The sequence below is a fragment of the Ruegeria sp. G10 genome (genome assembly GCF_056533645.1).
The window spans coordinates 1-56,370 of the sequence record NZ_JBQFOQ010000004.1; the positions used below are offsets into that span (position 1 = coordinate 1).

The 56,370-nt window shown below is 61.1% G+C and carries 52 protein-coding genes (1 of these 52 only partly in view); 33 read left to right on the forward strand and 19 right to left on the reverse strand.

The annotated features are described in order from the left end of the window. Nucleotides 1-143: 143 nt before the first annotated feature. The gene (locus tag ACR0KM_RS08550; protein ID WP_480858573.1) at nt 144-1,079 is read right to left on the reverse strand and encodes a DMT family transporter; all 936 of its coding nucleotides are present in this window, start codon (nt 1,077-1,079) and stop codon (nt 144-146) included. A gap of 184 nt (nt 1,080-1,263) precedes the next feature. On the opposite strand from ACR0KM_RS08550, the gene ACR0KM_RS08555 reads away from it, so the two are divergent. Continuing rightward, the gene (locus ACR0KM_RS08555; RefSeq protein WP_480858575.1) at nt 1,264-1,731 is read left to right on the forward strand and encodes a DUF1203 domain-containing protein; all 468 of its coding nucleotides are present in this window, start codon (nt 1,264-1,266) and stop codon (nt 1,729-1,731) included. On the opposite strand, the gene ACR0KM_RS08560 is transcribed toward ACR0KM_RS08555, so the two are convergent. Next, nucleotides 1,728-2,720 carry an ABC transporter ATP-binding protein gene (locus ACR0KM_RS08560; RefSeq protein WP_480858938.1) on the reverse strand — a complete coding sequence of 331 codons (993 nt, stop codon included), beginning with the start codon at nt 2,718-2,720 and terminating at the stop codon, nt 1,728-1,730. The genes ACR0KM_RS08555 and ACR0KM_RS08560 overlap by 4 nt on opposite strands. An 87-nt stretch (nt 2,721-2,807) precedes the next feature. On the opposite strand from ACR0KM_RS08560, the gene ACR0KM_RS08565 reads away from it, so the two are divergent. The 3 genes from ACR0KM_RS08565 to polA all read left to right on the forward strand — a co-directional run bounded on the left by ACR0KM_RS08565 (nt 2,808) and on the right by polA (nt 6,557). Continuing rightward, nucleotides 2,808-2,981: a zinc-finger domain-containing protein gene (locus tag ACR0KM_RS08565; RefSeq protein WP_480824143.1), complete on the forward strand. Its 174-nt coding sequence runs from the start codon at nt 2,808-2,810 to the stop codon at nt 2,979-2,981. A 30-nt stretch (nt 2,982-3,011) separates the two neighbouring features. Next, on the forward strand, nt 3,012-3,677 hold the full coding sequence (locus tag ACR0KM_RS08570) for a YrbL family protein (protein ID WP_480858577.1): 666 nt from the start codon (nt 3,012-3,014) through the stop codon (nt 3,675-3,677). A gap of 75 nt (nt 3,678-3,752) precedes the next feature. Beyond that, entirely contained in the window at nt 3,753-6,557 is a 2,805-nt protein-coding gene (gene polA / locus ACR0KM_RS08575; RefSeq protein ID WP_480858579.1) for a DNA polymerase I, read from the forward strand. A 45-nt stretch (nt 6,558-6,602) separates the two neighbouring features. Here polA and ACR0KM_RS08580 read toward each other — a convergent pair whose 3' ends face one another. Both ACR0KM_RS08580 and ACR0KM_RS08585 read right to left on the reverse strand, forming a co-directional pair. Beyond that, on the reverse strand, nt 6,603-6,833 hold the full coding sequence (locus tag ACR0KM_RS08580; protein WP_480858580.1) for a DUF2798 domain-containing protein: 231 nt from the start codon (nt 6,831-6,833) through the stop codon (nt 6,603-6,605). 73 nt (nt 6,834-6,906) lie between these two features. Then, entirely contained in the window at nt 6,907-7,662 is a 756-nt protein-coding gene (locus tag ACR0KM_RS08585; protein WP_480858582.1) for a hydroxypyruvate isomerase family protein, read from the reverse strand. A 181-nt stretch (nt 7,663-7,843) separates the two neighbouring features. On the opposite strand from ACR0KM_RS08585, the gene ACR0KM_RS08590 reads away from it, so the two are divergent. Continuing rightward, nucleotides 7,844-8,818 (forward strand): DMT family transporter, encoded by a 975-nt coding sequence (locus ACR0KM_RS08590; RefSeq protein ID WP_480858583.1) that lies wholly within the window; start codon nt 7,844-7,846, stop codon nt 8,816-8,818. Here the strand turns inward: ACR0KM_RS08590 and ACR0KM_RS08595 are convergent. After that, complete coding sequence (locus ACR0KM_RS08595; protein ID WP_480858585.1) at nt 8,776-9,354, reverse strand: DUF1285 domain-containing protein; 579 nt, start codon at nt 9,352-9,354, stop codon at nt 8,776-8,778. The two genes, ACR0KM_RS08590 and ACR0KM_RS08595, sit on opposite strands and share 43 nt — an antisense overlap. 64 nt (nt 9,355-9,418) lie before the next feature. On the opposite strand from ACR0KM_RS08595, the gene ACR0KM_RS08600 reads away from it, so the two are divergent. From ACR0KM_RS08600 to ACR0KM_RS08620, 5 genes are all read left to right on the forward strand, one after another. Then, nucleotides 9,419-10,426, forward strand: a complete 1,008-nt coding sequence (locus ACR0KM_RS08600) for an AAA family ATPase (RefSeq protein ID WP_480858587.1) — start codon at nt 9,419-9,421, stop codon at nt 10,424-10,426. Next, nucleotides 10,423-11,298: a DUF58 domain-containing protein gene (locus tag ACR0KM_RS08605; RefSeq protein ID WP_480530146.1), complete on the forward strand. Its 876-nt coding sequence runs from the start codon at nt 10,423-10,425 to the stop codon at nt 11,296-11,298. Before ACR0KM_RS08600 ends, ACR0KM_RS08605 begins: the two co-directional genes overlap by 4 nt. After that, nucleotides 11,295-14,057 carry a DUF4159 domain-containing protein gene (locus ACR0KM_RS08610; protein ID WP_480858589.1) on the forward strand — a complete coding sequence of 921 codons (2,763 nt, stop codon included), beginning with the start codon at nt 11,295-11,297 and terminating at the stop codon, nt 14,055-14,057. The genes ACR0KM_RS08605 and ACR0KM_RS08610 overlap by 4 nt, the downstream gene beginning before the upstream one ends. Beyond that, entirely contained in the window at nt 14,054-16,096 is a 2,043-nt protein-coding gene (locus ACR0KM_RS08615) for a hypothetical protein (RefSeq protein WP_480858591.1), read from the forward strand. Before ACR0KM_RS08610 ends, ACR0KM_RS08615 begins: the two co-directional genes overlap by 4 nt. Nucleotides 16,097-16,160: 64 nt before the next feature. Continuing rightward, nucleotides 16,161-18,377, forward strand: coding sequence for a response regulator (locus tag ACR0KM_RS08620; protein WP_480858592.1), 2,217 nt, complete (start codon nt 16,161-16,163; stop codon nt 18,375-18,377). A 117-nt stretch (nt 18,378-18,494) separates the two neighbouring features. On the opposite strand, the gene yaaA is transcribed toward ACR0KM_RS08620, so the two are convergent. From yaaA to ACR0KM_RS08635, 3 genes are all read right to left on the reverse strand, one after another. Further along, a complete protein-coding gene (gene yaaA, locus ACR0KM_RS08625; protein WP_480858594.1) occupies nt 18,495-19,265 on the reverse strand; it encodes a peroxide stress protein YaaA in 771 nt (256 codons plus the stop codon). 33 nt (nt 19,266-19,298) lie between these two features. Further along, entirely contained in the window at nt 19,299-21,338 is a 2,040-nt protein-coding gene (gene recQ / locus ACR0KM_RS08630) for a DNA helicase RecQ (protein ID WP_480858596.1), read from the reverse strand. A gap of 78 nt (nt 21,339-21,416) precedes the next feature. Beyond that, the gene (locus tag ACR0KM_RS08635; protein WP_480824171.1) at nt 21,417-21,704 is read right to left on the reverse strand and encodes a YggT family protein; all 288 of its coding nucleotides are present in this window, start codon (nt 21,702-21,704) and stop codon (nt 21,417-21,419) included. A 128-nt stretch (nt 21,705-21,832) separates the two neighbouring features. Between ACR0KM_RS08635 and ACR0KM_RS08640 the strand changes: the two genes are divergently transcribed. From ACR0KM_RS08640 to smpB, 10 genes are all read left to right on the forward strand, one after another. Next, the gene (locus tag ACR0KM_RS08640) at nt 21,833-23,200 is read left to right on the forward strand and encodes an MFS transporter (protein ID WP_480858598.1); all 1,368 of its coding nucleotides are present in this window, start codon (nt 21,833-21,835) and stop codon (nt 23,198-23,200) included. After that, nucleotides 23,197-24,060 (forward strand): penicillin-insensitive murein endopeptidase, encoded by an 864-nt coding sequence (mepA, locus tag ACR0KM_RS08645; protein WP_480858600.1) that lies wholly within the window; start codon nt 23,197-23,199, stop codon nt 24,058-24,060. The genes ACR0KM_RS08640 and mepA overlap by 4 nt, the downstream gene beginning before the upstream one ends. Further along, a complete protein-coding gene (locus ACR0KM_RS08650; RefSeq protein ID WP_480858602.1) occupies nt 24,033-24,917 on the forward strand; it encodes an esterase-like activity of phytase family protein in 885 nt (294 codons plus the stop codon). Before mepA ends, ACR0KM_RS08650 begins: the two co-directional genes overlap by 28 nt. A gap of 90 nt (nt 24,918-25,007) precedes the next feature. After that, complete coding sequence (locus ACR0KM_RS08655) at nt 25,008-25,655, forward strand: queuosine precursor transporter (protein ID WP_480858604.1); 648 nt, start codon at nt 25,008-25,010, stop codon at nt 25,653-25,655. 263 nt (nt 25,656-25,918) lie between these two features. Further along, a complete protein-coding gene (gene arfB, locus ACR0KM_RS08660) occupies nt 25,919-26,338 on the forward strand; it encodes an alternative ribosome rescue aminoacyl-tRNA hydrolase ArfB (RefSeq protein WP_480858605.1) in 420 nt (139 codons plus the stop codon). 55 nt (nt 26,339-26,393) lie between these two features. Then, a complete protein-coding gene (locus ACR0KM_RS08665; protein WP_480858606.1) occupies nt 26,394-27,140 on the forward strand; it encodes an SDR family oxidoreductase in 747 nt (248 codons plus the stop codon). An 82-nt stretch (nt 27,141-27,222) separates the two neighbouring features. Further along, nucleotides 27,223-28,236, forward strand: coding sequence for a P1 family peptidase (locus ACR0KM_RS08670; RefSeq protein WP_480858608.1), 1,014 nt, complete (start codon nt 27,223-27,225; stop codon nt 28,234-28,236). Nucleotides 28,237-28,349: 113 nt separating this feature from the next. Continuing rightward, nucleotides 28,350-28,763: a c-type cytochrome gene (locus tag ACR0KM_RS08675; RefSeq protein ID WP_480858610.1), complete on the forward strand. Its 414-nt coding sequence runs from the start codon at nt 28,350-28,352 to the stop codon at nt 28,761-28,763. Between the two features lie 147 nt (nt 28,764-28,910). Then, entirely contained in the window at nt 28,911-29,453 is a 543-nt protein-coding gene (gene idi / locus ACR0KM_RS08680; RefSeq protein ID WP_480824189.1) for an isopentenyl-diphosphate Delta-isomerase, read from the forward strand. 44 nt (nt 29,454-29,497) lie between these two features. Next, nucleotides 29,498-29,974 (forward strand): SsrA-binding protein SmpB, encoded by a 477-nt coding sequence (smpB, locus tag ACR0KM_RS08685; RefSeq protein WP_480824191.1) that lies wholly within the window; start codon nt 29,498-29,500, stop codon nt 29,972-29,974. Here the strand turns inward: smpB and glpK are convergent. The 3 genes from glpK to panB all read right to left on the reverse strand — a co-directional run bounded on the left by glpK (nt 29,971) and on the right by panB (nt 33,206). After that, nucleotides 29,971-31,449, reverse strand: coding sequence for a glycerol kinase GlpK (glpK, locus tag ACR0KM_RS08690; RefSeq protein ID WP_480824194.1), 1,479 nt, complete (start codon nt 31,447-31,449; stop codon nt 29,971-29,973). The two genes, smpB and glpK, sit on opposite strands and share 4 nt — an antisense overlap. 78 nt (nt 31,450-31,527) lie before the next feature. After that, on the reverse strand, nt 31,528-32,370 hold the full coding sequence (panC, locus tag ACR0KM_RS08695; RefSeq protein WP_480858612.1) for a pantoate--beta-alanine ligase: 843 nt from the start codon (nt 32,368-32,370) through the stop codon (nt 31,528-31,530). Next, entirely contained in the window at nt 32,367-33,206 is an 840-nt protein-coding gene (gene panB / locus ACR0KM_RS08700; RefSeq protein ID WP_480858614.1) for a 3-methyl-2-oxobutanoate hydroxymethyltransferase, read from the reverse strand. Before panB ends, panC begins: the two co-directional genes overlap by 4 nt. A 174-nt stretch (nt 33,207-33,380) precedes the next feature. On the opposite strand from panB, the gene ACR0KM_RS08705 reads away from it, so the two are divergent. Genes ACR0KM_RS08705 through ACR0KM_RS08730 form a run of 6 tightly spaced genes read left to right on the forward strand, consistent with a single transcriptional unit; the run spans nt 33,381 to nt 40,790 of the window. Continuing rightward, the gene (locus ACR0KM_RS08705; protein ID WP_480858940.1) at nt 33,381-34,862 is read left to right on the forward strand and encodes an ABC transporter substrate-binding protein; all 1,482 of its coding nucleotides are present in this window, start codon (nt 33,381-33,383) and stop codon (nt 34,860-34,862) included. Between the two features lie 29 nt (nt 34,863-34,891). Continuing rightward, nucleotides 34,892-35,911 (forward strand): hypothetical protein, encoded by a 1,020-nt coding sequence (locus tag ACR0KM_RS08710; RefSeq protein WP_480858616.1) that lies wholly within the window; start codon nt 34,892-34,894, stop codon nt 35,909-35,911. A 40-nt stretch (nt 35,912-35,951) separates the two neighbouring features. After that, entirely contained in the window at nt 35,952-36,899 is a 948-nt protein-coding gene (locus ACR0KM_RS08715) for an ABC transporter permease (RefSeq protein WP_480858618.1), read from the forward strand. Then, nucleotides 36,896-37,711 (forward strand): ABC transporter permease, encoded by an 816-nt coding sequence (locus ACR0KM_RS08720; protein ID WP_480858620.1) that lies wholly within the window; start codon nt 36,896-36,898, stop codon nt 37,709-37,711. The genes ACR0KM_RS08715 and ACR0KM_RS08720 overlap by 4 nt, the downstream gene beginning before the upstream one ends. Further along, on the forward strand, nt 37,708-39,306 hold the full coding sequence (locus ACR0KM_RS08725) for an ABC transporter ATP-binding protein (RefSeq protein ID WP_480858622.1): 1,599 nt from the start codon (nt 37,708-37,710) through the stop codon (nt 39,304-39,306). Before ACR0KM_RS08720 ends, ACR0KM_RS08725 begins: the two co-directional genes overlap by 4 nt. A 32-nt stretch (nt 39,307-39,338) precedes the next feature. Further along, a complete protein-coding gene (locus ACR0KM_RS08730; protein ID WP_480858624.1) occupies nt 39,339-40,790 on the forward strand; it encodes an aldehyde dehydrogenase family protein in 1,452 nt (483 codons plus the stop codon). On the opposite strand, the gene pncB is transcribed toward ACR0KM_RS08730, so the two are convergent. Beyond that, nucleotides 40,787-42,079: a nicotinate phosphoribosyltransferase gene (pncB, locus tag ACR0KM_RS08735; RefSeq protein WP_480858626.1), complete on the reverse strand. Its 1,293-nt coding sequence runs from the start codon at nt 42,077-42,079 to the stop codon at nt 40,787-40,789. The genes ACR0KM_RS08730 and pncB overlap by 4 nt on opposite strands. Before the next feature lie 164 nt (nt 42,080-42,243). On the opposite strand from pncB, the gene ACR0KM_RS08740 reads away from it, so the two are divergent. Next, entirely contained in the window at nt 42,244-42,774 is a 531-nt protein-coding gene (locus tag ACR0KM_RS08740) for a hypothetical protein (protein ID WP_480858627.1), read from the forward strand. Here ACR0KM_RS08740 and pncA read toward each other — a convergent pair. After that, a complete protein-coding gene (gene pncA / locus ACR0KM_RS08745) occupies nt 42,771-43,364 on the reverse strand; it encodes a bifunctional nicotinamidase/pyrazinamidase (protein ID WP_480858629.1) in 594 nt (197 codons plus the stop codon). The genes ACR0KM_RS08740 and pncA overlap by 4 nt on opposite strands. Nucleotides 43,365-43,462: 98 nt before the next feature. Between pncA and trhO the strand changes: the two genes are divergently transcribed. Then, nucleotides 43,463-44,368, forward strand: a complete 906-nt coding sequence (gene trhO, locus ACR0KM_RS08750) for an oxygen-dependent tRNA uridine(34) hydroxylase TrhO (protein WP_480824214.1) — start codon at nt 43,463-43,465, stop codon at nt 44,366-44,368. Between the two features lie 63 nt (nt 44,369-44,431). Further along, nucleotides 44,432-44,932, forward strand: coding sequence for a potassium channel family protein (locus ACR0KM_RS08755; RefSeq protein ID WP_480824216.1), 501 nt, complete (start codon nt 44,432-44,434; stop codon nt 44,930-44,932). Nucleotides 44,933-44,939: 7 nt separating this feature from the next. Here the strand turns inward: ACR0KM_RS08755 and ACR0KM_RS08760 are convergent, their stop codons facing one another. Further along, nucleotides 44,940-45,269: a hypothetical protein gene (locus tag ACR0KM_RS08760; RefSeq protein ID WP_480858631.1), complete on the reverse strand. Its 330-nt coding sequence runs from the start codon at nt 45,267-45,269 to the stop codon at nt 44,940-44,942. 378 nt (nt 45,270-45,647) lie between these two features. Here ACR0KM_RS08760 and ACR0KM_RS08765 point away from each other — a divergent pair, with 378 nt between their 5' ends. Then, entirely contained in the window at nt 45,648-48,092 is a 2,445-nt protein-coding gene (locus ACR0KM_RS08765; protein WP_480858633.1) for a GcvT family protein, read from the forward strand. Continuing rightward, nucleotides 48,089-49,447: an MmgE/PrpD family protein gene (locus ACR0KM_RS08770; protein WP_480858635.1), complete on the forward strand. Its 1,359-nt coding sequence runs from the start codon at nt 48,089-48,091 to the stop codon at nt 49,445-49,447. The genes ACR0KM_RS08765 and ACR0KM_RS08770 overlap by 4 nt, the downstream gene beginning before the upstream one ends. A gap of 73 nt (nt 49,448-49,520) precedes the next feature. On the opposite strand, the gene ACR0KM_RS08775 is transcribed toward ACR0KM_RS08770, so the two are convergent. The 5 genes from ACR0KM_RS08775 to ACR0KM_RS08795 are packed head-to-tail and all read right to left on the reverse strand — an operon-like array spanning nt 49,521 to nt 54,202. Beyond that, entirely contained in the window at nt 49,521-51,656 is a 2,136-nt protein-coding gene (locus ACR0KM_RS08775) for a hypothetical protein (RefSeq protein ID WP_480858637.1), read from the reverse strand. Then, nucleotides 51,653-52,522 carry a flagellar motor stator protein MotA gene (gene motA, locus ACR0KM_RS08780; protein ID WP_480858639.1) on the reverse strand — a complete coding sequence of 290 codons (870 nt, stop codon included), beginning with the start codon at nt 52,520-52,522 and terminating at the stop codon, nt 51,653-51,655. Before motA ends, ACR0KM_RS08775 begins: the two co-directional genes overlap by 4 nt. Before the next feature lie 40 nt (nt 52,523-52,562). After that, complete coding sequence (locus ACR0KM_RS08785; RefSeq protein ID WP_480858641.1) at nt 52,563-53,156, reverse strand: MotE family protein; 594 nt, start codon at nt 53,154-53,156, stop codon at nt 52,563-52,565. Beyond that, nucleotides 53,153-53,695, reverse strand: coding sequence for a hypothetical protein (locus ACR0KM_RS08790; protein ID WP_480858643.1), 543 nt, complete (start codon nt 53,693-53,695; stop codon nt 53,153-53,155). Before ACR0KM_RS08790 ends, ACR0KM_RS08785 begins: the two co-directional genes overlap by 4 nt. A 9-nt stretch (nt 53,696-53,704) precedes the next feature. Further along, nucleotides 53,705-54,202 carry a flagellar basal body-associated FliL family protein gene (locus ACR0KM_RS08795; protein WP_480858645.1) on the reverse strand — a complete coding sequence of 166 codons (498 nt, stop codon included), beginning with the start codon at nt 54,200-54,202 and terminating at the stop codon, nt 53,705-53,707. Nucleotides 54,203-54,321: 119 nt separating this feature from the next. Here ACR0KM_RS08795 and fliF point away from each other — a divergent pair, with 119 nt between their 5' ends. Beyond that, entirely contained in the window at nt 54,322-55,911 is a 1,590-nt protein-coding gene (gene fliF / locus ACR0KM_RS08800) for a flagellar basal-body MS-ring/collar protein FliF (protein WP_480858647.1), read from the forward strand. Then, a protein-coding gene (locus ACR0KM_RS08805) for a FliH/SctL family protein (protein WP_480858649.1) crosses the window boundary here: on the forward strand, nt 55,911-56,370 show its 5' portion. Its footprint extends 137 nt past the window's final position; only the first 460 of its 597 coding nucleotides appear in the window; its start codon is at nt 55,911-55,913; the stop codon falls past the right edge of the window. The genes fliF and ACR0KM_RS08805 overlap by 1 nt, the downstream gene beginning before the upstream one ends.

Here is a 56,370-nt window from a genome sequence, read left to right on the forward strand (position 1 = left end):
TCACCCACACCATGGGGCTGGACGACATCAACCACGGCTTCGACCTGATGCATAAGGGCGAAAGCATCCGCTCGGTGGTTGTGTACTAAGGCTCTAGACTGGCTGAAATTGCCATTGCGGCGCGCTGTTTGGCGCGCCGTTTGTCATTCTCCGGGCCGCGTTGCGCCGGTATCCGAGCGCGGAGACCGCACACGCAGAACCGGGGTATTGGCCGATGTGTTGGCCCGGCTCTCGCGCCAGACCACGAAGACGCCCGAGGCGATGATGATGCTGGCCCCGACCGCGACCCAGATATCGGGGTGTTCATCAAAGAAGAGGACGCCAAAGATCGTGGCCCAGATGATCTGGCTGTACTGGCTGGGGGCAACAACCCCGGCGGGCGCGGCACGATAGGCGAGGATGATCAGGTGCTGCGCGATGACCGAGAACACGCCGACAAGCGCCATCATCGCCAGATGCAGCAGCGAGGGTGGTTGGTAGATGGCAGGTTGCGCGACGCTCATGACCACGATGGCCAGCAGCATGGGATAGAGGATCAGCACGGCAGACCGTTCTTCATTCCCGATCTTGCGTACTAAAACCGAGGCGAAGGCGCTGCAGAACGCCGCCGTTAGCGCTGCGAGATGGCCTAGTGTGATGTCTGTCGCCCCCGGGCGCAGAACGATCAGAACGCCGATCAGGCCGACGCCGACCGCGGCCCAGCGCTGGGCGCGGACGACCTCACCCAGTATCGGGATCGACAGGACCGTCACGATCAGCGGGAAGGAAAACAGCAGCGAATAGACCTCGGCCAGTGGTAGGACCGAGAAGGCGTAAAAAGCGCAGGACATGGCGGTGATCATCAGGGTCGAGCGCAGCAGGATCAGCCACGGATGGCGCGGCACAAAGTTGCCGGTTGTCCGGTCGGCCAGAATCGTGACCGCCATCGGGACAAAGGAAAACAGAGTTGCAAAAAAGATGATCTGCAGCACCGAATAGGTGCCGCCCAGCACTTTGATCAGCACGTCATGGGTGGCGAAAACCGCAAATCCAAGAAATGCAAAGCCCAGCCCGCGCAGGGTCGTGTCTTGAGCGCTCATGTCAGAGGCCTCGGTGAGTTTGGGGTGTTACGGCCTGCTTAGACCCAAAACACGGGCACGGATAGAGGAAATTTTACCGCTAACATTTCTGGCGGGCAGGGTTGCAGAAATTGCAATGCGCAGAAAACGGGTCGAGGCTGTGGCCCCTCGCGCTCATGATCGTCTGAGAAAAAGGAGACGCATCATGCACAGAATATCCGCCCTTCCTACCGATCAGGTTCAGGCCTATCGCAACGGCGCGCCAGATGGCTATGGCAACCGGCCAGAGCGGGCGATTTCTAACGGCGCGGGAAACCCCTGCCGCCACTGTTTGACCTATATTCCCGAAGGCAAAGAGATGCTGGTGCTGGCCCACAGGCCCTTTCCCAAAACGCAGCCTTTTGCCGAAACAGGACCGATTTACCTGTGTGCAGAACCATGCCAGCGGTATGATGCGTCCATGGATTTGCCTCAGGCGTTGACCGACTCTGCCAACTACCTGATCAAGGGATACGGGGCGGATGATCGGATCGTTTACGGAACCGGCATCATCACGCCTCAGGCGCAGTTGCAGGATGCCGCTGAGGCAATCTTTGCTCGCGCCGAGGTGGCCTACATCCACATCCGATCCGCGCTTAACAACTGCTATCACGCGCGGATCGATCGGGCTTAGAGTTTCACGCGGTGCATACCCCGGCGCGGTTGATCGGGATCGTCCGGGGGCAGGTCATCGGATTGGCTTGAGGTCAATGCAAGGAACACATCCTCAAGATCGGCCTCTTCGGTGCGCACGTCGCGGATGCGGATGCCAGCGTGGCGCACCGCCTCGAGCACCTGTTCGGCGCTGGTCTGGTTGCTGTGATACTGCAGCACAAGATCGCCATCGTCGCGCAGCGCGGCGGTCACATCTTCGGCATCGGGCAAAGTCTTAATTGGCGCGTCGGGGACGATCACCATGGTGCGGCTGTCCATCCGGCCCAGCAGGTTGGCGGTGCTGTCCTGCGCGACCTTCTCGCCCTGATTGATGATGGCGATCTCGTCGCACATTTCCTGCGCTTCTTCCAGGTAATGGGTGGTCAGGATGATGGTCATGCCCTGTGCGTTCAGCTTGCGCACGTTGGCCCACAGCATCTGCCGCAACTCGATATCGACGCCCGCCGTGGGTTCATCCAGCACCAGAATCTGCGGGTGATGCACCAACGCCTTGGCCAGCAGCAACCGCCGCCGCATCCCGCCCGAAAGCGTGCGTGCATAAGCCTCGGCCTTGTCGCTGAGGCCCACCAGCTCGAGAATCTCGTCGCTGCGGCGTTCCGCTTTGGGTACGCCATAGAGGCCGGCCTGAACCTCCAACGCGCCGCGCGGGGTGAAGAAGGGATCAAGGTTCAGTTCCTGCGGCATCACGCCGATGGCGGCACGCGACTGGCGCGGGTTGCGGTCCTGATCATAGCCGCAGATCGACACATGCCCCGAGGTCTTGACCACAAGCCCCGCCAGAATGTTGATCAGCGTCGATTTCCCGGCCCCGTTCGGCCCCAGAAGCCCGAAGACCGAACCGCGCGGCACCGTCAGGTCAATCCCCTTCAGCGCCTGCTTTTCGGGCTGGCCCTTGCCGCCGCGATAGGTCTTGCGCAGCCCCTCGATCCTGATTGCCGCATCGGCCATGTGGCTCTTGCCCCCGGTTTGCTCATCGCTCATAAACGCACCTAATACATGCCCGCGAGGCCGACAACCGAAGAAGGACCGCCAGCCGTGACCATCGAAGCGCCGGAAACCAAGATCGTGGAAACCTCTCGCGTCGCCTGTGACGGTGGCGAAGGTGCGTTGGGTCACCCGCGCGTCTGGCTGCAAATCCCCGAGGATACCGGCTGGGTCGAATGCCCGTATTGCGATTGCAAATACGTTCTGAAAGGGCGTGAAAGCTGATCGGGCCCGTGTGACCGGGAAGGACAGAGGATGCTGTTTGCAGCCAGGACCATCGACCTTTCCGACCAGCAGCCTATCGCAAACGGCACCGTCCGCAGTGTCTATGAGTTTCCCGGTCATCCCGATCTGCTGATCAAGGTGTTCACCCGTGCCGAGGATCGCGTTTCGCATCGCTGGGGCAAGAGGCTGGCGTGGACACTGGTGCCAAGCGCGCGCTATCGCAGCACTTTGAAGGAAATCGAATGCGAGCTGCGCGTGGCGCTCAAGTTGGGCGCTAATATCCAGGACTCACCCTTGTCGCGCATGCTGGGCGTGGTGCAGACCACCCAAGGTCCCGGTGTCGCCGTCGAGCGGATAAGCGGGCCGGACGGGGCGCTTGCGCAAAAACTCAGCCGGTTTGCGGTCCGGGAACGGATGACCCCTGCGATCCTCGCGGATCTGAACACTTTTGTCGCAAAACTGTTCGATCTGCAGATCGTTGCCCGCGACGTCAAACGATCAAATATCGTCTATGGCATGCGTAGCGAGGCCCCGGCCTTTTTCCTGATCGACGGCTACGGAGAGCGCAACTTGGTCCCCTTGCGCAGCATTTCCAAACGTCTGAATGATCGCTCGCTCAGCAAACAATTCGCGGTCATCGCCCAGAAATCCGGGCTGGTCTGGGACCCGTCGCAGCGCAAATTCTTGAACCGCTGATGGGGGCATGAGCGGCCTCGTCTTTTGCCATCGCATTCGGTACAACTTGGCTCAACCCAGCGCAGGAGCCCTCGTATGACCCAGACCCAATTCGGAAAAGGCTGCCATCTGCATCTGATTGACGGATCGGCCTTTATCTTCCGTGCCTACCACGCGTTGCCACCGTTGACGCGTAAGTCGGACGGGTTGCCGATTGGGGCGGTTTCGGGGTTCTGCAACATGCTGCAGAAATATGTCGAGGGGAATTCCGGGCCGGATGCGCCGACCCATGTGGCGGTGATCTTCGACAAAGGGTCTCATACCTTCCGCAACGATCTGTATGACCTCTACAAAGCCAACCGCGAGGCGATGCCCGAGGACCTGCGCCCACAGGTGCCTCTGACCCGCGAGGCGACGCGCGCGTTCAACATCGCCTGCAAAGAGCTTGAGGGCTATGAGGCCGACGACATCATCGCGACGCTCGCCGTTCAGGCCCGAGAGGCCGGGGGGCGTGTGACCATCGTCAGTTCCGACAAGGACCTGATGCAGCTGGTGGGCGACGGTGTCGAGATGCTGGATGCTATGAAGAACAAGCGCATCGACCGGGATGGGGTATTCGAGAAGTTCGGCGTCGGGCCCGAACGCGTGGTTGATGTGCAGGCTCTGGCTGGGGATTCGGTGGATAACGTTCCGGGCGCTCCTGGGATCGGGGTTAAGACGGCGGCGTTGCTGATCAACGAATACGGCGATCTGGAAACCCTGCTGGACCGCGCCGAAGAGATCAAACAGCCCAAACGCCGCCAGACCCTGATCGAAAAACGCGACCAGATCGAGCTGTCGAAGAAGCTGGTGCAACTGGATGAACAAACGCCGCTCGATTTCACGCTGGACGATCTTGAGGTGCGCGACCCGGAACCCGACGTCCTACTGGGCTTTCTGGCCGAGATGGAGTTCCGCACCCTCACCAAACGTATCGCCGACAAACTGGGGGCTGAGGCCCCGGTCATTGCTGACGCGCCAGCGCCGGTCGCCGAGGCGGAGGAAGCAGAGGTCCTGCCCTTTGATGCGTCGAGGTATGAATGCGTCCGTGATGCCGCTGCTTTGCAGAAATGGATCGATCAGGCCTATGAGCGCGGCTGGGTTGCCGTGGATACCGAAACCACCGGCCTGAACGAGATGATTGCCGATCTGGTCGGAATTTCACTTTGTATCGAAGCTGGAGAGGCCTGTTATATCCCCCTGACCCACCGCGACGGATCGGCGGATGATCTGTTCGGCTCGGATGCGCTAGCCGAGGGGCAGATGCCGTTGGATGAGGCTCTAACACTGCTGAAACCCATGTTCGAAGACCCCTCGATCCTCAAGATCGGGCAGAACATGAAATACGATGCCAAGATTTTCGCGCGCTATGGCATCGAGGTGGCCCCGATCGATGACACGATGCTGATGTCTTACGCCATGCATGGCGGTGAGCATGGGCATGGCATGGATACCCTGTCTGAGCGTTACCTCAGCCACACACCGATCCCGATCAAGCCGCTGCTGGGCTCGGGCAAGTCGGCGATCACCTTCGACAAGGTGCCGATTGACGAAGCCACGGCTTATGCCGCCGAGGATGCGGATATCACGCTGCGCCTGTGGAAGCTGTTCAAGCCGCAGCTTCATCAGGTGCAGGTGACAACGGTGTATGAGACGCTGGAACGGCCCCTGGTGCCCGTGCTGAAAGAGATGGAGATGCACGGCATCAAGGTTGATCGCGATGTCCTGTCTCGCATGTCCAACGCGTTTGCCCAGAAAATGGCCGGGTTAGAGGCTGAAATCCATGAATTGGCGGGTGAGAGTTTCAATGTGGGCTCGCCTGCGCAGTTGGGTGAAATTCTGTTCGACAAAATGGGTCTGGAAGGCGGCAAGAAGGGCAAGACCGGCAAGTATTCGACCGGGGCTGACATTCTTGAGGACCTTGCCACCGAGCATGAACTGCCGCGCCGGGTGCTGGATTGGCGGCAGCTGTCCAAGCTGAAATCGACCTACACGGATGCGCTGCAGACGCATATCAACCCGGATACGGGCCGGGTGCACACGTCTTATTCGATTACCGGGGCCAACACGGGGCGTCTGGCCTCGACCGATCCGAACCTGCAGAACATCCCGGTGCGGACCGAGGAAGGGCGGCGTATTCGTGAGGCGTTCATCGCCGAGCCGGGCAATGTCATGGTCAGCCTTGATTATAGCCAGATCGAGCTGCGTATTCTGGCCCATATCGCCGATATTTCGACCCTGAAACAGGCGTTTGCGGATGGGTTGGACATTCACGCCATGACCGCGTCCGAGATGTTCGACGTGCCGCTGGATGAGATGACGCCGGAAATCAGGCGACAGGCCAAGGCGATCAACTTTGGTGTGATCTACGGCATCTCGGGCTTTGGTCTGGCGCGCAACCTGCGCATTCCACGGGCCGAGGCGCAGGGCTTCATCGATCGCTATTTCGAGCGCTTTCCCGGCATTCGCCGATATATGGATGATACGATCGCTTTTGCGAAAGAGCATGGCTATGTGCAGACGCTGTTTGGCCGCAAAATCCATACACCCGAGATCAATGCCAAGGGCCCGCACGCGGGGTTTTCGCGTCGGGCGGCGATCAATGCGCCGATACAGGGGACTGCAGCGGACGTGATCAGGCGCGCGATGGTTCGAATGCCGGACGCTATCCACAGCTTGCCCGCGAAAATGTTGCTGCAGGTCCATGACGAATTGCTGTTCGAAGTGGCCGAGGATGCGGTGGATCAGACGATCTCGGTTGCGCGTGCGGTGATGGAGGGCGCGGCGGACCCGGCGGTCAAGCTGGATATCAAGCTGGTGGCCGATGCCGGACAGGGCGCAAACTGGGCCGAGGCGCACTAGGCGCCGCGCCGCTCATCAGGCCCTGCGGGCCCTCTTCGCAGCGGGTCAGGCCTCGGGCCTGACCAGGCGCGCGATCAGGCGTTTTACGGAAGGACCCAGTGTCAGGATCACGGTAAACGCGATGGGCCAGCAGAAGGCCCATGAGGCCATCCAGTCTCCGAAGGTCGAAGGACCAAGGCCTACGGCTTTGACCGTTGCGATGCCGGTGACAATGCATGACATGAGGCCGGACATGATCAAAGCGAACAGGGCATTGGCAAAGCGGGCAGGGATCATGGCGGGTGTCCTTGGCTTGTATATGCCCTCAATTGCGCGATTTTGGCCTGAAAATCCAGCGTTGATGCCGGCGTTATTGACGCATCCAGCCCAGCGACTCTTCGGTCCGACCCGTTGAAGGGGTGTATTCGGCACTGACCCAGCCGGTATAGCCAGACTGATCTATGGCGTTGAATAACATGATAAAATCCAGCTCTCCCCGACCGGGTTCCGAGCGGTCCGGCGCGGCCCCGATCTGTGCATGGACCACACGTGGATGAAACCTGTGCCAGATCGCCAGCGCATCGCCATGGATCATCTGCGCGTGAAAACTGTCATATTGCAGGCCGACATTGGGTCGGTCGACACGGTCCAGAACCTCGGCCGCAAGATCGTAGTCGTTCAGGAAATAGTCAGGCTGTGACACGGGGTTGAGCGGCTCTATGGCGAACTGCTGGCTGGGCGCGGTATCTGCAGCCCATTGCAGGTTCTCGACAAAGCAATTCAGGGCTTCGGGCCCCGAGGCATATCCGGCCATAACGTGGATGATATGAGGCCGCAGAAGGTCGGCATAGCGCAGAACACGCCGGATGTCGGATTGAAACCGGGCGCTGCCGCCCGGCACGGCAGCGTAGCCAGGTGCGCCGCCCGTATAGTTCGGGGGCGGCGTGTTGATCAGCACCAGATCAAGGCCATTGGCAAGCAGTGCCCGGCGGGTCTCTTTCGCGGCCAGATCATAGGGGAACAGGATCTCGACCGCGTTGAATCCGGCCTGCGCGGCGGCGGCGAACCGGTCGAGATAGGGATGCTCGGTAAACAGAAGAGACAGGTTGGCGGCAAATCGGGGCATGTGAGATCGGTTCTTTAGCTCAGCGGAGCGTAGCGATCACAACTGATGTGGGAAAGAGGCCGAAAACGACAGATTGTCGAAAATCGACCAGATCGCGGGCTACGAATCAGCAACCATCTGCCCAACGCGGTGCCCCTTTTCGAGGGGGCCGTGCCCACGAAAAGGTCTGATCACGATGGCCATGAGCCCGGAACCCGCGCGCGGGACCACTCTTGCTGTATCCGACGCTCGGCAGGCGGCGTTCACCGGCAACACGCTGGCGGTGGCGTCGATGCTGACATGGGCGGCGGGTTTCCCGGCGGCCGAGATCTTGCTGCAAAGCTGGCCTCCGATCGCTTTGTTTGCTGCGCGTATGGCTTTGGCGGTGCTGGTCATGGTGCCACTCTGGCTGCTGCTGGACGGGCCCGCGCGGGTGCTGCGCGCGCGCTGGGGGCATGCCATGGTGGTCGGTGGTCTGGGGATCGGTACCGGCATGTTCCTGATCCTCGTGGCGCAGAAACTCACAGATCCGGTGACCGTTGCCATCATTGCCTCATGCGCGCCGCTGATTGCGACGCTGCTGGAACTGGCGGCGGGCACGCGGCGGCTGCGGTGGAGGTTTGCGCTGGGTATGGTGATCTCGATCATCGGCGGGCTGGTCGCCACAAGCGCGGTGGCCCCGGCGCAGCTGGGGCTGGGCGCGGCGTGTGCCGTGGTCTCGACCGCGCTGTTCTGCTGGGCCAGCATGGCCACCGCGCGCGATTTCCCCGAGCTCAGCCAATTGGGCCGCAGCACCATCACCCTGGCCGGAGGATTGCTGACCGCCGTCGTGCTGGTCCCCATTGCGGGCCTGTCAGGGTTCAATGTGATGCCCGTACGGCCCGTCGATGTGCCACAGGTCGGGATGCTGGTGTTCTATGCGCTGTTTTCGCTGGGCCTGAGCCAGTTTTTCTTCATCGCATCCGTGGGCAAGCTGGGGGTCGCGCTGGCCTCGTTCCACATCAATATCGCTCCGTTCTATGTAATGGTGATCATGATGGCGATGGGAGAGGACTGGAACTGGACCCGCGCGCTGGGCGCGGCGCTTGTCGCGCTGGCGGTGGTGCTGGCGCAGGATCGCAAACCCCGCCCGGTTCAACCTTCGAGCGCGTCGGACGCGATCAGCGGAAAGAACTGACCGCCGGACCAGACGCCGAACCAGCCATTAAGATGGGTACCGATCTCGACCAAACGGTAAAAGCTTTTGCGATCGATGCGGGCCTCAAGGTTGGCGCGAACCAATATGTAGGGAGATGGCTCATCCGTTTCTGGATCAAGGACAATTCTGATCGGATGGTCTGGCCCGGCTATGGCCGTGTCCCCCACCTGCGTCGTGAAGGTCAGTTGCTGTGCCTCACCGCTACCTTCGGGATCGAAATCGACGGCGATGAACGGCGCATCCTCGACGGTGATTCCCACCTTTTCGACCGGCGTGACCAGAAAGTACTTGCCGTCTTCTTTCTTAAGAATTGAGGAAAATAGCTTCACCAGCTCGAACCGGGTGATGGGTGACCCTAAATAACTCCAAGAGCCATCTTTGGCGATCCGGATGTCCAGATTGCCGCAAAACGGAGGATTCCACAGATGAACGGGCGGCAAACCCCGCGTTTTGGCCGCTTTGACCGATGCCGCCAGACCGTCTGGCGAGGGTGTCACGGGTTTTTGTCCGCTCATTGCTTTTGCCATTTCCTCTCAGCGCGATACACTTCAACCATAACAGTCCACGGAAGGGAACCTCATGTCCGAACCTGCCGACCTCGTGTCCGAGATCGAAGCGCTGGAAAACAAGCTGCAAGAGGCGAAATCCTCGATCACCCGCCGCTTTATCGGGCAGGAGAGGGTCGTGGACCTGACGCTGACCGCACTTTTGTGCGGCGGTCACGCTTTGTTGATCGGTCTGCCGGGTCTGGGCAAGACGCGGCTGGTGGAAACGCTTTCGACCGTGATGGGCCTGAATGGCAACCGCATCCAGTTCACGCCTGACCTGATGCCAGCCGATATTCTGGGGTCCGAGGTTCTGGACACCGCCGAGGATGGCAGCCGTCATTTCCGCTTTATCTCTGGCCCGATCTTCTGCGAATTGCTGATGGCGGATGAGATCAACCGCGCCAGCCCCCGGACCCAGTCGGCGCTGCTGCAGGCGATGCAGGAACGCACCGTGACGGTTGCGGGTGAGGACCGGGATCTGGGCGTCCCGTTCCATGTGCTGGCAACCCAAAACCCGATCGAGCAAGAGGGCACATACCCATTGCCCGAAGCACAGCTTGACCGTTTTCTGGTGCAGATCGACGTTGAATACCCCGATCGCCAGACCGAGCGCGATATTCTGCTGGCCACCACCGGTGTTCAAGAGGAAGAAGCGCACCAGATTTTCACCAAGGAAGAACTGCTTGCTGCGCAGGTTCTGTTGCGCCGGATGCCGGTGGGCGAGTCGGTGGTGGAACTGATCCTCGATCTCGTTCGCGCCTTCCGTCCGGATGAGGCGGGCGTCTCCGAGCGGGTAAAGGAAACCGTCGCCTGGGGTCCCGGACCGCGCGCGGCGCAGGCGCTGATGATGACCGTGCGGGCCAATGCGATGTTGCAAGGGCGGCTGGCCCCCAACGCCGAGGATGTGCTGACCATGGCGCGACCGGTGCTCAGCCACCGAATGGCGCTGAACTTTGCGGCGCGGGCGCGCGGCGACAGCCTGTCTGACCTGATCGAGTCCACTGCCGCCGGTCTGGTCCGCACCGAGGCTGCGGCGTGAACGCCGCCCAGACCCTACGCGAACGATCTGAGGCCGAGGCGTCCCGGCTGCCGCCCCTGTTGGCGCGCGCCGAGCATCTGGCTGGAACCGTTTTGCTGGGTGACCACGGACGGCGACGCTCGGGTCTGGGGGATGATTTCTGGCAATACCGCCCGGCGCAGATCGGTGACAGTCGCCGCCTGATCGATCACAGGCGTTCGGCCCGTGGCGATCAGCAGTTTGTGCGCGAACGCGAATGGCAGATTGCGCAGTCGATCATGCTGTGGGTCGATCAGGGTGCATCGATGCGGTTTGCCTCGGACAAGAGCTTGCCGACCAAGGCGGATCGCGCGCGTCTGTTGGGTCTGGCTACCGCCATCCTGTTGGTGCGTGGCGGGGAACGTGTGGGGCTAACTGGCACCACTCTGCCGCCCCGACGCGGCAATGCGCAGATCATCCGTTTGGCGCAGGCGTGGTCCGAGGACTCGCAGACGGATTACGCCCCGCCCGAACACCGCGCCATGATCCCCCATGCCCGCGCGGTTTTCATATCCGATTTTCTCGGCCCGCTGGATGAGGTCGAACTGGCCCTGACCAAAGCCGCCGACCGGGGCGTGCGCGGGGTGTTGCTGCAGGTTCTGGATCCCAGCGAGGAATCCTTTCCCTATGCCGGGCGCACCATTTTCGAAAGCGTCGGTGGCACAGCACGACACGAGACGCTGAAGGCCGCCGACCTGCGGGATCGCTATCTGGATCGCCTTGCTGCGCGCAAGGATGCGCTGACGCAGTTATGCCGCGCGACCGGCTGGCAGATGGGCCTGCACCATACTGGTGACAGCGCGCAATCGGCTCTGTTGTGGCTCTATCGTGCGCTGGATGGGGGTGCGCAATGACGGTTCTGGCGGGCATCGGCTTTACCGCGCCTTGGGTGCTGCTGGGTCTGCTGACCCTGCCGATCCTGTGGCTGATCCTGCGCGCGGTGCCGCCTGCGCCGATCCGTCGCCTCTTCCCGGCGGTGACCCTGCTGCTGGGTCTGAAGGATGACGAAAGCGTCTCGGACCGCACCCCATGGTGGCTGCTCTTGCTGCGGATGCTGGCGGCGGCGGCGATCATTATCGGGCTGGCGGGGCCGGTACTGAACCCCTCGCGCGATGAGACCGGGTCGGGGCCGCTCTTGCTGGTGCTGGATGCCAGTTGGGCGGGGGCGACGCGCTGGTCCTCGACGCTGGATCAGATCGACGCGCAACTGACCGAGGCCGGTCGCGCCGGTCGCCCCGTCTCGATCCTGCGCCTGACCGAGCCCGAAGCCCCGGTATTTCAAGCAGCCGAAGCCTGGCGCGGGCGTTTGCCGGGCCTGACGCCGATGCCGTGGCAATCCACCGAGGCGCAGATCGACCAGATCCTCACAGCGCTTGCGCAGGTTGAGGGCGGCTTTGACACCCATTGGTTCAGCGACCGGCTGGACTATGAGGGACATGATCGTCTGACCGCTGCCCTGAAAGAGCGCGGGGATGTGATCGTCTACCAATCCTCCGGTCCCGTCACCGCGATCCTGCCGGCCAGCTATCAGGATGGCGCGATCCAGCTTAGCGTGTTACGCGCCAATCCCGGCCCCGCAGAAACCGTCACCGTTCTGGCGCAGGGGCGTGATCCGGCGGGTGCGATGCGGGTGCTGCAATCCACGCCGCTGGAGTTCGAAAACGGCTCTACACAGGCGCAAATTGATCTTGCGCTGCCCTCGGAACTGCGCGCGCGGATCACCCGCTTCGAGTTGCAAGGGCAGCGCTCGGCGGGGGCCGTGACCTTGACCGATGACAGCCTGCGGCGGCGCGAGGTTGCGCTGATTGCAGGCAGCCTGAACCGCGAGGGGCTGGAGCTGCTGTCGCCGCTGCATTACCTGACACAGGTGCTGATCCCGACCGCTGACTTTGTCGAAGGCGGTCTGGCCGAGGTTTTACCCGCCAACCCCGATGTCATTGCGCTGGCCGATGTGGCCAAGCTGTCTGACTCAGAGCAGGCGGGGGTGATCGAGTGGGTTGAACAGGGCGGGTTGCTGCTGCGCTTCGCCGGTCCGCGCATGGCGGCCAGCGATCTGGGTCGCGATGAGGAAGATACTCTGCTGCCGGTTCGTTTGCGCAGCGGTGGCCGCTCGGTCGGCGGGGCCATGAGTTGGGGTGAGGCCAAAGGGTTGGCACCGTTCCCCGAAAACTCGCCCTTCCATGGGTTGACGATCCCCGAGGATGTCGCCGTGACCACGCAGGTGATGGCACAGCCAGACCCTAATCTTGCCGATCGGGTGATTGCGTCGCTGTCCGATGGTACGCCGCTGGTGACCCGTAAACCGCTGGGGCTGGGGCAGGTGGTGCTGTTCCATGTCACCGCAGACGCGGAGTGGTCCAGCCTGCCACTGTCGGGTCTGTTTGTCGAAATGCTGGACCGGCTGGCCGTCGCATCCGCCGCCAAATCGCGGCAAGAGGCGCAGATGCAGGGCACAGTATGGGAGCCGGTTCAGATACTGGACGGTTTCGGTACGCTGGCCGACGCGGGCACGTTGGCCGGGGTCGATGGGGTTGATCTGGTCTCGGGCCAGATTGGGCCAGACCTGCGTCCGGGGCTGTATGAAAGCGGCAAGCAGAAACTGGCGCGGAATGTGCTGGCCGAGGATGCGGTGCTGACCCCCGTGGTCTGGCCCGCCGATGTCCCGATCCGGGGGCAGGAGGTCACCACAGAAACTCCGCTGGCGGGCCTGTTGCTGAGCCTTGCGCTGGTGCTGCTGACGATCGATGTCATCGCGTCGCTGGCGCTGTCCGGGCGGTTGGGCTTGGCGCGCGCAACAGCCGTGGCGTTGGGCGCGTTGCTGATTGCACCGGATGCGCAGGCGCAAACGCCGGAGGACACCGATTTCGCGCTGAATGCAACGCAGGAACTGGTGCTGGCGCATGTTTTGACCGGAGATTCTCAGGTCGATGATATCGCATTGGCTGGGCTGCGCGGGCTTGTGCAGACACTGCATTTCCGCACCTCGGTCGAGCCCGCCGATCCTATAGGGGTCGATCTGGAACGTGATGAGCTAGCCTTTTTCCCGCTGCTCTATTGGCCGATCACGCCAGATCAGCCGCAACCCTCGGTCGAGGCTTATGCCAAGCTCAACGCCTATCTACGCTCGGGCGGGATGATCCTGTTTGATACGCGCGACGCTGATATCGCCGGTTTTGGCGCCTCCAGCCCCAATGGGCGCAAATTGCAGCAACTGGCCGGGCCGCTGAATATCCCGTCGTTAGAGCCTGTTCCTCGCGATCATGTCCTGACCCGCGCCTTTTATCTGCTGCAGGATTTCCCCGGTCGCTATTCCGGCACTGAGGTCTGGGTCGAAGCCGCGCCGCCCGATGCCGAACAGATCGAGGGGATGCCGTTCCGCAACCTCAATGACAACGTGACCCCGGTGGTGATCGGCGGCAATGACTGGGCCGGGGCCTGGGCGGTGGATCGCAATGGTCAGTCTTTGCTGCCCGTGGGGCGTGGCTATGCCGGCGAGCGGCAGCGCGAACTGGCCAATCGTTTTGGCGTCAATCTGGTGATGCATGTGCTGACGGGGAACTACAAGTCCGATCAGGTCCACGTGCCCGCCCTTCTGGACAGGTTGGGACAATGACCGGAACCGTCATCCTTGATCCGCTGATCCCGTGGCCCGTGCTGGTCGCCGTGGCCGCAATTGCGCTTGCGGGCGCCGTGCTGGCGCTGTGGCGCGGCCTGTCGGGCTGGGCCCTGCGTGGGTTGGCGGCTCTGGTGATCCTTGGGGCGCTCAGCGGTCCTGTTTATCAGGTCGAGGACCGAGCCCCGCTGACAGACATCGTGCTGATGATCGAGGATGAAAGCGCGAGTCAGACGCTCTCGGACCGGGCCGAGCAGACGGTGCAGACAGCCGATGCGCTGGCCATCGAGATCGAGTCCCGCGACAACACCGAACTGCGCCGGATCAAGGTCGGCGATGGGGACGGCGATGAAGGCACGCAGGTCATGGCGGCGCTGAACGCCGCGCTGGCCGAGGAACCCCGTGCCCGTGTCGCGGGCATCCTTGTGGTCTCGGACGGGATCGTGCACGACGCCGAGCAGGCCCCTGATCTGCCCGCCCCGATGCATCTGCTGCAAACCGGGCGCACCACCGATTGGGACCGCCGCCTGATCGTCCGCAACGCCCCCGCCTTCGCCATTATCGGCGAACCCGTAACCCTGACTCTGCGCGTCGAGGACACCGGAGCCGCCCCCGCAGGTGCCACAACCGCGCCGCTTGAGATTTCGGTCGACGGGGCCGAGCCAGAGCAATTTACCATCCCCATCGGTCTGGATGTTGAACTGCCAATCACGCTGCCCCATGGCGGGCGCAACGTCATCCAGTTCACCGTGCCCGAGGCCGAGGGCGAGCTGACTGACCGCAACAACACCGCCCTGATCCAGATGAACGGCGTACGGGACCGGCTGCGTGTGCTGCTGGTTTCGGGCGAGCCGCATCCGGGCGGGCGCACCTGGCGCAATCTGTTGAAATCCGACAGCTCGGTCGATCTGGTTCATTTCACCATCCTGCGCCCGCCCGAGAAACAGGACGGCGTACCCGTTGACGAACTTTCACTGATCGCCTTCCCGACGCGCGAGTTGTTTCTGGAGAAGATCAACGATTTCGACCTGATCATCTTTGACCGCTACAAGCGGCGCGGTATCCTGCCTGCGATCTATCTGGACAATGTCACCAACTACATTAATGACGGTGGCGCGGTGCTGGTGAATGCCGGGCCGGATTTCGCCACTGCCGACAGCATCTTCCGCTCGCCGCTCGGGCCGGTGATTCCCGCCCAACCCACCGCCCGCGTTATCGAGGAACGCTACGTACCCATGGTCACTGATCTGGGTGAACGCCATCCTGTAACCACCGACCTCGGTGATGCGGAACACTGGGGCGCATGGCTGCGGCAAGTGGATGTGCGGCAGCGCTCTGGCGAGATGCTGATGTCCGGTGTCGAAGACCGCCCGCTGCTGGTGCTGGACCGCGTGGGCGAGGGGCGCGTGGCGCTGATTGCCTCGGATCACGCCTGGCTCTGGAGTCGTGGCTTTGAAGGTGGCGGCCCGCAGTTGGAACTGCTGCGTCGTCTGGCCCATTGGATGATGAAAGAGCCCGAGCTTGAGGAAGAGGCGCTGTGGGCCGAGGCCAATGGCCAGTCGATGCGCATCATCCGCCAGACCCTCGCGGATGAGGTTGGACCGGTCACCATAACCCGCCCCAATGGCGACACGCTTGAGATCACGTTGGACGAGGTGTCCCCCGGTCGGTTCGAGGCGCAGTATTTCGGCCCCGAGATCGGCCTCTACCGTCTGCAGGAGGGCGAACATTCTGCCGTCATCGGCCTGGGCCCCGCGGCCCCGAAAGAGTTCGAACGCACCATCGCCACCGATGAGATTCTGAGCCCGACGCTGGCCGCCCTGCGCGGCGGCATTATCCGCGTCGAAGACGGTCTGCCCGCGATCCGCAATGTGCGTGCCGGACGTCCTGCAGCCGGGCGCGGCTGGATCGGACTGACCCCGCGCGAGGCCTACGAGACCCGAGATGTCACGCAGGCCGGGTTGCTGCCGCCTTGGCTGGTGCTGCTGCTGGCCGGAGGGTTCCTGCTGGGCGGTTGGCTGCGCGAGGGGCGGCACTAAACGCGTTTAAGCACTTTTTCACGCTCTGTCGCGATGCTGTGTCCGAAGCAGTGCGGGAAATCTCATGAGTCTTGCGGAAAAACTGGCACAGGAACGGCGCGCGCGTCTGGCCGCTGAACGCCTGTTGCAGCAAAAACAGGCCGAGCTTTCTGCGGCCAATCGCAAACTGGGCCGCCACGCCATTGCCCTGACCCGTCAGATTGATGAAACGCAGGCTGAGGTCGCGACGGTGCGCGTCGAGAATGAAAAGGTCAAATCCGACCTGACCGCCGCCAACGCAAAGATCGAAGTTGCCGAGCGTCGCCTCTGGCACTCGATCCAGACCATCCCGGACGGCTTTGCCTTTTTCGATGGGAACAACACGCTGGTTGGTGCCAACGCCGCGTATCTCAGCGTGTTTGACGGGCTCGAGGAGGTCGCGCCGGGTATCACCTATGGGCGTATTCTGGAAATCCTGACCCATGAGGGAATCGTTGATATCGGCACCGAGTCCATGAGTGACTGGCGCGCCCGCATGCTGGACCGATGGACGCAAACGCATCCGGATCCCGAAGTGATCCAACTGTGGAACGGGCAGTATGTTCGGCTGATCGACCAGCGCGGCCATGGCGGCGACGTGCTGAGCCTTGCGCTGAACATCACCGCATCGGTTCGGCATGAGGCCGAGCTGACAGCCGCTCGTGAGCGCGCTGAGGCCGCAAATCGTGCTAAATCAGCTTTCCTCGCCAACATGAGCCACGAGATTCGCACGCCCATGAATGGCATTGTCGGTATGACCGAGCTGTTGACCGAAACCCCGCTGAACGAGGAACAAAGGCTCTATCTCAGCACGATCCGCAACTCGGGCGAGGCGCTGCTGGTCATCATCAACGACGTGCTGGACTATTCCAAGATCGAGGCCGACAAGCTGACCCTGCACCCCGAGCAATTCGATCTGGAACGCTGCATCCTCGAGGTGGCGATGTTGCTACAGCCCAGCGTACGCGACAAGGGGCTGACCCTGTTGGTGGATTATGACCTATTCCTGCCCACACTCTTTGTCGGCGATCCCGGACGCATCCGGCAGGTTCTGACAAATCTGGTGGGCAATGCGGTCAAGTTCACCGCCGAAGGTCACGTACTGATCCGCGTCACCGGCGTCCCCGACACGAACGCCAACAGCTGCGATATCCATGTGGCCATCGAAGACACAGGCATAGGTATCGAAGCGGACAAGGTGGCCCATATTTTTGGAGAATTCAATCAGGTCGAGGACGCCCAGAACCGCCAGTTCGAAGGGACCGGACTGGGGCTTGCCATTACCAAACGCCTGATCAGCATGATGGGCGGCAGTGTCTGGGTTGAAAGCGAGCTGGGGAAGGGGTCGTGTTTCGGGTTTCGTATCTCCCTGCCCACGGCAGAGGGCCCTCAACCCACGCCACCCGATCTCGAAGGGTGCTTGCGCCATGTGCTGGTGGTCGAAGATCTCGCGGTAAACCGTGCCATTCTGACCAAGCAACTCGGGCGGCTTGGATCGCGCGTATCGGTCTGCAGCAACGGTCATGAGGCACTGTCGCTGGTCGACGATACCTTGGATTTGATCCTATGCGACCATGACCTTCCGGATATGGAGGGGCTGGAGCTGGCGAGCACCCTGCGCGAGAAGGGCTGGAATGATGTACCGATCATCTTGATGTCAGCCAATCCCGGCGTCCTGCACGCTGATCCGGCCCGACACCTGATCGACGGCGTCTTGCAAAAACCCATCCCGCGGGCCGAGCTCTACTGCCGCCTGCTTGACCTCGGCGCACCGGGTTTCAGACCGCAGGACGAACCGCCCGAGACTGTACGAACCGATCTACCGCCGCCTCCACAAAGCCACCGGCGGATGCGCGTCCTCGCCGCCGAGGATAACAGAACCAACCAACTGATCCTGAGGAAGATGATGAAAGATCTGAAGATCGACCTGAAATTTGTCTCGAACGGTTTAGAGGCGGTTGAGGCTCATACGGAATTCAATCCGGATCTGATCTTCATGGATATCTCGATGCCCAAGATGGATGGCAAAGAGGCGACCATCGAAATCCGCCGCCGCGAGATCGGGACGGGCCGCCGCGTCCCCATCGTGGCGCTGACAGCGCACGCCATGGCGGGCGACGACCAGAGCATCCTGGCAGCAGGGCTGGACCACTATTTGACCAAGCCACTACACAAAAACCTGATCCATCAGATGATCCACCAGCATCACCCGGATGGCGCTCAGCCGGTGACTGAGCAGGCGGAACCCGTGGGCCCGGTGTAATACGGTCCTGAAACAGAAAGCGGGATCCGCTCTTCATCTGGCCAAAAATATCCCGGGGAGCGCGAGGGGCTGGCCCCTCGCTCCTGCCTCCGCCAGACTGAAAAAGGCTGACTGCTTCTAAGCGCTGTAAGGACGCACAAATACGGGCTTGTTATCCTCGGACAGGTCCGGCCGATAGGCGTATCCCCCCGTGTCGAACTCCAGCAAACCCGCAGGATCGGTTAACCGGTGCTGAATCACATACCGCGCCATCGCACCGCGCGCTTTCTTGGCGAAGAAGCTGACAATTTTAGGGGTGCCGCCTTTGTCCTCCATGAACACAGGCGTGATCACACGCAATTTCAGCGCTTTGAGGTCAACCGCGCCGAAATACTCCTGGCTGGCGCAGTTGATCAAAACATCCGAACCGACCTCTGCGGCCTGCGCATTCAACGCCTTGCTCAGTTGATCACGCCAGTATTCATACAGATTCTTGCCGCGGCGGGTTTTCAGCCTGCTGCCCATCTCAAGCCGATAGGGCTGAATCGCGTCCAGCGGACGCAACACGCCATAAAGCCCCGACAAAATGCGCAGATGATCCTGCGCCCAGGCCATTTCATCCGCATCCAACGAGGCCGCCTCGAGCCCCTGATAGGTGTCGCCCGCAAACGCCAGAGCGGCTGGGCGGGTCGCCTCTGCGTCGGGCGCTTCGACAAAAGCGCGGTAACGATCGCGGTTCAGGCGCGCCAAGTCGTCGCTCAGGTCCATGAGCTTTTTCAGATCGCCGAGCGTCAGATTGCGGGCGGTTTTAGACAACCGGATCGCATCATCCTGAAAATCGGGTTGCGTCAACTCAACATCGCGCTCGGCCCAGTCCAGCCGCTTGGCCGGGGAAATCACTACCAGCATATCCGCCCTCGTTCCTTGCCTGATGATCGGTATCTAGCCCGCTTGCCGCAGCACGTCCAGAAAGGCGGCGCCAAACCTTTCGTGACGGCGATCGCCCAAAACTTGTTCGATCCCGCGCGCGTCATCCGGGCGCATTTGCGCCACCTTGGCCAGTTGCGAGGCCGAGCAGGTCAAAGGCTTGTCGATCCCGTCCGGCCCACGCGCCAGATCGTTCTGAACGGCCAGCAACTGATCATAGATCTCGCCTTGTTCGCGACCGGCCAGCTTACGGCGGGCGGGGTGCAGGGCCTCGGCCTCTCCGGCGATCACCTCAAGGAAGGTATCGCCATAGCGTTCCAGTTTCTTGGCCCCGACACCGCCGATCCGGGCCATCTCGTCCAGCGTCATCGGGCGTTTCTCGGCCATTTCAATCAGGGTGCGATCGGGGAAGATGACATAGGCCGGGACCCGCTGCGTTTCCGCCAAGGCACGGCGTTTAGCCTTGAGCGCCGAAAGCAGCGGTGCGTCCTCTTCGGCAACCATTGCCTTGACGGCGGGGCGGCGGGTGGCCTTGCGGATCGTGTCCTTGCGCAGGTCTATCTGCGCCGCGCCCTTCAGGATCGGTTTGGCGGCCTCGGTCATCCGCAGCGCGCCGTGGCGGTCGGGATCGGGGCGCACGAGGTCATGCCCCATCATCTGCCGGAAGATCGCCTGCCATTGCGGGCGCGACCAGTCCTTGCCGATGCCATAGGTGGGCAGCACATCATGGCGGCGGGCGTGGATTTTGTCGGTTTCGTTGCCCAGCAGGATATCGATCAGATGGCCAGCGCCGAACCATTCCTCGGTGCGCAGGATTGCGGACAGAGCCATGCGGACGGGCGTGGTGCCGTCGAATATCTCGGGCGGCGTATCGCACAGATCGCATTTACCGCAGGGCTCGGCCTGTTCCCCGAAATAGCCCAGCAGAGTCTGGCGTCGACAGATCAGCGCCTCGGCCAATCCAAGCAGAGCGTTCAGCCGGGCATGGTCGGCCATGCGGCGTTCCGGCGGGGCAAGGCCTTCGTCGATTTGCGACCGGCGTAGGCGGATGTCATCGGGTCCAAATAGGGTCAGGGTTTCAGCAGGGCCTCCATCGCGACCCGCACGGCCGATTTCCTGATAGTACGCCTCGATCGATTTCGGCAGGTCCGCATGGGCGACCCAGCGGATATCGGGTTTGTCGATGCCCATGCCGAAGGCGACGGTGGCGACCACGATCAGCCCGTCCTCGCGCGCAAAGCGGGTTTCGACAATGCGCCGGTCTTCGGGGTCCATGCCGCCGTGATAGTGGCAGGCAGAATGGCCCTCGGCCCGCAGAGCCTGCGCCAGCACCTCGGTCTTGTTGCGGGTGCCGCAATAGACGATGCCGGATTGCCCTTTGCGGGCGGCGGCGAAATCGAGGATCTGTTTGCGCGGCCCGTCCTTGGCGGCAAAGGCCAGATGGATGTTGGGACGGTCGAACCCGCGCAGGAATTTCCGAGGCGCGGTGCCGTCGAACAGTTTCTCGACAATCTCGTCCTGCGTTTCGGCGTCTGCCGTGGCCGTAAACGCAGCCAGAGGCACGTTCAGCGCGCGCCGCAACTCTCCGATCCGCAGATAGTCGGGTCGAAAATCATGGCCCCATTGGCTGACGCAATGGGCCTCATCGACGGCGATCAGGCTGACATTGATCCGGCGCAGCATGCCCAAGGCGGACCCGGCGGCCAGCCGTTCCGGGGCCATGTAAAGCAGTTTGAGCCGCCCGGCTTCCAACGCCTCCCACACGGCATCGGTTTCCTCGGGCGTGTTGCCCGAGGTCAGTGCCCCGGCCTCGACCCCGGCTTCCTGCAGTCCGCGCACCTGGTCGCGCATCAGAGCGATCAGGGGGGAGATGACCACTGTCACCCCATCGCGCAGTAGTGCAGGCAGTTGAAAGCACAGGGATTTCCCGCCGCCCGTGGGCATGATCGCCAGCACGTTTTCGCCCGCCGTCACGGCATCGACAATCTCCTCCTGCCCGGGACGGAAGGCGTCGAATCCAAAGACGTCTCGCAACAAGGGTGCGGAGTCGAACATCTGCGGGGTGGCCCTGTATTAAGGTTTATCTGCTCTTAAGACAGGACCATCACATACTAAGATTCGGTGAACAAGAGGTCAGACGAAATAGACCATATTGTTGATCAGGATGATCCGCAGCGCATAGACCGCGATCAGCACCACCAGAGGTGTCAGGTCCAGCCCGCCCATATTGGGTAGAACCCTGCGGATCGGGCCATAAATAGGCTCTAACAAACGATTCAGCCCGTACCAGATTTGCGCCACAAGCTGTTGGTTCAAGTTAAGCACCTGGAAGTTGATCAGCCAGCTCATGATCACATGGGCCAGGATGATGAACCAGACAATGTCCAGGATCAGCAAAAGGATTTGGATCAGCGACAGCATGGGCACTCCGTTCTTCGATTGCCTGAGACCTAAGCGTCGCGGCGGCAAAGAGCAAGTGCGGTGCACTCAGCGCTTGCGCATCGTCTGAAAGCCTCGTCTTATGAATGCAACAATAAGCAGGGGCAGTCATGGCTGAGATTTCCAAGCGCAAGCGCATTTGGGGCTGGTGGTTTTTCGACTGGGCCAGTCAGCCTTATCATTCGCTCTTGGTGACCTTCGTCTTTGGCCCCTATTTTGCCGGGGTGGCTGCGGGCTATTTCTCGGGTGCTGGTCTGGACGCCGACGCTGCCGCTGCGCGCGCGCAGACCGTCTGGGCAAACTGTCTGACCATCACAGGGCTGATCATCGCTTTCGGCGCCCCGTTTCTGGGTGCGATGGCGGATGTCTCGGGGCGGCGCATTCCCTGGATTTTCGGGTTTTCGGTCATGTACGCGGTGGGCTCAGCTGCGCTTTGGTACACGATGCCCGATGGCTCGAATATGTGGTTGATGCTGTCGGCCTTCGGGTTGGGTTTTGTGGGGGCCGAATACGCGCTGATCTTCATCAACTCGCAGCTTCCCGAACTTGGGGATGACAATGAAGTGGGAGAGATTTCGGGGTCTGGTTTCGCCTTTGGTTATTTCGGTGGTCTGATCTCGTTGGCGATCATGCTGACGCTGTTCGTCGAACAGCCCAACGGCAGGACTTTGATCGGGATAGACCCTGTTTTCGGGCTTGATGCTGCCGCGCGAGAAGGTACGCGGTTCGTCGGTCCGTTTACGGCCGTATGGTTCATCCTGTTCATGGTGCCTTACTTCCTGTGGGTGCGCGATGATCCGAGCAGCGGCAGACATGGATCCGTGGGCGATGCATTGCGCCTGCTGGGAAAATCCATCTCGGACCTGCGTCACCGGGTCAGTCTGGCGACCTATTTGGGATCGTCGATGTTTTATCGCGATGCGTTGAACGGTCTCTACAGTTTTGGTGGTGTCTACGCACGTCTGGTGCTGGAGTGGGACCTGATCAAGATCGGCGTCTTCGGAATTGTCAGCGTTCTGGCCTCGGCGATCTTTGCGTGGATTGGTGGCAAGATGGACCGTAAATACGGCCCTAAACCTGTGATTCTGATTGCGATCTGGGTGCTGATCTTCGTCTGCCTCACCGTTGTTTCGATGGATAGGACGCAGATCTACGGCATTGCGCTACCCGAAGGCTCGGCCCTGCCGGATATGGTCTTCTTTGGCTGCGGTGTCCTGATCGGTGGCATGGGTGGTGTTCTGCAATCGGCCAGCCGCTCGATGATGGTGCGCCATACCGATCCGGATGCTCCGGTCGAAAGCTTCGGGCTCTATGGTCTGTCGGGCCGGGCGACGGCCTTTGCAGCGCCGTTGTTGATCGGAGTGGCAACAACTGTGACCGGTAGCGCAAGACTAGGGGTGTCGCCGATCATCGGATTGTTTATTCTGGGCCTAGTCCTGATGCGCTGGGTGAAACCGGAAGGGGATCAGAGCAGATGATTTTACTACGTTTTCTGGCCGTTCTGGCCGCAATGATATGGGCAGGCATGGCAACGGCTCAGCCCCTGGCCAAGCAGTTGTTCGGGTCGCAGAAAGTCGCGTCTCAGCAAAAACCGGCGGCTTTCGGCAGTTACTCGCGCGGATGTGCCGCCGGGTCTGTGCAATTGCCCGAGACCGGCCCCACTTGGCAGGCGATGCGCCTGTCGCGCAACCGCAACTGGGGGCATCCCGAGGCGATTGACTATGTGCAGGACCTCAGCCGCTTTGCCGCGAAACAGCCGGGGTGGAATGGTCTCTATATCGGCGATATCAGCCAGCCGAGGGGCGGTCCGATGACCTCGGGGCATCGGTCCCATCAACTCGGGCTTGATATCGATATCTGGATGCTGCCCGGCGACAACATGCGCCTGTCGCGGAAAGCCCGCGAGAATATCTCTTCGATTTCCCTGCGCCGCGCCAACGGGGCTTTTGTAAACGGCAACTGGACCAAACAGCACCATGCGGTGCTGCGCGAAGCGGCCAAGGACAAGCGGGTTGCGCGCATCTTTGTGTTTCCGGGTGCCAAGGTCCAGATGTGCAAGGATGAGAAAGGCAACCGGGCCTATCTACGGAAAATCCGGCCGTGGTGGGGGCATCACTACCACTTCCACGTGCGCCTGAAATGTCCGCGCGGATCGCAAGGCTGTGTCAATCAGGATCCGCCGCCCAAGGGTGACGGTTGTGCGCAGGCGCAGGAATGGGTGAACAACATCCTGAATCCACCACCGCCTGATCCGAACGCCCCGCCGCCAAAGAAACGCCGCGAGTACCGTTTGGCCGATCTGCCCCAGCAATGTACCGCCGTTCTGCAATCCAACTGATTGCCGCGCTGCTGCTGGCCGGGCCTGCGGCCGCGATGGAGGTCAAAACCGCGACGCATCTGGGCAGCTTCACATGGCGCTTGGATGCCGAGGGGTTCGGCGGTTTTTCTGCGCTGCATATCGCGCAGGACGGCACGCGCATGATCGCGCTCAGCGACCGCGCCCGGCTGTTCTCGGCTCGTATTTTGCGCACGGGTGATCAGATCACGGGCATCACGCACGTTGAACAGTGGCCGGTGCTGTCCAGCGCCGGGCGCGACTTGCGAGGCTATGTGGGCGATTCCGAGGGGATAGCGATTGCACCGGGTGGGGGGCTTTATATCTCATTCGAAGGTGTTCACCGCGTCGCCTATTATTCAGCACCCGGAGTCCATGCCCGCGTCCTGCCACGCCCCAAGGTTTTCAAGGATCTGGCCGCCAATGGTTCGTTCGAGGCACTTGCCATCGACAAAAGCGGGCGGCTCTATACCTTCACCGAGAAAAACCGCACCGCGCAGGGGGACATCCCTGTCTATCGCTGGAATGGCCGGAACTGGTCCACGCCCTTTGTCCTGCCATCACGGGGCAATTTCCTGCCTGTCGCTGCTGATTTCGGCCCGGACGGGCGGCTCTATCTACTTGAACGCGCCGTATCGCTGGTAGGTTTCCGATCCCGCCTGCGTCGGTGGCAAATTTTCGACGACGAACTGCGCGCCGAGGAAACTCTGTTCGAAACCGGCACCGGCCTCCATGACAATCTTGAGGGGCTGTCGGTCTGGCGTGATGATCAGGACCGGCTGCGCGCCACCATGATCTCGGACGATAACTTTCTGGCCCTGCAGCGCACCGAGTTGGTGGAATATCTGCTGCCCGATTGACAGACCGCTGCTGAGGGTCTAGACGCACGGCTTGCCTTGGGACGGTCCCTTGGCCAAGTCGCCGCTACCTTGACAAAACGGGCATCTGAAATGCAACGCAGCTTTATTCCCGGCATCATTGCCATGGCCTCCATTGTTGTGGCCTCGAACATTCTGGTCCAGTTCCTGATCCTTGACGGGCTGTTGACCTGGGGTGCTTTCACCTATCCGCTGGCCTTTCTGGTCACCGATATCATGAACCGCGTCTATGGCGTGGGCCCGGCCCGCAAGGTCGTGTTCGCAGGATTCGTCACCGGTATCATCTGCTCGCTGATCGGCAGCCAGATCATGCTACAGGGCGATGGATTTACCTACGCAGCTGTGCCACTGAGGATCGCGGTTGCCTCGGGAACCGCCTTCCTGATCGCGCAATTGACTGATGTCACAGTCTTCAACGCAATGCGCGGCGGCCGTTGGTGGCGCGCGCCGCTGATCTCGACGCTGGTCGGATCGGCGCTGGACACAGCGATCTTCTTTACGCTGGCCTTCTCGGCCTCGGTCACCTTCTTTGGTGCAAACGCCGATGCAGCGATCAGCTGGGCGTGGGACCCCGTGCCCTTCATGCTGTCCGGCCCGATGGCCCCGCTCTGGGTGACCTTGGCCTTCGCGGACTGGTTGGTGAAGCTGTCGCTGGCGCTTATCGCCCTGATCCCCTTCAAGGTGATCGTCGCCCGCCTGACCGCAGCACAGCCTGCGTAAAAAAGTTCTTTGAGAATGGCGCATCTTGTGTCACCATCCCTATCAACCGCAACAGATAGAAAAGGAGGTGATCCAGTGTCGAGAAAGAGATTGGAGAGAGGTGTCGGAACAACCGGGGGGATCGCCTGCTAGGGCAGCCCTTGGTGGGGCGTTCGCCCCGGCTGGTCGATTGATCTAACCGACCCGACCTCCTGAACTTTCGAAGGGCCGTCCCGCCGGGGCGGCCCTTTTTGTTTCCCGCCGCGCCGGTTAAGGTCCGCCTCATGTTGCGCATCAACGATGATATCGCCCTGCAAGACTGGGAAATGACCGAAAGCTTTGTGCGGTCGTCCGGCCCCGGCGGGCAGAATGTGAACAAGGTTTCAACCGCGGTTGAGCTGCGGTTCGAAGCCGCGCGCTCACCGTCGCTGCCCGATCCGGTCAAGAACCGGCTGAAACGTCTGGCCGGTCGTCGCTGGACCAAAGATGGCGCGATCATCATCCAATGCGAAGAAACCCGCAGCCAGTCCCGTAACCGCGAAATCGCTCGTGCCCGTCTGGCCGAGTTGATCACCCGCGCATTGGTCAAACCCAAGCGCAGGATCGCCACCAAGCCGACCTATGGCTCGGTCAAACGGCGGCTGGCGGCCAAAAAGGCACGCGGGGACGTCAAGGCGCTGCGGGGTAAAGTCTCGGAAGAATAATCTGGTAACTTTGCGCGGCCTTGCTAGTCTGACCCCGGCAAGGGAGAGCAAGATCATGAGGTTAGAGGGCAAAACCGCAATCGTCACCGGCGGCGCGTCTGGTTTCGGGGCGGGTATCGCGCAGAAATTCCTGACCGAAGGGGCTCGTGTGATGATCGCCGATATCAACGGCGAAGCCGCGCAAGACATGGCTGCACAACTTGGGCCGAACGCCATCGCGCAGCAGGTGGATGTGGGCGACAGGGCCTCGGTTCAGGCGATGGCCGACGCAGCCCATGCCGCCTTTGGCCAGCTCGACATTCTGGTCAACAACGCAGGCGTCACCCACCTGCCGACGCCGCTGGAAGACGTCAGCGAGGACGATTTCGACCGCGTCTTCACCGTGAACATGAAGTCCGTCTACCTCACCGCGCGCGCCTTTGTCCCGCACATGAAAGCGCGCGGCGCAGGTGCGATCCTGAATGTGGCCTCCACGGCGGGCCTGTCCCCGCGCCCGAACCTGAACTGGTACAATGCCTCCAAAGGCTGGATGATCACCGCGACAAAAACCATGGCCGTCGAACTCGCCCCGGCAGGCGTCCGCGTCAACGCCATCTGCCCGGTAGCCGGCGAAACCCCGCTACTCAAATCCTTCATGGGTGAAGACACGCCCGAAATCCGCGCCAAATTCCTGTCGACCATCCCGCTGGGCCGCTTCTCTACGCCCGAAGACATGGCCAACGCGGCCCTGTTCCTCTGCTCGGACGAAGCCAGCATGATCACCGGAACAGCCCTCGAAGTGGACGGAGGCCGCTGTATCTGATCCGCCCCTTCATCTGGCCAAAAATATCCCCGCCGGAGGCAGCGCGCGTCAGCGCGCTTCCCGGCTCAACCCCGAAACCAACATGACCCCCGGACCCAGAAACCTCATCACCGATATCCCCGGCCTGAAGGTCGGCAACGCGCAGGACGAACGCCTGAAATCCGGCACCACTGTCCTGACCGCAGAGCAACCTTTCACCGCCTCGGTGCATGTCATGGGCGGCGCCCCAGGCACGCGCGAAACCGACCTGCTCGCGCCTGACAAATCGGTCGATCGGGTGGACGCGATCGCACTCTCTGGCGGCTCGGCCTTCGGGCTGGATGCCTGTTCGGGCGTGTCGGACGCAATGCGGGCCGAGGGGCGCGGGTTTCCGGTGGGCGCGGCCATCGTTCCCATCGTGCCGGGTGCGATTCTGTTCGACCTGCTTAATGGTGGCGACAAGAACTGGGCTGAGAACCCCTATCGCGCCCTTGGCAGGGCGGCTTACCGGGCGGCTTCACAGCAATTTGAGCTGGGCACCGCCGGGGCCGGCACAGGGGCCTTGGCTGCGATGCACAAGGGCGGGCTGGGATCGGCCTCGCTGGTGCTTGAAGACGGGATAACAGTTGGCGCTCTGGTCGCGGCAAACCCATTGGGCAGCGTGACCACAACAGGCGACCGCCATTTCTGGGCGGCCCCGTTCGAGATTGATGCTGAATTTGGCGGCCTTGGGCCAGACCCCATGTCAGGCCTTGGGCGAACCCATACCAGCCTCAAGGCACAGATGATGCATCCCGCGCCGCCCGACCGTGCAAACACCACCATTGCTGTGGTTGCAACCGATGCAACCCTGACCAAACCGCAATGCCAGCGGTTGGCGATGGCCGCCCATGATGGTATCGCCCGTGCTATCGTTCCCGCCCATACGCCGGGGGACGGAGACCTCGTTTTCGGGGTCAGCACCGGCGCACGCGCGGTTGAGCCTGACGCATTGGCGATGATTGGCCATGCCGCCTCGGTCTGTTTGGCGCGCGCGATTGCACGGGCCATCTATCTGGCAACCCCCTGCGCGGGCGATCTTCTGCCCTGTTGGTCGCAGCTACATGACTTAGGTTAAGGACGATCATAGTCGGGCTGTGACACAGTGCCCGCGCGCGGCAATCTGCGCGTTGACTCTTGGCTGTGCCGGCGGTCCATTCGGTGCAGCCAATTCGTATCGGAGCAAAAGCTATGAATCGTATCCTTGCCACCGCTGTTGTAGGCCTGCTGGCCCTGCCTGCTTATGCCGAAGGCGATGCCGAAGCCGGCAAAAAGGAATTCAACAAATGCAAATCCTGCCACCTGATCGCCGATCCCGCCGGTGAGGTCATCGTCAAGGGCGGCAAGACCGGACCGAACCTGTATGGTATCGCGGGCCGTACTGCGGGGACCGTGGAAGGGTTCAAATATGGCGACAGCATCGTCGCCGCCGGTGAAAACGGTTTGGTTTGGGACGAGGAGACCTTTGTCGCTTACACGCAGGACCCCAAGGCGTTCCTCAAGGATTATCTGGGCGAAACCTCGGCCAAGTCGAAAATGACTTTCAGGCTGAAGAAGGGCGGTGAAGACGTCTATGCCTACCTCGTGAGCGTATCCGGCGAGTAATCCGCCGGAGGCAACCTTGGACCAGATGCAAAAGGCCGCAGCCCCCTGCGGCCTTTCGTGCGATTGAACCCAAGCCCGATTGGCGCCAATTTGGTAAGAAACCGGTGACGCGATCCGCGCCGGATTTCCGACAACAGGAGACGACAGATGGGCATCATGATCCCGGCCTGGGTTGAGGGTGAACTGACCCCCGTCGATAAGCTGGAAGCGCATGAAAAGGGCCTGAAACACAAGGCGGTGTCGGTCTTTCTGGTGCGCGGTACCGAGATTTTGCTGCAGCGCCGGGCGCTGGGGAAATATCACACACCGGGCCTGTGGGCGAACACCTGCTGTACACATCCTGATTGGAAGGAAAGCGCCTCGGCCTGTGCGGTGCGGCGTCTGCGCGAAGAATTGGGGATCACGGGGCTTTATCCCGAATACCGTCATCGGCTGGAATATCATGCGGATGTCGGCAACGGGCTGGTCGAGAACGAGGTGGTCGACGTCTTTCTCGCTCATGTGCGCGGCCCGCTGAAAATCGAGCCTAATCCGGACGAAGTGATGGAGATTCGCTGGATCGACTATCATGACTTGCTGGCCGAGGTCCGGCGCTACCCCGCGCGCTTCACCCCGTGGCTCAAGATTTACCTGCACAATCACGCCGACACGATCTTTGGGCCAGACCTGATAATCTCGGCCAATTCCTAAGCCCGTCTTGCAAGGCGCGGCCAAGCGGCATAGATCATCGCGTCATGGCCAAGCAGAAGACTGACCCGAATTACAAAGTCATCGCCGAAAACAGGCGTGCCCGTTTCGATTACGCGATCGAAGACGATATCGAGTGTGGCATCGTACTGGAAGGGTCCGAGGTCAAATCCCTGCGCGCGGGTGGATCGAATATTGCCGAAAGCTATGCCAGCGTTGACGAGGGCGAGCTATGGCTGATCAACAGCTATATCGCGCCCTATGAGCAGGCGAAGGTCTTCAAACACGAAGAACGCCGCCGCCGCAAGCTGCTGGTGTCACGCAAGGAATTGTCGACTCTGTGGAATGCGACCCAGCGCAAGGGCATGACGCTGGTGCCGCTGGTTTTGTATTTCAACCACAAGGGCCGGGCGAAGCTGAAGATCGGCATCGCCAAGGGCAAGAAGCTGCATGATAAGCGCGAGACGCAGGCCAAGCGCGACTGGTCACGTCAAAAGCAGCGGCTGATGAAAGACCACAGTTAAAACGCCATGGTCGCCTGAACGGCCCTCTGCCAGCGCGCATAGGCGGCATCGCGATCCGCGTCGGCCATTGCGGGTTCAAACCGGCGATCCAGATCCCATGTGGCGGCAAAACCTGCCTGATCCGGGTAAACACCGGCCTTCATCCCTGCCAGCCATGCAGCACCTAAGGCGGTGGTTTCCTGCATTACCGGGCGGTCGACCGGTGCGCCGAGGATGTTTGACAAGCCCTGCATGGTCCAATCGGACGCGCTCATCCCGCCGTCGACGCGCAGAATGACATCGGCCTCAGCCCCCCAGTCGCCCTGCATCGCATGCCACAGGTCGCGGGTCTGGAAGGCGATGCTTTCTAGTGTTGCACGGGCGATCTCGGCCCGGCCCGAGTTGCGGGTCAGGCCGAACATCGCGCCCCGGCAATCGGGCTTCCAATAAGGCGCGCCGAGGCCAGTGAAGGCGGGCACCAGAACCACATGCTGATTGGGGTCGGCCTGCACTGCCAGATCACCGCTTTGCGGGGCCGACTCGATGATCTGCAGCGCGTCGCGCAACCATTGCACCGCGGCCCCGGCGATGAAGATCGAGCCCTCAAGCGCATAGGTTTTCTGCCCGTCCAGTTGATAGGCAATCGTGGTCAAAAGCCGGTTCTTCGACATGACCGGCTGTGTGCCTGTATTCAGCAACGCAAAACAGCCGGTGCCATATGTGGATTTCATCATGCCGGGCTCAAAACAGGCCTGTCCGATGGTGGCGGCTTGCTGATCCCCGGCAACGCCGAGAATCGGGATATTTCCCCCAAATAGGGTCGAATTTCCGAAATCCGACGCGCAATCCTGCACCTCTGGCAGCAGGCTCATGGGTACGCCCAGCAGGTCGCAGATTTCTGCGCTCCATTCCCCTTTGTGGATGTCGAACAGCAGGGTCCGCGCAGCGTTGGTGGCATCGGTCGCGTGGACCCGGCCTTCGGTCAGGCGCCAGATCAGGAAACTGTCGATGGTGCCGAACAGCAACTCTCCGGCCTCGGCCTTTTCGCGAGCCCCGGGGACGGTATCCAGCAGCCATTTCACTTTGGTGCCCGAGAAATACGGGTCCAGCAGCAGGCCGGTCTGGGCGGTCACGTCATCCTCGCACCCGGCCTGTTTGTAGCGGGCGCAAATCTCGGCGGTGCGGCGGTCCTGCCAGACGATGGCGTTATGGATGGGTTTGCCGGTCGCGCGGTCCCAGACCACGGTGGTTTCGCGCTGGTTGGTGATGCCGATCCCGGCGATCTGATCGGATGAGATGCCCGTTGTCGCAATCACTTCGCGGCAAACCTGCAGAACGCTGTTCCAGATGTCTTCCGGGTCATGCTCCACCCAGCCTTCCTGTGGGAAGTGCTGTGGAAATTCGTGCTGCGCGGTGCCCGCACGCTGCATCTGAGCGTCAAACAGGATGGCGCGTGACGACGTCGTGCCCTGATCGATTGCCAGAATATATGTCATACCTACGCCCCTCCCACTTTGGTTTTGCGGGACTTTAGCGCAAACATTGCCAGAACTGCCAGAGGGGAATTACGCCCCTCAGACGGGCAGGTTGTCGATCAGCCGCACGCCATCTGCCCAGGCCGCCACAAACAGGCGGGCGGGGCGGTTGGCATGGGTCAACGGCTCCAGCGTGTCAGCACAGCGCAGCTGGATATACTCCACATCCGCGAACCCCGCCGACAGCAGATCAGTCCGCGCCTGCGCAGCGAGCGGGTCGAAGGCGGCCCCCTGTGTCAGCGCCTCGGCCAAGGCGCGCATGATGCGGTGTTTCTCGGCGGCAATCCGCAGCCCGTCGTCCGAGAGCCTTTGGTTGCGCGATGACATCGCAAGGCCCGAAGGCTCGCGCACTGTGGGGCAGCCGATCACCTCGATTGGGATGTCCAGATCGCGGGACATGCGGCGCACGACCATCAACTGCTGATAGTCTTTTTCCCCGAAATAGGCTCGATCAGCCTGCGTCTGCAGGAACAGTTTGGCGACCACCGTGGCGACACCGTCAAAATGGCCGGGGCGGAATTCACCTTCCATCACATCGGTCAGACCCGCGACCGAGACGGTGGTGGCAAAGCCCTGTGGGTAGATTTCATCCGGACCAGGGACATAGATCGCATCCACCTGATACGGGGCCAGCTTTTGGGCGTCTTCATGTTCGGTGCGCGGGTAGTTTGCCAGATCTTCGGGATTGTTGAACTGCTTGGGGTTTACAAAGATCGTGACGATCACCCGATCCGTGCCGACCTTGGCAGCCTCGACCAGAGACAGATGCCCCTTATGTAAAGCCCCCATGGTCGGGACCACGCCGATGGTCTCGCCGTCGCGACGCCATGTGCTTGTCAGCGCACGCAGGTCAGACAACGTGCGCAGGATCGGCGCACTCATGATTTATTGCCTTTGGCAGGGGCCTGATCTGCAAAAACATGCTCATCGGCCGGGAAGCTGCGGGCACGGACCTCGGCAGCGTATTCGGCGATGGCTGCTTCGGCCTGCGACCCGAGATCGGCGTATCGCTTGACGAATTTCGGTTTGAATGCGGTGAAAAAGCCCAGCATGTCATCCACAACCAGAATCTGACCGTCGCATCCCACCGACGCCCCGATACCGATGGTTGGGATCGGAACCTCACGCGTGATCCGGTCGGCCAAGCCTTGTGGAATCTTCTCTAACACAAGCGAAAACGCTCCCGCCTCAGCCACCGCGTGGGCGTCGGCCAGCACGGCCTCGGCTTGTTCCTCGCGGCCCTGCACCTTGTAGCCGCCCAGCGTGTTGATCGATTGCGGTGTCAGGCCGATATGGGCCATCACCGGAATGCCGCGATTGACCAGAAAGCGGATGGTCTCGGCCATTTCAACGCCGCCTTCCAACTTGACCGCGCCCGCGCCGGTTTCAGACATCAGGCGGGCCGCGTTGCGGAAAGCCTGCGCCGGGTCGTGCTCGTAACTGGCGAAGGGCATGTCGATGACCATCATCGCAGTTTCAAGCCCGCGGGCGACGGCCTGACCGTGCAGGATCATCATCTCCATCGTCACCCCAAGCGTCGAGGTCAGCCCATGCAGCACCATCCCGACGCTGTCGCCGACCAGAACAAAGTCGCAATGGGCGTCCATCAGGCGGGCCATCGGTGTAGTGTATGCGGTCAGTGAGACCAGCGGGTCCGTGCCCTTCCGGGCGCGGATATCCTCGGCATTCGGGGCTTTTTTGCGGGCCGTGGCGCTCATGCTCGCTCCTCGCGGGTTCATGTTGCAGCGCGGGATAGCAGATCGGATAGGGGCGAAGAAACCCCGGTTGCGCGAACAATTCCTTGATTGACCCAAGGTTTAAAGGGAGATTGGTCTCAGAACGATCCGCAATCAGCGGGCCAGCTTTTACAGTGGGGAGTGAAACTTATGGGAATGCAATCGGTTCGGACATTGGCCTCGGCCCTTGCGCTGGGTGCGTCGCTGCTGGCGTCGCAGGCGTTGGCAAAGTCGGATATCACCATCGCGATGCAGCTTGAGCCGCCGCATCTGGACCCGACCAGCGCCGCCGCGCAGGCGATCGATTCGGTGGTTTACACCAATATCTTCGAGGGCCTGACCCGGTTCATGGGCGATGGTTCGGTGGTGCCCGGGCTGGCCGAAAGCTGGGAGATTTCCGAGGATGGCACGGTCTATACCTTCAAGCTGCGCGATGGTGTGACCTTCCATGACGGCACCGCGATGGATGCCGAGGACGTCAAGTTCAGCCTGGACCGCGCCCGGGCCGAGGACAGCGCCAATGCGCAAAAGGCACTGTTCGCCGGGATCGAGACGGTCGAGGTGGTGGACCCGCTGACCGTCAAGCTTACGCTGTCTGAACCCAACGGGAATCTGCTGTTCAACCTCGCATGGGGCGACGCGGTGATCGTTGCATCCGAGAGCATCGAGAACATCAAGACCAACCCCATTGGCACTGGTGCTTTCACCTTTGGCGATTGGGTGCAGGGCGACAGCATCACGCTGAACCGCAACCCCGACTATTGGGGGGATCAGCCTGCGTTAGAGACTGCAACGTTCAAGTTCATCTCTGACCCCACCGCCGCCTTCGCCGCGATGATGGCCGAGGATGTGGATGTGTTCGACAATTTCCCTGCGCCCGAGAACCTGCCCCAGTTCGAGGCTGATCCGCGTTTTCAGGTTCTTGTCGGATCGACCGAGGGGGAAACGATCCTGTCGACCAATAACAAACAGCCACCCTATGACGATATCCGCGTGCGGCAGGCCTTGGCTCATGCGATTGACCGACAGGCCATCATCGACGGAGCGATGTTTGGCTATGGCACGCCCATCGGCACGCATTTTGCCCCCCACAACCCGGCTTACGTCGATCTGACCGGGACATCTGCCTATGACCCGGAAAAGGCCAAGGCGCTGCTGGCGGATGCGGGATTCGAAAACGGGTTCGAAACCACCTTGCACCTGCCGCCGCCCTCTTACGCCCGCCGTGGGGGCGAGATCATCGCCGCGCAACTGGCCGAGGTCGGTATCACCGCCGAGATCATCAACGTCGAATGGGCACAATGGCTGGAGTCGGTCTTCAAGGGCAAGGATTTCGGCCTCACGATCGTCAGCCACACCGAGCCGATGGATATCGGTATCTACGCCCGGCCCGACTATTACTTTCAGTATGACAGCACCGATTTTCAGGCGCTGATGGAGCTGCTGAATACAACCACTGACCCGGATGAGCGCACTCGCCTGATGGGGGACGCACAACGGGTGATCTCGGATGATTATGTCAACGGCTACCTGTTCCAACTGGCCAAGCTGGGGGTTGCCAAGGCGGGCGTGCAAGGCCTGTGGGAGAACGCTCCGACCGCCGCCATTGACCTGACCCAGATCAGCTGGTCCGAATAGGCCGCACAAAGCGGGCAGGAGGCCCACATATGGCCCGATCTATTTTCGCGGCGCTGATGATTGCAACGCTGGCGATCAGCGTATCAATCGCGCGTGCCGATACGCCTTTAGAGCGGGCCGTCTCTTTGTGGCTTGATGGCGACGATGCGCAGTCTTTGCCCTTGCTGGCTGAATTGGCGGTCGAAGGCGATGTGCAGGCGCGCCTGCTTCTGGCGCGGATCGAAACCTCGGATCTCGGCCCGTCGCCTTTCCGGCTGTCTCTGGAGCCCGCGCAGTCGCGTGAACTGTTCCGCCAAAAAGATTGGAGCACGTTCGGGCGTTCTTGGCTGAAAGCTGAAGCCGAGGGGGGGAACGCCTTAGCGGAGTCTTTGCTGGCCGCCAAAAGACCCGAGCCTGACCCTGATCTGATTGCGCGCCTGAATGCGCTGGGCGAGCATCAGGCGACGGATTACCCAACCCGTATCGTCGCCCTCTATGGCGATGCCGATATGCGCGCGGGGCTTTTGTCTGACCCCGCCGTCATGCAGGATCTGAAACCCTTTTTGACTTACCTCACGGCCCAGCCCGAGCCGCGCGGTGATGGTCTGGCCGCGTTGCGCCATATCCAGCCTGACCCTGTTGAGGCAGACTCGGACCCGGCTTTGGCGATGGCGGGGGTATTGGCGTTAGGGCTTGGATACGGCGATCTGTCCCCAGAAAACCCGTGGCGCCCGGCTGTGGAAAACTGGTTGATGACTTCTGAGGCGACCCAACCGATCGCACAGCTTTGCAGCGACCATTGTGGGGACGCCGCCCCGGCTTGCGCTTTTGCGTTCCTCGCCCTGTCCGGCGGGTATTTTGAGGTCATCCGTATCGACAGCCCCTTGGAAGCGATCATTCCGCAGGATGAGTTTTTGCGCAGCCCCCGCGCGCGACTGATGGTTCTGCGCCGAGCGACACTTGCGCGGACGGAAACAAATGAGGACTGGCTGAGTGACAGCCCACAGGCTTCTCAGCTTTCAGCTTGCGCGATCGACCTGATCCGAGAGCAGCGGCAAGCTTACAAGTAGCTGTTGCACCCGCGCGGGTCAGACACTTAACCTGTTACCAATGCTACGCTATACCCTCAAACGCCTATTCTCGCTGGTCCTGAGTCTGGCCGTCGCCTCGGTCGTCATCTTTGCGGTGATCGAGGTAGCGCCGGGCGATCCGGCTGCCTTCATGCTGGGGGTGAACGCGCAAGAGGATACGCTGGCTGCGCTGCGGGCTGAGCTGGGCCTCGATGCGTCGAAGGTTGAGCGGTACTTCAACTGGGTCGGTGGCATGCTGGTGGGGGACTTTGGCACCTCTTATACCTATCGCACGCCGGTGGCGCAGATGGTAGCGGATCGGCTCTGGGTGTCGCTGCCGCTGGCGCTGTATGCGCTGACCCTGTCGACCCTGATCTCCTTTCCGGCCGGGATCTACGCCGCTGCAAGGCGGGGCAGACCGGGCGACGTAGCGGTGATGGGCGCAACCCAGCTGGGCATTGCCGTGCCCAATTTCTGGTTCGCCATGATGCTGGTGCTGATCTTTGCCATCAATCTGCGCTGGTTCAACGCCGGAGGGTTCGCAGGCTGGGACAATGGCTTCTGGACCGGTCTGCATTCCCTGACCCTGCCCGCCATTGCGTTGGCTCTGCCTCAGGCGGCGATCCTTGCGCGGGTCATGCGCTCGGCCCTTTTGGACATTCTGGGCGAGGATTTCATGCGCACCGCCCGCGCCAAGGGTCTGTCGCCCCGTCAGGCGCTGTGGCGGCACGGGGTGCGTAACGCGCTGATCCCGGTGCTCACCATCATCGGGTTGCAGTTTTCCTTCCTGCTGGCGGGCTCGATCATCATTGAGCAGGTGTTTTACCTGCCCGGTTTGGGACGGCTGGTGTTTCAGGCGATCTCGGCCCGCGATCTGATCGTGGTCGAAAGCGTGGTCATGCTGCTGGTCTTTGCCGTGATCACCGTGAACTTTCTTGTCGATCTGGCCTACGCCGCCGTGGACCCCCGCCTCAGGAGCCGCACATGAGCCGCAACCTGATCCTGGGCGCGGCGCTGTCGTCGCTGGTGGTGCTTGCGGCGCTGGTTTCGTTTGTCTGGACGCCCTACGATCACGCGGCGCTGAACATTCCTGAAAAACTGCAACCTCCGAATGCGCAGCACTGGTTCGGGACGGATCATTTCGGGCGCGATATGTTCTCGATGATCATGGTGGGTGCGCGGACATCGATCGCCGTCGCCCTTGTTGCCGTGGGCATCGGGATGGCGCTGGGGGTGCCCCTTGGCCTGACCGCTGCGGCGCGCAAGGGGTCCTGGCTGGATGAATTGATCATGCGCGGCAATGATCTGGTCTTTGCCTTCCCGTCGCTGGTCATCGCTATCCTGATCACTGCCGTGTTCGGGGCCGGAGCGATCAACGCGATCATCGCCATTGGCATCTTCAACATCCCCGTCTTTGCCCGCATCACCCGCGGCGCGGCCCTGTCCCTGTGGGAGCGTGAGTTCATCCTCGCCGCCCGTGTTTCGGGCAAAGGGGCCGCGCGGATTTCGGCGGAACATATCTTGCCCAATGTCACCAACCTGCTGATCGTGCAAGGTACCATCCAGTTCAGTCTTGGCATCCTGGCCGAGGCCGGGCTGTCCTATGTTGGCCTCGGCGCGCAACCGCCCACACCCAGCTGGGGCCGGATGCTGGCCGATGCGCAGACGATGGTTAGTTTTGCCCCGCATTTGGCTCTGATTCCGGGGTTTGCGATCATCGTTACGGTGCTGGGTCTGAACCTGTTGGGCGACGGGCTGCGCGACTGGCTGGACCCGAGGATCAGGGTGGCGCGGGTATGAGTTTGTTGCGCATCAAAAACCTCTCGCTGGCCATTCATGGCGTGTCGATCCTGAAGCGGGTCAATCTGTCCATCGACCCGGGTCAGATCGTTGCCGTGACGGGGGAAAGTGGCTCGGGCAAATCCATGACCGCGCTGGCGGCGATGCAGCTTCTACCAAACGGGGCTGTGGCACAGGGCATGGTCCAATTGGACGGGCAGGATCTGCTGGACCGTCCCGAGCCTCAGATGTGCGCCTTGCGTGGTGCCGCGGTGGGGATGGTGTTTCAGGAACCAATGACGGCGCTCAACCCCGTCAAAACCATCGGCGATCAGGTGATGGAAACGATCCTGATCCACAAGGCCATGCCCCCCGCTCGGGCCCGTACCCGTGCCCAAGAGGTTCTGTCGCGCGTGGGGCTCCCCCCGGATCGCTTTCCCCTCAGCCGCTATCCGCACGAGTTGTCTGGCGGCCAGCGTCAGCGGGTGGTCATCGCAATGGCCATTGCCTTGCGCCCGAAACTTCTGATCGCGGATGAGCCGACCACAGCGCTGGACGTGACCACGCAGGCGCAGATTCTGGACCTGCTGAAAGGATTGGTACGGGAATATGACATGGGTCTGCTGATGATCACTCATGATCTGGCTGTAGTTGCCGATATGGCCGATGAAATCGCGGTTATGCGACACGGTGAAGTGGTGGAAAGCGGCCCGACCCAAGACTTGTTGAAGAACATGCAGCACCCCTATACCCGCATGCTGTTCGAGGCCTCGGGTCATCAGGTCACCCTGCCGGAACCTGCAGGGTCCCGCCCGCTTCTCGAGGTTTCCGGGGTCGTGCGGGACTATCGGCTGCCCCGTAAAGGGTTGTTTGATGCGCCGCGCCAGCATAGGGCGGTCGATGGTGTCAGCTTCGCCCTCAATCGCGGGGAGCGTTTGGGTTTGGTCGGAGAGTCCGGTTGCGGAAAATCGACCCTAACACGGGCGATTTTGGGTTTGGAAGAGGTGCAATCTGGCCAGATCCTGCTGGACGACCAGCCGGTTTTCTCGGGCCACAAACCCAATCTGGCGGTACGGCGCAAGATGCAGGTGGTGTTTCAGGACCCTTATGGCAGCTTCAATCCGCGCCATCGGGTTGCGCGGCTTGTCACTGAACCGTTTCACCTGCTGGATACGGCGCCCACCGGGTCCGAGCGGCAGGACCGCATCGCCGAGATGCTGACCGCCGTTGGGCTCAGCCCCGACGATGCCGGCAAGTATATCCACGAATTCTCGGGCGGGCAGCGGCAGCGCATCGCCATCGCCCGCGCCCTGATCATCCGCCCCGAACTGATCCTGTTTGACGAGGCGGTCTCGGCGCTCGACGTTTCGGTTCGGGCGCAAATCCTGGACCTGCTGGCCGAACTTTGCGAAGCCTACACGCTGACCTATCTGTTCATCAGTCACGACCTGAGTGTCGTACGCACCATCACCGACCGGGTGCTGGTGATGCAATCGGGTAAGATCGTGGAGCAGGGGGAAACCGGTCAGGTCTTTTCGAACCCACAACACCCCTACACCCAAACGCTGATTGCAGCCGCCCCGCGATTGCCCGATATCGAGCTCAGTGTGGCCTAATCGCCCTTGTTAGAGACTGTATGGAGGCCAAAATGACCCAGCAGCCATGGTTTGATCCCACCCTCTGCCTGATCGGAGGACACTGGGGGCCGGCGGTCGGCGGCGAGACCCTGCCGCTGATCAACCCTTCGGATGGAGCCGGGATATGTCAGATCGCACGCGGCACGGCGCCCGATATCGATGCGGCCGTCAAAGCGGCCCGAACGGCCCTGAACGGCGATTGGGGGCGCATGAGCGCGCTGGAGCGGGGCCGTATCCTGGCGCGTCTGGGCCAGTTGGTGCTGGATCGGGTCGAAGACCTTGCCGCGCTTGAGGCGGCGGATGTGGGCAAGCCGCTCACTCAGGCCCGCGCCGATGCGGTGGCGCTGGCGCGGTATTGCGAGTTCTACGGCGGCGCGGCGGATAAGGTGATGGGTGAGACGATCCCTTATCTGGAGGGCTACACCGTCTATACCCTGCGCGAACCGCATGGGGTGACGGGCCATATCGTGCCGTGGAATTACCCGATGCAGATCATTGGCCGCTCGGTCGGGGCGGCGCTGGCGATGGGCAATGCCTGCGTGCTGAAACCCGCCGAAGAGGCCTGCCTGACCGCCTTGGCCTTCGCGCATCTGGCGGTCGAGGCCGGACTGCCAGATGGCGCGTTGAACGTGGTGCCCGGTCTGGGGGCCGAGGCGGGCGCGGCGCTGTCGGGGCATCCGGGCGTGAACCATATCTCTTTCACCGGTTCGGTCGCCACGGGCGCGTTGGTGCAGCAGGCGGCGGGGCGCAATGTGGTGCCGGTGACGCTGGAGCTGGGCGGGAAATCCCCGCAACTGGTGTTTGACGATGCGGATCTGGACGCGGCGCTGCCGATTCTGGTGAATGCGGGCATTCAGAATGCGGGCCAAACCTGCTCAGCCTCATCCCGGATTCTGGTGCAGCGTGGTGTCTATGAGCAGGTCAAATCCCGCATGGCCGAGGCCTATGCGCAACTGACCGTTGGTCCGGCGATGCAGGATCTGCGCGTGGGGCCTCTGATCTCGGATCGTCAGCGGCAGATTGTCAGCGGGTTTCTGGACAAAGGTCGCGACCTGATCATCGCCGCGCAGGGGCAGATTGTTGAGGACGCGCCTGAAAGCGGAGCTTATGTGCAGCCCACATTGTTTGCCGATATTCCGCCCGATCACCCTCTGGCGCAGGATGAGATATTTGGCCCTGTTCAGGTCCTGATCCCGTTTGACACCGAAGAACAGGCTCTAACAATGGCCAACTCGACCGATTATGGCCTTGTGGCCAGCATCTGGACCCGCGACGGCGGGCGTCAGATGCGGCTGGCTAAGGCGCTGCACTCGGGGCAGGTGTTCATCAACAACTATGGCGCGGGGGGCGGCGTTGAGCTGCCGTTTGGCGGGGTCGGAAAATCTGGCCATGGCCGCGAAAAGGGGTTTGAAGCGCTGTACGGTTTTTCGCAACTGAAAACGGTGGCCGCGTATCACGGCTAGACGATCACCTCGATCGCCTCTTGCGCGCCAACGCCAAACACCCGCTTGTACCGCGCAATCTGGTCTGCCGGGCCCATTGCTTTTTCGGGGTTGTCCGACAGCTTCACCGTCGGTCGCCCATTGGCCGAGACCGCCTTACACACCAGCGAGAACGGAGCCAGCGCGTCATCGGGCACCAGCCCGCGAAAGTCATTGGTCAGCAGCGTGCCCCAACCGAATGAGACATTGACCCGTCCCGCGAATTGCGCGTGCAACTCGCGGATTTTGTCCACGTCCAGCCCGTCCGAGAAAATGATCCGCTTCTGCCTGGGGTCCTCGCCGCGCGATTTCCACCACGCGATGGCGATTTCAGCCCCGGCAGCCGGATCGCCGCTGTCGATGCGAATACCGGTCCAACCCGCCAGCCAATCCGGCGCACGGTCCAGAAAACCCTTCGTTCCATAGGTGTCAGGCAGGATGATGCGCAGATTGCCGTCATGTTCGTCGTGCCAGTCGCTGAGAACATCATACGGGGCCTGCGCCAGCGCGTCATCGTCTTTGGCCAGCGCGGAATAGACCATGGGCAGTTCATGCGCGTTGGTGCCTATTGCCTCAACCTCGCGACGCATGGCGATCAGGCAGTTCGAGGTGCCGGTGAAGGCGGGGCCCAGCCCCTCGATCATCGCCTGCACGCACCAGTCCTGCCACAGGAAGGAATGCCGCCGCCGCGTGCCGAAATCCGCAATCCCCAGCCCGTCGATTGAACGCAGCTGAGCAATCTTCTCCCACACCCGGGTCATGGCGCGGGCATAGAGCACCTGCAGCTCGAACCGGCGCATGTCGTTCAGAACCGCGCGTGACCGCAACTCCATCAGCACGGCCAACGCGGGGATTTCCCACAGCATGACCTCGTGCCACTTGCCTTCAAAGGTTAGCTCATACTGGTCGCCCTTACGTTCCAGATGATAGGGCGGCAGGCGCAGATCCTCGAACCATTCCATGAAATCGGGGCGGAACATCTGCCGTTTTCCGTAGAATGTATTGCCCCTGAGCCAGGTGCTTTCCCCACGGCTGAGGCTGAGTGAGCGGATATGATCCAACTGCTCGCGCAGCTCGCCTTCATCGATCAAACGGGCCAAAGGCACGTGATTCGACCGGTTGATCAGCGAAAAAACCACGTCTGTTTGGGGCTTATTGCGAAACACTGACTGACACATCAGTAGTTTGTAGAAGTCGGTATCGATCAATGACCGCACAATTGGGTCGATCTTCCATTTATGATTGTAGACCCGCGTCGCGATGTCGACCATGGGGACCTCCTGCGATTTCCGTTGTTAGATCAATCAGCGCGCTGATTGGCAAGAGTCGCAGGATTGGTAACAATGCCTATGACTGAACACATTCAGGGCATATTATGAGTAACCCTCACGTTTTAGTGAGGGGAGGGGATGGAAGAGAAGGTTGAATGTAGTGAATGGGTCTCGAGTACGATTTTGACATAGTGGCGATCGCGCCGGATCAGCACGATCCGGAACATGGCCATACTGCGGTGACGGGGCGGCCTCCGGTACGGGCGCTGTTCCGGGATGTGAAGACTGCGGATGCGCTGCGGGCTGCGTCGCCGAAGATACGCAGGATTTTTCTGGAATCCGGGTTCAGTCTGGACACGCGCGAGGGGGATGCCGCGCGCGGCTATTATGCGCCTGAGGATATGGTGGATCGCGATCTGATCCTGAAACGGCTGTTTGCAAATATCCGCAACATGGGCGTGCAGGGTGAATATAGCGGAGAGTTCGATTTTCACCAGTTTCTGAACCACGTTCGGGCTGCAAAACCGGGCACGGCACCGGCTAAGGAACAACCGCGCCCGGTGCAGCCGACAAGGCCCGCAGTCGAGCCGCCCGAACGCCGCACCGTTGTGGGGCGTATCGGCTTTGCGCTGGGTCTGGCGGTGATCCTGTTTGTGGTACTGAAATATCTGGCCGAGAAGGGCGCGACGCCTTAGATCAGAGCGACTCCGGCGCTGTGCATCGCCTCTTTGGCAGCTTCCAGTGAGCCGTCCATGTCGATGGCGCGGCACAGGTCGGTCCTGACCGAGACGTCAAAGCCCAGCCGCGCCGCATCCACGGCCGAAAAATGCACGCAGAAATCCGTGGCGAGCCCGACCAGCGTCAGGCGGTTTATCCCGCGCGTCTCAAGATAGCCCTTGAGGCCGGTGGGGGTGGACTGATCATTCTCGAAAAACGCCGAGTAGCTGTCGATGGCGTTGCGAAAGCCCTTGCGGATGATCAGGTCTCCGTCTGTGCGCAGGTCGGGGTGAAACGCCGCGCCGTCGGTGCCCTGCACACAGTGGTCGGGCCACAGAACCTGTGGACCATAGGGCATCTGCGTCAGCTCGAACGGGGCCTTGCCCGGGTGCGCGCTGGCGAACGACGAATGCCCCGCCGGGTGCCAGTCCTGTGTGAGGATCACGGCGTCGAAATCACTCATCAGCGCATTGATCGGTGCGACGATCTCATCCCCTCCGGGCACGGCCAGCGCGCCGCCGGGGCAGAAATCGTTCTGAACATCGATAACGAGCAGGGCGTGGGACATTGGGGGGCCTCCTTAAACTGCCTTATCGGTATGGGCTGAGGCAGGGGGCGTCAATGCGGTGTCTTGCGTGTTTTTGCGCGGGGCATTAGATCGCGCCCATGTACACCATCGCTGCCCTCTATCATTTTACGCGCTTTCCAGACCCTGATGCGCTGCGCCCCGCCCTGTTGGACCTGTGCCGGGCTGAGTCCGTCAAGGGCACGCTGCTGCTGGCGGGCGAGGGGATCAACGGCACCATCGCAGGCCCCCGCGCCGGGATCGATGCGGTGCTGGCCCATATCCGCGCGCTGCCGGGCTGCGCCGATCTGGACTGGAAAGAGGCGACCTCGGACCATCCCCCGTTTGGCAAGATGAAGGTCCGCCTGAAGAAAGAGATCGTGACGATGGGCCAGCCCGACGTCGATCCGCGCGCCAGCGTCGGCAACTATGTCGAGCCGGAGGATTGGAATGACCTGATCCGGTCGGATGATGTGGTGGTGATCGACACACGCAACGACTACGAGGTGGCAATCGGCACGTTTGAGGGTGCAATAGACCCTAATACGGCCAGTTTCCGCGATTTCCCAGCGTGGTGGGAGCAGAACAAGGACCGTTTTCACAACAAACGTGTCGCAATGTTCTGCACCGGCGGCATCCGGTGCGAGAAATCCACCAACTACCTGCTGGGGCAGGGGGTCGAGGATGTTTATCACCTGAAAGGCGGTATCCTGCGCTATCTGGAAGACATGCCGCCCGAGGACAGCACCTGGCAGGGCGAGTGTTTTGTGTTCGACAATCGCGTCTCTGTTGGCCACGGGCTGGCTGAAGGGCCGCATAAATTGTGCCATGGCTGCCGCCGTCCCATCCTGCCCGAGGATATGAAACGCCCGGAATATGAACACGGCGTGTCCTGCCATCAGTGCATCAATGAGACCTCGGAGGCCGACAAGAGGCGCTTTCGCGAGCGGCAAAAGCAGATCCAGCTGGCCCGCGCGCGGGGCGAGGATCATCTGGGCTCTCGCTGAATTCCGCTTGCGAGGCGTGCCGGAAACCGGATGATGCGCACAGGCCTGATGGATGGAGTACCCATGACTCACGATCCCCGCACTCTGGAAGAGTGGAAATCGACACTGCTGGCGGCGCTGGGTCTGGTTCTGACCAGTTTCCTCGCGTGGTATGGCCTTTCGCGTCTGAACGAGGCCACCGCGGGCGACACCATCGGCACGCTGGCCTCGGTCGGCCTGCTGATCTGGATCGCGTCACAGGCATGGTATTACATGACGCAGGTGAAATCCCCCCGCCGATTGCTGTTCCTGATGGGGGTGTCGTTCATTCAGGTCGTGCCGTTCCTGTTCGCCGCGGTCTATGGCGCGTTCGGCTACAAAGATCACTGCGTGATCGGTGCCAAAGGTCCAGCCGATATCCTGTATTTCTCGTATGTCACCTTCACCACGGTCGGCTACGGCGATATGTCGCCAACCGGCCTCTGCCGTGGGTTGGCCGTGGCCGAAGCGGTCACGGGCTATATCCTGCTGGGCCTGTTCGTCGCTGCCGCGGTCGCGCTTTATGCGCGCAACCACAGCAAATGATGCCGCCCTATTTGTTCTGATCGATCCAGCGCGACATCATCTGCTTGTCACGGAAACATTCCGCCGGGATCGGACGGCGCTTGCTGCGCGAGATGCGCTCGGCAAAGGCCACCTGCTTGCCGGTGGGATAATTGGCAAAGGGCGAGGGGTCATGCGGTTTGTTCGCTGAAATCCAGTCTGACAGCAACTTGCGATCGCGTTGCGCCTCAACCGGGATTTCCAGCGCGGATTGCCTTGCAATCGCGCGGGCATAGCGCATCTGCCGGTCCGTGACAGGCAGCATATGGTAATCGTTGCTGGGTGCGTCGTACCAGCTTTGACGGGCAGCATTGGTCATAGCTCGAATACCTCCGTTCCGCCTTCAACAACTTTGCGGAACAAATATAGAACATTTTAGGAACTTTTTCAAGATTTCCACTGACCCGCTCGGTTTTCACCATCGTTTGAGTCAGCCTGTCCCATCGCTTTTCGACCTGTTTGGCGTGTTTTTCTGCGCCTTACCGATAATCAAAGAATCACGGCGTCTCATTTCAATACACAGATGCTCACGACCGCGCGCGCAGGGCACAGACCGGCGGTGATCTGCCTATGCCGGGCTCGTTTCCGCCGCTTTGCCACGCATTAGCGACATTTTGCGTCGGGAACAGAGCATCTCCTGTGCCGCTCCTGTGGCTGACTTTCAGATGGGTGACGATTGCATGAGGAGAGCACAGTCATGAAAACCCATGCGCAGGCCGTGGTGATCGGCGGGGGGCTGGTCGGCTGCTCGATCCTGTACCATCTGGCCAAGCTTGGCTGGACCGATGTTGTGCTGCTGGAACGTGATGAGCTGACCAGCGGCTCAACCTGGCATGCGGCGGCCAATATTCATGGCTTGCACGACAACAACAACATTACCCGCATCCAGCACTATACGATGAACCTGTACAAAGAGCTTGAGAAGGAAACCGGGCAGGGTTGCGGTGTGTTTCAATCCGGTTCGCTCTATCTGGCGCAGACCGAAGATCGCGAGCACCAGCTGCGTCTGCAAGAGGCCAAGGCGCGGTTTTACGGCCTGAACTTTTACGAGATCAGCCGTGAAGAAGCCAAAGTGCTGCACCCGCTGGCGCAGTTTGAAGACATCCGTTGCATCATGTTCGAACCCGATGGCGGCAATGTCGACCCATCCGGTGTAACCCACGCCTACGCCGCCGGAGCGCGCGCTATGGGCGCGACTATCGAGCGGTTTTGCCCCGTGATAGGGACTGAATCACAGCCCGACGGCTCGTGGGTTGTCCGCACCGAAAAGGGTGATATTCGCACCCAATGGGTGGTGAATGCGGGCGGTCTGTGGGGTCGTGAGGTGGCCGCGATGGCGGGGATCGAACTGCCCTTGCAACCAACCGAGCATCAGTACTTCGTCACCGAATCCATTGACGCGGTCGCAAATCTTGGCCGCCGTCTGCCGTCAATCGCTGATCGTGATGGCGAGTATTACTTCCGGCAGGAAGGCAACGGGCTGCTGATCGGGGCCTATGAGAAAGACATGCGGTTCTGGGCCGAAAACGGCACGCCGCTCGATTTTGCCCATGATCTGTTTCCGGACGATCTGGACCGCATCATGGAAAACGTCATCCGCGCCACGGAACGCGTTCCGGTGGCCGCGACTGCCGGGGTTAAACGGGTCATCAACGGCCCGATGATCTGGTCGCCCGATTCAAATGCGATTTGGGGGCCCGTGCCGGAACTGCGAAACTACTTCTGCTGCGCAGGGATCATTCCGGGCTTTTCGCAATCGGGCGGGCTGGGCTTACTTTCAGCCCAGTGGATGATCGAGGGTGAGCCGCAATACGATATGTTTGCCTGGGATCTCGCGCGTTTCGGTGATTGGGCGGACAAAGCGTTCACCAAGGCGCGAGTCGAAGACGTTTACACGCACCGCTTTGCCATCCATTTCCCGAACGAAGAACGCAGCGCAGGCCGACCTGCCCGTGTCAGACCCGCTTATGAGATGCAAAAGGACATGGGCGCCGTCTTTGGCCTGAACTGTGGCTGGGAACACCCCCTGTGGTTTGCTGATCAGCCCGGCACCACTGAAACGACTGGCTTTGCCCGCCAGAACTGGTGGGGGCCCGTCGGTCGCGAGGCCCGGATGCTGCGCGAGGCAGTTGGCGTGATCGATATCTCGAACTTCGCGAACTATGCGATCAAGGGTCCCGGTGCGCGTGATTGGTTGAATCAACTGGTGGCGAACCATGTACCCAACCAGATTGGGCGATCCTGCCTTACTCCTCTGATTTCGGTGCGCGGGGGAGTGGCTGGTGATTTCACAATCACGATGGTTGCTGAAAATGAATACATGATGATCGGCTCTGGCATGGCCGAACGCTATCATCAACGCTTTTTCAACATGGTCGATCTACCCACGGATACGACCTTTGAGGTCGCGACCGACCGCATTGCAGGGTTCAACGTTGCAGGGCCCAGGGCGCGTGATCTGCTGCAGCGTCTCAGCAACGCGGATTTGTCGAACGAGGCGTTCCGCTTCATGCGCTCGGCGACGATCGATGTGGCGGGTGTCACCTGTCTTGCCATTCGCGTCAGCTTTACCGGAGACCTTGGTTGGGAACTGCATTGCGCCGCAACCGACCAAATCAGGCTCTATTCTGCGCTTTTGGAGGCCGCAGGACAGCTTGGCGGAGGTCCCGTAGGTGGTCGCGCGCTGGGATCGCTGCGCGTTGAAAAGGGCTATGGTTCGTGGGGTCGGGAATACGCGCAGGAATACTGGCCGCAGGAGGTCGGACTGGATCGCCTGATCAAGCTCGACAAGGATTTCCTGCACAAGGACGCTTATCTCGCGATCAAGGACAACGCCGCGCGCGAGTTGCTTTCGATCTTTGAAGTCGAGACTGCGCTTGCTGATGCCAGCGGAGGCGAGCCGATATTCAAGCCGGATGGTACTCCGGTTGGTCGCGTTACTTCGGGCGCCTATGGGTATTGGGTTGATCGATCTCTGGCGCTGGGTTTTGCTGATCCAAACGTTGCGACCCCGGGCGATACGGTTGAGATCTACATCCTGGGCCGTCCGCACAAGGCCCGGATTCTTGATTGTCCGCCCTTTGATCCCACCGGCGCGCGCCTGCGCGACACGCAGCCGATGGCGCAGGAACCCGCCCAATGACCCAGACCTTCGACAGGGTTGCCGCTTTCACGCTGGATCGGGCATCCGAGGACATGCCCGCCTCTACCCGGTCGGTCGCCGCGCTGTTGTTGCTGGATACCTTGGGTGTCCTGATAGCCGCCGGTCCAATGGAGGCCGGGGTGATTGCGCGGGATACGGCAGCCTTGCTCTATGCCAGTTCGGACCCGGCGCATAGTGCGCGCATGTTGTTTGATGGTCGCCGCGTCAGTGTTGCTGGTGCGGCCTATGCGACGGCGACGCAGACCGACAACCTTGATGCGCATGACGGGTTTAATCCGGTCAAGGGCCATATCGGCGTGGCAGTTGTTCCGGCATTGGCAGCCTTAGCCGAAAACTGCCCTGATCTGAGCGGCCCACAGGCACTGGCGGCGCTGATCACTGGATATGAAGTGGCCGGGCGGGCCGGTCTGGCTTTGCATGCGTCGGTCAGCGATTATCATACCTCTGGCGCGTGGAATGCGTTGGGGGTGGCCGCGATGGCCGCGCGTTTGCGACGCCAAACGCCCGATCAGCTTCGGCAGGCGTTCGGGATAGCGGAATACCACGGCCCGCGCAGTCAGATGATGCGCGAGATCGCAAACCCCACAATGCTGCACGATGGATCTGGCTGGGGCGCGTTGGTTGGTCTGTCCGCCGCGGTGCTGGCGGAACGCGGTTTTACCGGCGCACCCGCGCTCACTGTCGAGGCCGACGGTGCCGCATCGTTCTGGGCGGATCTGGGTCAGGTTTGGCAAACTGAACAGCAATATATCAAACCCTACCCCATCTGCCGTTGGGCCCATGCCGCGATCGACGGGGTCCGGCTGATCATGCAACAGCAAAACCTGTCTCATGATCAGATCACTGCAATCCGCGTCAGCAGCTTCACCGAAGCGGTCAGATTGTTCGCAGACCTGCCCGACACTACGTCTCAGGCGCAGTATTCTCTCCCTTTTGCGGTTGCCGTTCAGGCGGTACATGGGCGGATCGGGGTTGAACACATCTCGGGGATTGGGTTGTTGGACCCGGCCGTGATCGGGGTGATGAATCGGATCAGTGTCGCCGAGACCGAACGACATTGCGAGCGCTTCCCGCAAGGCCGATGGGCCGATGTGGAGATTGAGATTTCGGATGGTCGCTGTTTTCAATCAGGTGATCTGAATGCCCGAGGAGGCCCGGACTCGCCCCTCAGCCGGGATGAGATCATCGACAAATACACTGCATTCGCTGCCCCTGTAATTGGTGAGCAACGTGCGGATCGGATTTGCGCTGCCATTCTTACGCTTGACCGACCCGCGTCTCGCTTTTCTGATCTTGCCGAACTGCTTTATGATCCACCTCCGTTGCAGGGGTGAATTGGATCTAGAAGGCTAAGCCTTGGGCCCATGATCACGCTACCTTTCGTTCCAAGCTGCAATCGGCTCAAGGTCAGTCTTTGCTGTTACCTCGGACGTGTTCCAGAAGCTCTGCAATCTGTGCCCTTGTGGTCTGGCTGTCTTGCAGTAACGTCGTCGCATCCGCCAGCGGCTTTTCCGGTTGTCTATCTGCGGGTCGCCCCAATTGCACGCTGAGCGCACCGATCTTTCCAAAGACCGTCGAGGGGTCAGGCTGGTCTTCTGAATTTCCGGCCAACCAAACAAACCGGTCCGCCGCGGCATCATCCCCAATCGCGCGCAACAACCGCGCCGCTTCCGAATAGTCATCGGTCTGCGACATCGCCCGTGCGCGCAGCTGCTGCGCCTCGTCTGAAGCATCCTCGGCGATTTCCAGCAGCGCCTGATGCGGTCTGTCGTCCAGCAAAGCTGCATGTGCCCGGATGCGCGCCCTGTCCAGACGTTGTGTCCGATCCTCTGGTCGTCCGGCCAGCGCCTGCGCAGGTGCGGAGAAACCCAGATTGGCTAAGCGTTTTGCAAGCAGAGCCGCCGTCTCCACCGTCATGCCATCGGAGGTCTCGTCCGGTATCGCAAACGTATAGCGCAAGAAGGTGATGTCGTCGGCTCTTTCGGCCAGAAGTTGCAGAACCTGATCCCGCGTACGCTGCCATTCTGAGGTGCCCGCCGCGCTTTCCAAACGGCTCAAGGCCTGGTCAAATTCATTTGTAAGCGCAAGCGCAAGCACGTGTGCCCGGGCCATCATCGGCCCCAGATCCGAGCGGCGCAGCTCGCGGGCGTATCCGGCTGCAAGGTCAAGGTCCACCAGGGAAACAGCCCCGCGATCTGCCCAGCGTTTCTCAATCAACCGGGCCAGCGCCAGCGGGGCCTCTGTGGTGTTGGTTGCCAAGACGGTGTCCGACAAAAGCTTTTCGGTAGCCTCGTCGTTACCGGCTGCGGCGGCTATTTCAGCCTTGGCCAGAGTCAGATCCGCCGTGGGCGCGTCAACAACCCGTTCGACTGCGCGCAGTATACGCCGCGAGGCTTCCAGTTTTCCTGCCGCGACCAAAATCTCGGATACTCTCGCCCCCAACTGGCGCCGCAAGTGTCGTGGAAGCTGACCAAAGCTCTGTTCAATAGCATCCAGATTCGCGTCCTCTTCCAGTCTTCCCTCTGCCATAAGAGCCCATAGCGCTGTTGTTCCTGCACACCGCTGCTGGCCTGCGAAGGCATGTGTGGCAGGTGCGGTAAAGCCGTCCAATACATGCGCGATTGTCGCGAGCTGTTCTTTCTCGGCGGGACTGCGCGGAAGCAGTTTTAGGACCTGCAACGCCTCTGAACCGAAGCCATGATACAGATACAGTCGGGCCAGCTTGAGTGCGTGCGCGGTATCAATCTTGTCAAATTCCCGGTACAAAGCGACACGCTGATCCGAGACCTGCGCAGCAAATGGAGTATCTGCGTCGGACCACGTCTCAAACCCGAGATCGCTGTCGGTGATACATTCCTTGCGCATATCAAACTTTGGCAGCTCCAGCGCCTCTAACCCACGTACGCCATCCAGTACCGAGCGCAGTTGAAGATTCGGCATCGACAGCTCTGTCGCGCGCACCGGGCCGACAGGCGTTGATGGTCTTTGCCCAACGCCAGCCAATGTCAGGTCGACGACCTCTCGGTCGGCACCCTGCAGAATCCGTGATATTAGCTGATCTTCGTACCCCCTCTGGTTCAGCTCTAGCAGTGGCAGTGCCAGCCCGTTGGCGGGGATTTCCGCAGGCAAAGCGTTTTGCTCAGATGACGGCAAGGGCAAAGCAGGCGGCGTTGCGAGCTTTGGCGGGTATTTGCCTGGAGCGATGTCGATAACCACCATCGTTTGCCGGTGCAAGAAAGCCGTCGCGACACAGTCGCAACCGAATGCCATGTCAAGCGCGCCGCCCGCTTGCAATTGCGTCAGCGCCTGCAGCCTGTTCCCGGACAATCGGTCAAATGCAGATCGCGTATCAAAAGTCACGTCGTCAATGGCAACGCTCAGCTGCGCACCGTTCTGGCGTTGGAGCAGCGTCCAGTCGGTTCCTTTCGGAACCTGAACCACCAGCCGGGTATAGCCTTTATGCTCGCCAGTGCGTACGGGCAGACCCTGTGCTGCTGCACCGGATGCCCAAGCGCAGAGAACCAGGATGATGAGACGTATCATGCGGCTGCCTGCTTGAGTTCTTTCAAGGCCTCTTCCAGTTCGGAAAAACCCGGGCGATTATGTGTTGGTGTGTTTTGACGCCCAACCTCGATGCACATCGCGGCGTTGTGGTTGTGCAGATTGGCAACCAGCACCTCTTTGATCAGCTGGTAGAAATGATTGTCTTCTTCAACCACCGCTTTCAACTTGCCGGCGAACGGTCCAACCAGCCCATAAGCAAGAAAGACGCCCAGAAAGGTACCGACCAAGGCCCCGCCGATCAGTTTACCCAGCACCTCGGGCGGTTGATCGATCGAGCCCATGGTCTTGATCACCCCCAGAACCGCCGCAACAATCCCGAGTGCTGGCAAACCATCCGCAACAGTCTGAAGCGCATGGCTGGAATGCATGGCGTGGTGAAAGTTCGCTTCCATCCGTTTTTCAAGCACTTCTTCGACCTGATGTGGATCGTCGTAGTTCATCGAGGCCGAACGCATCGTATCGCAGATCAGATCTACCGCCTCTTTATCGGTCTGAATTCTGGGATAGGCCGAAAACAGAGAAGAGGTTTCGGGCTCTTCGATATGTTGTTCCACCTCGACCGGATTTGCGCGCGCGATCCGGATCAGAGAGAACAGCAGACACAAGAGATCACGATAGTCTTCGGGCTTCCATTTCGGTCCCTTGAACACCTTGGCCATGTCTTTGATCGTGTGTTTGATGCCGCCCATATCGTTGCTGATCAGAAACGCCCCAACGGCGGCACCCCCGATCATCATCATCTCAAACGGCAATGATTTCAGGATGATGGTCATTTTTCCGCCTGCGGCCAGATAGCCGCCGAACACCATGACGAAGATAACGGCAATTCCAATGATCCCGATCATGAGTGATCTCCGAAGTTAGGAAGGGTTTGGCGCATAGCAGTTACTCCTGCGGCGCGCGGGCGTTGCGGCCAGCCATGACGACGCTGATTGTGTAGGCTGCCTCGGGGCTGAGTCCGGCCATCACGTTTGCGGCCGCATCTGGCGGCATGCGCGATAAGAAGCCGGCCGCAAATACCGCATCCATCGTTTCAAATAGAGCGGCCGCATCCTTTGGTTTCATGTTCTGATACACGTCCGTCAGCTGCGTCAGATCATTCTCTGCAGCTTTTTCGGCGATGGCCACCGTTTCGCGCAGCGACTCCTCTGCCTCTTGCAGCAGCGACAGACGAGCCTCGATCGCTTCGTCTGCGATGCCCAACGCGTGTTCCCGGTCGACAATAGCTGCTTCGCGCCGGTCCAAGTCTTCTGCGCGTCGCAACAACTCAGTCAAAAGCCGTTGTAAATCAGAGGCTTCAAGGCCAGTCGACGCGGTTTTTTCGGCCGTTGCCTGATCAGGTTCAGCGCTGCGTGCCAACGCCGGACCAGCCTCAAGCCCGATCCGGATTATTGCCGACCCGATCATCAGCAGAGAGATCACGGTCAGCACGCCACTGCGTTCACGTGTGGTCTTGGGTTTTGCCCCGCGACGCGTCATTGCATTGCTCCGCCGGGCGGGCGTGCATGGCGAAAGAACATCAAACCTTCGGGTTTCTCCGCGGGTGTTTCGACCAACGCCGCCCGTGCTTCGGGCTTGGGTTCGGTCGGTTGGGTATCTTCAGGTGCCTCAACCCCGTCTGCAGGATCGGCGTGATCTTCAACCGTAGCCCCAGGTTCTTCGTCCTTGGGACTGGGTGTACGCTCTTTTTCGGTCTGCTGCACATGGGTGTCTGATTTCTCAACCGGCGGCTCGGGCACCACGTCGTGCATCGAGGCCATCATCAGTTCCAATCTTTGCGCGACCGTTTCGGCGCGTTCGGTCAGATCGCGCAACGTCACGCCAGAGTCGTCCGATGCGGCGCGCGCGTTGTCCAAGGACTTCCGCAGTTCATCCGCCTGCGCGGACAAGACCGACACGGCCCCGCCTACACCTTTCTCCAGATCGGTAAATCGCCGCAGCCTGCGTGCAAGGACAAAGCAATACAGCCCCGCCCCAAGCGCGCCTGCGACCAGCAGAATATCGGCAACCAGCTCCAACTTCGCCTCCTAGTTCAGTACGAATTCCATGACCAAAACATCCCGCACACGGCCTTCGCCGGTGACGATTCCGATGCGCCGCAATAGGTGGCCGCGGATGCGCATCAGGGCGAGCGAATCTTCAAGGTCAGACAGATCGACGGCGCGCAGATAGCTGTTCAGAACATCCATGATTCGCGGTTTCATCTTTTCGACATCAGCGGCGTAGCCTGCATTGACCTCAAGCTGTGCGTGGAATTTCAGATGCCGCGAATCGCCAGCATTGACCGACACAATGACGGGCGCCAGATCGACAAAGAGGACGTCCGGAAGGGCCTTTGCTTCGGGTCCTTTGTCTGATTTTTCTGCGTCTTTCGCCATTTCCTTGGCGCCAAATGGCAACAGGCCGGAAGCCGTTACCAGGTAACCGCCAACGCCACCCGCGATCGCCAGAATCACGCCAAGTACCAACCCCTTTTTCCCTGACTTCTGAGTGGCTTGTGCCGAGTCTTCTGCTGCGTCGGTCATTACGTCTCCATTCATTCGCTCTGGAAGTTTCATAACCCCGCAGGGACTAACCGATTGTTAAGGGCAATCGTCCAAACAAGGGCTGAGCCGAACAGAATGTCGGTGAGTCGGAGGTAAGCGTGCAGCAGATCGGAACTGTCTGGGCAAATTTGGACAGGCGCAAACAAATCATCGTGGCCGGGGCCGTTGTGCTGGTCTTTCTGGGCGTTCTTGCGATGTCGCGCATCGTGACCGCGCCATCCATGACCCTGCTTTACGCCGGGCTTGAAAGTGGGGCTGCCGGTGACATCGTGCGGGCGTTGGACCAGCGCGGTGTGACCTATGAGATACGCGGCGGGTCGATCTATGTACCTGGCGCGCAACGGGACGAACTGCGGATGACTTTGGCAAGCGAAGGCCTGCCCGCTAACGGCAATCGGGGGTACGAATTGCTGGACTCTCTCAGCGGTTTCGGGACCACCTCGCAGATGTTCGATGCCGCCTATTGGCGCGCGAAAGAAGGCGAACTGGCCCGCACGATCGTTGGTAGCCCGCATGTCAGTCAGGCGCGGGTGCACATTGCCAACGGCTCGGCGAACCCGTTTCAGCGCAGCATCGAGCCGACCGCCTCGGTTTATCTGGTGCCGTCCGGTGCTCAGATCACCGGGGACCAGGCCAAGGCGATTCGGTTTCTTGTGGCTTCGGCGGTCAGCGGGCTCGCCCCTGAGAACGTTGCAGTGGTCGATTCGAATGGTTCTGTAATCGGGGCGCAGGAGGCCGCCGTTGCATCGGACACCGCCAATGATAAGGCGCGGCAATTGCGCGACCGGGTCTTGCGACTGATTGAGGCCCGTGTCGGTGCCGGCAATGCGGTGGTTGAGGTGAGCGTCGACACGGTGACGGAAACCGAATTGATCCGTGAACGTCGTTTTGACCCCAAGGGCCGTGTTGCGATCAGTACGGATATCGAAGAACGCTCGGACAGCGCCCGCAACCAATCTGCGGATGTGACCGTTGCATCGAACCTGCCGGATGGCGACGGTAGCGGCGGAGATGAATCAAATTCGAATGCGACGCAGACCCGTGAGCGGGTGAATTACGAGGTATCCGAGACTGAACTTGAGGTGCATCGCGCACCCGGTGCGATCAAGCGGCTCACAGTTGCGGTTCTGGTGAGCGGCGCGCGTGTGGCCGGTGCCGACGGCTCCGAGACCTTTGTGCCCATGCCGCAGCCTGAACTGGATGCGCTTCAGGAATTGGTGGCCTCAGCGGTGGGTTTCGATGCAGAGCGGGGCGACGTGATCACGTTGAAGTCGCTGGACCTGCCTGTGGTTGAACCGCAGGGAACGCTGGCGGCGGCTTCCATCTGGTCGGGCATTCATCTGGATGCGATGTCGTTGGTTCAGATGGCGGTTCTGGCGCTTGTATCCCTTGTGCTGGGACTGTTCGTCATACGCCCAATTCTGACGAACAGCGCCGCGACCCAGGCCATACTGCCCGCGCCAGCACGACCAGAGGCCGATGCCCCGCTTCTGACAGGCGAGATTGCAACCGGCGATTCGCAGGACTTTGCCGCTCTGTCGGATTCATCGCAGCCAGCTGTGCCTGCGCTTGCCAGCGCGCCGGGGGACGAGGCCGTAGACCGGTTACGCGCCATGATCGGCGACAAGCAGGAGGAGACGGTTGAGATTCTGCGCAGTTGGCTTGAGGAGAGCGAGGAGAAAGTGTGATGTCTATTGCTCATCTCCTCGAAGATTTCACGCTGCATGCGGGCGGTGGCGCGGTACATCTTCTGGACGAAGAGGCGCTGGAAGAGCAGAGGCTGGCCGCGTTTGAAAAGGGTTATGGCGCAGGCTGGGACGATGCGGTTCACGCTCAGGATCAGGGGCGGGACCAGATAGGCTCGGATCTGGCCGCTACCTTGTCCGATCTGTCCTTCACCTATCAAGAAGCGCTGACCAGGATGACGCTGTCGCTGGAACCCTTGTTCCAAAGTCTGATCGAAACCGTATTGCCCCAGACTATCGAGCGTGGTTTCGCCATCCGTCTTGCCGAACAGCTTACGGAGATGGCGGGCGAGCAGATCGGCCAGCCAATCCAACTGAACGTCCCAAGCGGGTCATGTGCCCAGATCGAAGCCCTGTTGCCGCAGGGTCTGACACCTGCGCCGTGGGTCTTGGAAGACCCGG

What these genes read in the sequence shown, in the direction of transcription:
- pncA (WP_480858629.1), bottom strand. Translation starts at nt 43,364, where the DNA reads ATGTCCCACGCCCTGCTCGTTATCGATGTTCAGAACGATTTCTGCCCC.
- ACR0KM_RS08730 (WP_480858624.1), top strand. Translation starts at nt 39,339, where the DNA reads ATGACCCAGCAGCCATGGTTTGATCCCACCCTCTGCCTGATCGGAGGA.
- idi (WP_480824189.1), top strand. Translation starts at nt 28,911, where the DNA reads ATGGGCATCATGATCCCGGCCTGGGTTGAGGGTGAACTGACCCCCGTC.
- ACR0KM_RS08610 (WP_480858589.1), top strand. Translation starts at nt 11,295, where the DNA reads ATGACGGTTCTGGCGGGCATCGGCTTTACCGCGCCTTGGGTGCTGCTG.
- ACR0KM_RS08570 (WP_480858577.1), top strand. Translation starts at nt 3,012, where the DNA reads ATGCTGTTTGCAGCCAGGACCATCGACCTTTCCGACCAGCAGCCTATC.
- arfB (WP_480858605.1), top strand. Translation starts at nt 25,919, where the DNA reads ATGTTGCGCATCAACGATGATATCGCCCTGCAAGACTGGGAAATGACC.
- ACR0KM_RS08615 (WP_480858591.1), top strand. Translation starts at nt 14,054, where the DNA reads ATGACCGGAACCGTCATCCTTGATCCGCTGATCCCGTGGCCCGTGCTG.
- yaaA (WP_480858594.1), bottom strand. Translation starts at nt 19,265, where the DNA reads ATGCTGGTAGTGATTTCCCCGGCCAAGCGGCTGGACTGGGCCGAGCGC.
- ACR0KM_RS08795 (WP_480858645.1), bottom strand. Translation starts at nt 54,202, where the DNA reads ATGACCGACGCAGCAGAAGACTCGGCACAAGCCACTCAGAAGTCAGGG.
- ACR0KM_RS08595 (WP_480858585.1), bottom strand. Translation starts at nt 9,354, where the DNA reads ATGAGCGGACAAAAACCCGTGACACCCTCGCCAGACGGTCTGGCGGCA.
- recQ (WP_480858596.1), bottom strand. Translation starts at nt 21,338, where the DNA reads ATGTTCGACTCCGCACCCTTGTTGCGAGACGTCTTTGGATTCGACGCC.
- ACR0KM_RS08580 (WP_480858580.1), bottom strand. Translation starts at nt 6,833, where the DNA reads ATGATCCCTGCCCGCTTTGCCAATGCCCTGTTCGCTTTGATCATGTCC.
- ACR0KM_RS08755 (WP_480824216.1), top strand. Translation starts at nt 44,432, where the DNA reads ATGACTCACGATCCCCGCACTCTGGAAGAGTGGAAATCGACACTGCTG.
- glpK (WP_480824194.1), bottom strand. Translation starts at nt 31,449, where the DNA reads ATGACATATATTCTGGCAATCGATCAGGGCACGACGTCGTCACGCGCC.
- pncB (WP_480858626.1), bottom strand. Translation starts at nt 42,079, where the DNA reads ATGGTCGACATCGCGACGCGGGTCTACAATCATAAATGGAAGATCGAC.
- trhO (WP_480824214.1), top strand. Translation starts at nt 43,463, where the DNA reads ATGTACACCATCGCTGCCCTCTATCATTTTACGCGCTTTCCAGACCCT.
- ACR0KM_RS08560 (WP_480858938.1), bottom strand. Translation starts at nt 2,720, where the DNA reads ATGGCCGATGCGGCAATCAGGATCGAGGGGCTGCGCAAGACCTATCGC.
- ACR0KM_RS08590 (WP_480858583.1), top strand. Translation starts at nt 7,844, where the DNA reads ATGAGCCCGGAACCCGCGCGCGGGACCACTCTTGCTGTATCCGACGCT.
- ACR0KM_RS08760 (WP_480858631.1), bottom strand. Translation starts at nt 45,269, where the DNA reads ATGACCAATGCTGCCCGTCAAAGCTGGTACGACGCACCCAGCAACGAT.
- ACR0KM_RS08785 (WP_480858641.1), bottom strand. Translation starts at nt 53,156, where the DNA reads ATGACGCGTCGCGGGGCAAAACCCAAGACCACACGTGAACGCAGTGGC.
- ACR0KM_RS08715 (WP_480858618.1), top strand. Translation starts at nt 35,952, where the DNA reads ATGCTACGCTATACCCTCAAACGCCTATTCTCGCTGGTCCTGAGTCTG.
- ACR0KM_RS08650 (WP_480858602.1), top strand. Translation starts at nt 24,033, where the DNA reads ATGTACCGCCGTTCTGCAATCCAACTGATTGCCGCGCTGCTGCTGGCC.
- ACR0KM_RS08765 (WP_480858633.1), top strand. Translation starts at nt 45,648, where the DNA reads ATGAAAACCCATGCGCAGGCCGTGGTGATCGGCGGGGGGCTGGTCGGC.
- ACR0KM_RS08770 (WP_480858635.1), top strand. Translation starts at nt 48,089, where the DNA reads ATGACCCAGACCTTCGACAGGGTTGCCGCTTTCACGCTGGATCGGGCA.
- ACR0KM_RS08720 (WP_480858620.1), top strand. Translation starts at nt 36,896, where the DNA reads ATGAGCCGCAACCTGATCCTGGGCGCGGCGCTGTCGTCGCTGGTGGTG.
- ACR0KM_RS08655 (WP_480858604.1), top strand. Translation starts at nt 25,008, where the DNA reads ATGCAACGCAGCTTTATTCCCGGCATCATTGCCATGGCCTCCATTGTT.
- ACR0KM_RS08640 (WP_480858598.1), top strand. Translation starts at nt 21,833, where the DNA reads ATGGCTGAGATTTCCAAGCGCAAGCGCATTTGGGGCTGGTGGTTTTTC.
- polA (WP_480858579.1), top strand. Translation starts at nt 3,753, where the DNA reads ATGACCCAGACCCAATTCGGAAAAGGCTGCCATCTGCATCTGATTGAC.
- ACR0KM_RS08725 (WP_480858622.1), top strand. Translation starts at nt 37,708, where the DNA reads ATGAGTTTGTTGCGCATCAAAAACCTCTCGCTGGCCATTCATGGCGTG.
- mepA (WP_480858600.1), top strand. Translation starts at nt 23,197, where the DNA reads ATGATTTTACTACGTTTTCTGGCCGTTCTGGCCGCAATGATATGGGCA.
- ACR0KM_RS08550 (WP_480858573.1), bottom strand. Translation starts at nt 1,079, where the DNA reads ATGAGCGCTCAAGACACGACCCTGCGCGGGCTGGGCTTTGCATTTCTT.
- ACR0KM_RS08555 (WP_480858575.1), top strand. Translation starts at nt 1,264, where the DNA reads ATGCACAGAATATCCGCCCTTCCTACCGATCAGGTTCAGGCCTATCGC.
- panB (WP_480858614.1), bottom strand. Translation starts at nt 33,206, where the DNA reads ATGAGCGCCACGGCCCGCAAAAAAGCCCCGAATGCCGAGGATATCCGC.
- motA (WP_480858639.1), bottom strand. Translation starts at nt 52,522, where the DNA reads ATGATCGGGATCATTGGAATTGCCGTTATCTTCGTCATGGTGTTCGGC.
- smpB (WP_480824191.1), top strand. Translation starts at nt 29,498, where the DNA reads ATGGCCAAGCAGAAGACTGACCCGAATTACAAAGTCATCGCCGAAAAC.
- ACR0KM_RS08600 (WP_480858587.1), top strand. Translation starts at nt 9,419, where the DNA reads ATGTCCGAACCTGCCGACCTCGTGTCCGAGATCGAAGCGCTGGAAAAC.
- ACR0KM_RS08675 (WP_480858610.1), top strand. Translation starts at nt 28,350, where the DNA reads ATGAATCGTATCCTTGCCACCGCTGTTGTAGGCCTGCTGGCCCTGCCT.
- ACR0KM_RS08740 (WP_480858627.1), top strand. Translation starts at nt 42,244, where the DNA reads ATGGGTCTCGAGTACGATTTTGACATAGTGGCGATCGCGCCGGATCAG.
- ACR0KM_RS08670 (WP_480858608.1), top strand. Translation starts at nt 27,223, where the DNA reads ATGACCCCCGGACCCAGAAACCTCATCACCGATATCCCCGGCCTGAAG.
- ACR0KM_RS08710 (WP_480858616.1), top strand. Translation starts at nt 34,892, where the DNA reads ATGGCCCGATCTATTTTCGCGGCGCTGATGATTGCAACGCTGGCGATC.
- ACR0KM_RS08775 (WP_480858637.1), bottom strand. Translation starts at nt 51,656, where the DNA reads ATGATACGTCTCATCATCCTGGTTCTCTGCGCTTGGGCATCCGGTGCA.
- ACR0KM_RS08705 (WP_480858940.1), top strand. Translation starts at nt 33,381, where the DNA reads ATGCAATCGGTTCGGACATTGGCCTCGGCCCTTGCGCTGGGTGCGTCG.
- ACR0KM_RS08665 (WP_480858606.1), top strand. Translation starts at nt 26,394, where the DNA reads ATGAGGTTAGAGGGCAAAACCGCAATCGTCACCGGCGGCGCGTCTGGT.
- ACR0KM_RS08585 (WP_480858582.1), bottom strand. Translation starts at nt 7,662, where the DNA reads ATGCCCCGATTTGCCGCCAACCTGTCTCTTCTGTTTACCGAGCATCCC.
- panC (WP_480858612.1), bottom strand. Translation starts at nt 32,370, where the DNA reads ATGAGTGCGCCGATCCTGCGCACGTTGTCTGACCTGCGTGCGCTGACA.
- ACR0KM_RS08620 (WP_480858592.1), top strand. Translation starts at nt 16,161, where the DNA reads ATGAGTCTTGCGGAAAAACTGGCACAGGAACGGCGCGCGCGTCTGGCC.
- ACR0KM_RS08635 (WP_480824171.1), bottom strand. Translation starts at nt 21,704, where the DNA reads ATGCTGTCGCTGATCCAAATCCTTTTGCTGATCCTGGACATTGTCTGG.